At 47.1% G+C, this 57,671-nt stretch carries 61 protein-coding genes (2 of these 61 cut by a window edge); 3 read left to right on the top strand and 58 right to left on the bottom strand.

Annotated features, from left to right (window positions below; translation table 11 throughout):
• From fliP to KAI37_RS09505, 28 genes are all read right to left on the bottom strand, one after another.
• Window positions 1-716: the 5' portion of a flagellar type III secretion system pore protein FliP gene (fliP, locus tag KAI37_RS09640; RefSeq protein ID WP_013309901.1), read on the bottom strand. Its footprint begins 40 nt before the window's first position; only the first 716 of its 756 coding nucleotides appear in the window; it begins with the start codon at window positions 714-716; its stop codon lies off the left edge, out of view.
• Complete coding sequence (locus KAI37_RS09635; protein ID WP_023988197.1) at window positions 713-1,246, bottom strand: flagellar biosynthetic protein FliO; 534 nt, start codon at window positions 1,244-1,246, stop codon at window positions 713-715. Before KAI37_RS09635 ends, fliP begins: the two co-directional genes overlap by 4 nt.
• Window positions 1,247-1,258: 12 nt before the next feature.
• Window positions 1,259-1,624 carry a response regulator gene (locus tag KAI37_RS09630; protein WP_010346372.1) on the bottom strand — a complete coding sequence of 122 codons (366 nt, stop codon included), beginning with the start codon at window positions 1,622-1,624 and terminating at the stop codon, window positions 1,259-1,261.
• Window positions 1,625-1,653: 29 nt separating this feature from the next.
• On the bottom strand, window positions 1,654-2,964 hold the full coding sequence (fliY, locus tag KAI37_RS09625; RefSeq protein WP_023988196.1) for a flagellar motor switch phosphatase FliY: 1,311 nt from the start codon (window positions 2,962-2,964) through the stop codon (window positions 1,654-1,656).
• Window positions 2,954-3,952: a flagellar motor switch protein FliM gene (fliM, locus tag KAI37_RS09620; RefSeq protein WP_023988195.1), complete on the bottom strand. Its 999-nt coding sequence runs from the start codon at window positions 3,950-3,952 to the stop codon at window positions 2,954-2,956. The genes fliY and fliM overlap by 11 nt, the downstream gene beginning before the upstream one ends.
• A gap of 43 nt (window positions 3,953-3,995) precedes the next feature.
• Window positions 3,996-4,469, bottom strand: a complete 474-nt coding sequence (locus KAI37_RS09615) for a flagellar basal body-associated FliL family protein (RefSeq protein WP_023988194.1) — start codon at window positions 4,467-4,469, stop codon at window positions 3,996-3,998.
• Window positions 4,466-4,690, bottom strand: coding sequence for a flagellar FlbD family protein (locus tag KAI37_RS09610; protein WP_013309896.1), 225 nt, complete (start codon window positions 4,688-4,690; stop codon window positions 4,466-4,468). The genes KAI37_RS09615 and KAI37_RS09610 overlap by 4 nt, the downstream gene beginning before the upstream one ends.
• 60 nt (window positions 4,691-4,750) lie before the next feature.
• The gene (gene flgF, locus KAI37_RS09605) at window positions 4,751-5,560 is read right to left on the bottom strand and encodes a flagellar basal-body rod protein FlgF (RefSeq protein ID WP_071640489.1); all 810 of its coding nucleotides are present in this window, start codon (window positions 5,558-5,560) and stop codon (window positions 4,751-4,753) included.
• Between the two features lie 104 nt (window positions 5,561-5,664).
• Window positions 5,665-6,045 carry a TIGR02530 family flagellar biosynthesis protein gene (locus KAI37_RS09600; RefSeq protein WP_023988192.1) on the bottom strand — a complete coding sequence of 127 codons (381 nt, stop codon included), beginning with the start codon at window positions 6,043-6,045 and terminating at the stop codon, window positions 5,665-5,667.
• Entirely contained in the window at window positions 6,042-6,575 is a 534-nt protein-coding gene (locus KAI37_RS09595) for a flagellar hook capping FlgD N-terminal domain-containing protein (protein ID WP_076292649.1), read from the bottom strand. Before KAI37_RS09595 ends, KAI37_RS09600 begins: the two co-directional genes overlap by 4 nt.
• 19 nt (window positions 6,576-6,594) lie before the next feature.
• A complete protein-coding gene (locus tag KAI37_RS09590) occupies window positions 6,595-8,052 on the bottom strand; it encodes a flagellar hook-length control protein FliK (protein WP_071640487.1) in 1,458 nt (485 codons plus the stop codon).
• Window positions 8,053-8,078: 26 nt separating this feature from the next.
• Window positions 8,079-9,062 (bottom strand): magnesium transporter MgtE N-terminal domain-containing protein, encoded by a 984-nt coding sequence (locus KAI37_RS09585; protein ID WP_023988189.1) that lies wholly within the window; start codon window positions 9,060-9,062, stop codon window positions 8,079-8,081.
• Window positions 9,063-9,109: 47 nt separating this feature from the next.
• Window positions 9,110-9,553, bottom strand: coding sequence for a flagellar export protein FliJ (gene fliJ / locus KAI37_RS09580; RefSeq protein ID WP_071640482.1), 444 nt, complete (start codon window positions 9,551-9,553; stop codon window positions 9,110-9,112).
• A gap of 10 nt (window positions 9,554-9,563) precedes the next feature.
• Window positions 9,564-10,883, bottom strand: a complete 1,320-nt coding sequence (gene fliI / locus KAI37_RS09575; protein ID WP_013309889.1) for a flagellar protein export ATPase FliI — start codon at window positions 10,881-10,883, stop codon at window positions 9,564-9,566.
• Complete coding sequence (locus KAI37_RS09570) at window positions 10,870-11,706, bottom strand: FliH/SctL family protein (RefSeq protein ID WP_076292646.1); 837 nt, start codon at window positions 11,704-11,706, stop codon at window positions 10,870-10,872. Before KAI37_RS09570 ends, fliI begins: the two co-directional genes overlap by 14 nt.
• Window positions 11,699-12,715 carry a flagellar motor switch protein FliG gene (fliG, locus tag KAI37_RS09565; RefSeq protein WP_013370674.1) on the bottom strand — a complete coding sequence of 339 codons (1,017 nt, stop codon included), beginning with the start codon at window positions 12,713-12,715 and terminating at the stop codon, window positions 11,699-11,701. Before fliG ends, KAI37_RS09570 begins: the two co-directional genes overlap by 8 nt.
• An 11-nt stretch (window positions 12,716-12,726) precedes the next feature.
• On the bottom strand, window positions 12,727-14,310 hold the full coding sequence (gene fliF / locus KAI37_RS09560; RefSeq protein ID WP_013309886.1) for a flagellar basal-body MS-ring/collar protein FliF: 1,584 nt from the start codon (window positions 14,308-14,310) through the stop codon (window positions 12,727-12,729).
• A 35-nt stretch (window positions 14,311-14,345) separates the two neighbouring features.
• On the bottom strand, window positions 14,346-14,660 hold the full coding sequence (gene fliE / locus KAI37_RS09555) for a flagellar hook-basal body complex protein FliE (RefSeq protein WP_007430020.1): 315 nt from the start codon (window positions 14,658-14,660) through the stop codon (window positions 14,346-14,348).
• Window positions 14,661-14,699: 39 nt separating this feature from the next.
• Window positions 14,700-15,152: a flagellar basal body rod protein FlgC gene (gene flgC / locus KAI37_RS09550; RefSeq protein WP_013309884.1), complete on the bottom strand. Its 453-nt coding sequence runs from the start codon at window positions 15,150-15,152 to the stop codon at window positions 14,700-14,702.
• A gap of 6 nt (window positions 15,153-15,158) precedes the next feature.
• Entirely contained in the window at window positions 15,159-15,566 is a 408-nt protein-coding gene (flgB, locus tag KAI37_RS09545) for a flagellar basal body rod protein FlgB (RefSeq protein WP_013309883.1), read from the bottom strand.
• Between the two features lie 408 nt (window positions 15,567-15,974).
• Window positions 15,975-17,375: an ATP-dependent protease ATPase subunit HslU gene (gene hslU, locus KAI37_RS09540; protein ID WP_071640477.1), complete on the bottom strand. Its 1,401-nt coding sequence runs from the start codon at window positions 17,373-17,375 to the stop codon at window positions 15,975-15,977.
• Between the two features lie 36 nt (window positions 17,376-17,411).
• Window positions 17,412-17,954, bottom strand: coding sequence for an ATP-dependent protease subunit HslV (hslV, locus tag KAI37_RS09535; protein WP_013309881.1), 543 nt, complete (start codon window positions 17,952-17,954; stop codon window positions 17,412-17,414).
• Between the two features lie 26 nt (window positions 17,955-17,980).
• Window positions 17,981-19,321: an FADH(2)-oxidizing methylenetetrahydrofolate--tRNA-(uracil(54)-C(5))-methyltransferase TrmFO gene (gene trmFO / locus KAI37_RS09530; RefSeq protein ID WP_023988185.1), complete on the bottom strand. Its 1,341-nt coding sequence runs from the start codon at window positions 19,319-19,321 to the stop codon at window positions 17,981-17,983.
• Window positions 19,322-19,348: 27 nt separating this feature from the next.
• Window positions 19,349-21,451, bottom strand: a complete 2,103-nt coding sequence (gene topA, locus KAI37_RS09525; protein ID WP_104495239.1) for a type I DNA topoisomerase — start codon at window positions 21,449-21,451, stop codon at window positions 19,349-19,351.
• A 286-nt stretch (window positions 21,452-21,737) separates the two neighbouring features.
• A complete protein-coding gene (gene dprA / locus KAI37_RS09520) occupies window positions 21,738-22,856 on the bottom strand; it encodes a DNA-processing protein DprA (RefSeq protein ID WP_220031134.1) in 1,119 nt (372 codons plus the stop codon).
• A gap of 227 nt (window positions 22,857-23,083) precedes the next feature.
• The gene (sucD, locus tag KAI37_RS09515; RefSeq protein ID WP_071640471.1) at window positions 23,084-24,013 is read right to left on the bottom strand and encodes a succinate--CoA ligase subunit alpha; all 930 of its coding nucleotides are present in this window, start codon (window positions 24,011-24,013) and stop codon (window positions 23,084-23,086) included.
• Between the two features lie 49 nt (window positions 24,014-24,062).
• On the bottom strand, window positions 24,063-25,223 hold the full coding sequence (gene sucC / locus KAI37_RS09510; protein WP_053325253.1) for an ADP-forming succinate--CoA ligase subunit beta: 1,161 nt from the start codon (window positions 25,221-25,223) through the stop codon (window positions 24,063-24,065).
• 328 nt (window positions 25,224-25,551) lie between these two features.
• Window positions 25,552-26,022 (bottom strand): MarR family winged helix-turn-helix transcriptional regulator, encoded by a 471-nt coding sequence (locus tag KAI37_RS09505; RefSeq protein ID WP_220031133.1) that lies wholly within the window; start codon window positions 26,020-26,022, stop codon window positions 25,552-25,554.
• A 147-nt stretch (window positions 26,023-26,169) separates the two neighbouring features.
• On the opposite strand from KAI37_RS09505, the gene KAI37_RS09500 reads away from it, so the two are divergent.
• Window positions 26,170-26,598 (top strand): organic hydroperoxide resistance protein, encoded by a 429-nt coding sequence (locus KAI37_RS09500; RefSeq protein ID WP_013309874.1) that lies wholly within the window; start codon window positions 26,170-26,172, stop codon window positions 26,596-26,598.
• Window positions 26,599-26,975: 377 nt separating this feature from the next.
• Here the strand turns inward: KAI37_RS09500 and KAI37_RS09495 are convergent, their stop codons facing one another.
• The 28 genes from KAI37_RS09495 to KAI37_RS09360 form a co-directional block, all read right to left on the bottom strand.
• Window positions 26,976-28,595 carry a YifB family Mg chelatase-like AAA ATPase gene (locus KAI37_RS09495; protein WP_220031132.1) on the bottom strand — a complete coding sequence of 540 codons (1,620 nt, stop codon included), beginning with the start codon at window positions 28,593-28,595 and terminating at the stop codon, window positions 26,976-26,978.
• 163 nt (window positions 28,596-28,758) lie between these two features.
• On the bottom strand, window positions 28,759-29,310 hold the full coding sequence (locus KAI37_RS09490) for a nitroreductase family protein (protein ID WP_025723284.1): 552 nt from the start codon (window positions 29,308-29,310) through the stop codon (window positions 28,759-28,761).
• Between the two features lie 155 nt (window positions 29,311-29,465).
• Window positions 29,466-29,849 (bottom strand): YraN family protein, encoded by a 384-nt coding sequence (locus KAI37_RS09485; protein ID WP_025723285.1) that lies wholly within the window; start codon window positions 29,847-29,849, stop codon window positions 29,466-29,468.
• Window positions 29,849-30,148: an EscU/YscU/HrcU family type III secretion system export apparatus switch protein gene (locus KAI37_RS09480; protein WP_023988176.1), complete on the bottom strand. Its 300-nt coding sequence runs from the start codon at window positions 30,146-30,148 to the stop codon at window positions 29,849-29,851. Before KAI37_RS09480 ends, KAI37_RS09485 begins: the two co-directional genes overlap by 1 nt.
• Window positions 30,145-32,250 (bottom strand): DNA ligase, encoded by a 2,106-nt coding sequence (locus KAI37_RS09475; RefSeq protein WP_220031131.1) that lies wholly within the window; start codon window positions 32,248-32,250, stop codon window positions 30,145-30,147. The genes KAI37_RS09480 and KAI37_RS09475 overlap by 4 nt, the downstream gene beginning before the upstream one ends.
• 90 nt (window positions 32,251-32,340) lie before the next feature.
• The gene (locus tag KAI37_RS09470) at window positions 32,341-32,988 is read right to left on the bottom strand and encodes a ribonuclease HII (RefSeq protein ID WP_075155048.1); all 648 of its coding nucleotides are present in this window, start codon (window positions 32,986-32,988) and stop codon (window positions 32,341-32,343) included.
• 210 nt (window positions 32,989-33,198) lie between these two features.
• On the bottom strand, window positions 33,199-34,059 hold the full coding sequence (gene ylqF / locus KAI37_RS09465; protein ID WP_023988173.1) for a ribosome biogenesis GTPase YlqF: 861 nt from the start codon (window positions 34,057-34,059) through the stop codon (window positions 33,199-33,201).
• An 86-nt stretch (window positions 34,060-34,145) separates the two neighbouring features.
• Entirely contained in the window at window positions 34,146-34,772 is a 627-nt protein-coding gene (gene lepB, locus KAI37_RS09460) for a signal peptidase I (protein ID WP_013309866.1), read from the bottom strand.
• Between the two features lie 101 nt (window positions 34,773-34,873).
• Complete coding sequence (gene rplS / locus KAI37_RS09455; protein ID WP_010346403.1) at window positions 34,874-35,218, bottom strand: 50S ribosomal protein L19; 345 nt, start codon at window positions 35,216-35,218, stop codon at window positions 34,874-34,876.
• Window positions 35,219-35,442: 224 nt separating this feature from the next.
• On the bottom strand, window positions 35,443-36,261 hold the full coding sequence (trmD, locus tag KAI37_RS09450) for a tRNA (guanosine(37)-N1)-methyltransferase TrmD (RefSeq protein WP_220031130.1): 819 nt from the start codon (window positions 36,259-36,261) through the stop codon (window positions 35,443-35,445).
• A complete protein-coding gene (gene rimM, locus KAI37_RS09445) occupies window positions 36,261-36,776 on the bottom strand; it encodes a ribosome maturation factor RimM (protein ID WP_069291714.1) in 516 nt (171 codons plus the stop codon). The genes trmD and rimM overlap by 1 nt, the downstream gene beginning before the upstream one ends.
• A gap of 97 nt (window positions 36,777-36,873) precedes the next feature.
• Window positions 36,874-37,104: a KH domain-containing protein gene (locus tag KAI37_RS09440; RefSeq protein ID WP_013309863.1), complete on the bottom strand. Its 231-nt coding sequence runs from the start codon at window positions 37,102-37,104 to the stop codon at window positions 36,874-36,876.
• A 23-nt stretch (window positions 37,105-37,127) separates the two neighbouring features.
• Window positions 37,128-37,400, bottom strand: a complete 273-nt coding sequence (gene rpsP, locus KAI37_RS09435; protein WP_013309862.1) for a 30S ribosomal protein S16 — start codon at window positions 37,398-37,400, stop codon at window positions 37,128-37,130.
• A gap of 67 nt (window positions 37,401-37,467) precedes the next feature.
• Window positions 37,468-38,844 carry a signal recognition particle protein gene (gene ffh / locus KAI37_RS09430; protein WP_023988170.1) on the bottom strand — a complete coding sequence of 459 codons (1,377 nt, stop codon included), beginning with the start codon at window positions 38,842-38,844 and terminating at the stop codon, window positions 37,468-37,470.
• Window positions 38,845-38,896: 52 nt separating this feature from the next.
• On the bottom strand, window positions 38,897-39,265 hold the full coding sequence (locus KAI37_RS09425) for a putative DNA-binding protein (RefSeq protein ID WP_220031129.1): 369 nt from the start codon (window positions 39,263-39,265) through the stop codon (window positions 38,897-38,899).
• Between the two features lie 166 nt (window positions 39,266-39,431).
• Complete coding sequence (gene trhA / locus KAI37_RS09420; protein ID WP_025721713.1) at window positions 39,432-40,082, bottom strand: PAQR family membrane homeostasis protein TrhA; 651 nt, start codon at window positions 40,080-40,082, stop codon at window positions 39,432-39,434.
• 162 nt (window positions 40,083-40,244) lie between these two features.
• Window positions 40,245-41,261: a signal recognition particle-docking protein FtsY gene (gene ftsY / locus KAI37_RS09415; RefSeq protein ID WP_025721714.1), complete on the bottom strand. Its 1,017-nt coding sequence runs from the start codon at window positions 41,259-41,261 to the stop codon at window positions 40,245-40,247.
• Window positions 41,262-41,299: 38 nt separating this feature from the next.
• Window positions 41,300-44,869 carry a chromosome segregation protein SMC gene (gene smc / locus KAI37_RS09410; RefSeq protein WP_076292636.1) on the bottom strand — a complete coding sequence of 1,190 codons (3,570 nt, stop codon included), beginning with the start codon at window positions 44,867-44,869 and terminating at the stop codon, window positions 41,300-41,302.
• A 256-nt stretch (window positions 44,870-45,125) separates the two neighbouring features.
• Window positions 45,126-45,824: a ribonuclease III gene (gene rnc / locus KAI37_RS09405; protein ID WP_013309856.1), complete on the bottom strand. Its 699-nt coding sequence runs from the start codon at window positions 45,822-45,824 to the stop codon at window positions 45,126-45,128.
• 12 nt (window positions 45,825-45,836) lie between these two features.
• Window positions 45,837-47,075 carry a beta-ketoacyl-ACP synthase II gene (fabF, locus tag KAI37_RS09400; RefSeq protein WP_023988165.1) on the bottom strand — a complete coding sequence of 413 codons (1,239 nt, stop codon included), beginning with the start codon at window positions 47,073-47,075 and terminating at the stop codon, window positions 45,837-45,839.
• A gap of 228 nt (window positions 47,076-47,303) precedes the next feature.
• Window positions 47,304-47,537, bottom strand: coding sequence for an acyl carrier protein (locus tag KAI37_RS09395; RefSeq protein WP_007429985.1), 234 nt, complete (start codon window positions 47,535-47,537; stop codon window positions 47,304-47,306).
• 107 nt (window positions 47,538-47,644) lie between these two features.
• A complete protein-coding gene (gene fabG / locus KAI37_RS09390) occupies window positions 47,645-48,394 on the bottom strand; it encodes a 3-oxoacyl-[acyl-carrier-protein] reductase (RefSeq protein WP_023988164.1) in 750 nt (249 codons plus the stop codon).
• Between the two features lie 50 nt (window positions 48,395-48,444).
• Entirely contained in the window at window positions 48,445-49,389 is a 945-nt protein-coding gene (fabD, locus tag KAI37_RS09385) for an ACP S-malonyltransferase (RefSeq protein ID WP_071640453.1), read from the bottom strand.
• 81 nt (window positions 49,390-49,470) lie between these two features.
• Complete coding sequence (locus tag KAI37_RS09380; protein ID WP_023988162.1) at window positions 49,471-50,460, bottom strand: beta-ketoacyl-ACP synthase III; 990 nt, start codon at window positions 50,458-50,460, stop codon at window positions 49,471-49,473.
• An 8-nt stretch (window positions 50,461-50,468) separates the two neighbouring features.
• Window positions 50,469-51,461: a phosphate acyltransferase PlsX gene (gene plsX / locus KAI37_RS09375; RefSeq protein ID WP_071640451.1), complete on the bottom strand. Its 993-nt coding sequence runs from the start codon at window positions 51,459-51,461 to the stop codon at window positions 50,469-50,471.
• Entirely contained in the window at window positions 51,445-52,041 is a 597-nt protein-coding gene (gene fapR / locus KAI37_RS09370) for a transcription factor FapR (RefSeq protein ID WP_007429980.1), read from the bottom strand. Before fapR ends, plsX begins: the two co-directional genes overlap by 17 nt.
• A 282-nt stretch (window positions 52,042-52,323) precedes the next feature.
• On the bottom strand, window positions 52,324-52,497 hold the full coding sequence (gene rpmF, locus KAI37_RS09365) for a 50S ribosomal protein L32 (RefSeq protein ID WP_007429979.1): 174 nt from the start codon (window positions 52,495-52,497) through the stop codon (window positions 52,324-52,326).
• Between the two features lie 187 nt (window positions 52,498-52,684).
• Window positions 52,685-53,203, bottom strand: a complete 519-nt coding sequence (locus KAI37_RS09360; RefSeq protein WP_023988160.1) for a YceD family protein — start codon at window positions 53,201-53,203, stop codon at window positions 52,685-52,687.
• 356 nt (window positions 53,204-53,559) lie between these two features.
• On the opposite strand from KAI37_RS09360, the gene KAI37_RS09355 reads away from it, so the two are divergent.
• Window positions 53,560-54,795: a nucleotidyltransferase gene (locus KAI37_RS09355; protein WP_220031128.1), complete on the top strand. Its 1,236-nt coding sequence runs from the start codon at window positions 53,560-53,562 to the stop codon at window positions 54,793-54,795.
• Here KAI37_RS09355 and KAI37_RS09350 read toward each other — a convergent pair.
• A complete protein-coding gene (locus KAI37_RS09350) occupies window positions 54,785-55,816 on the bottom strand; it encodes a YlbL family protein (RefSeq protein WP_071640445.1) in 1,032 nt (343 codons plus the stop codon). The genes KAI37_RS09355 and KAI37_RS09350 overlap by 11 nt on opposite strands.
• A 186-nt stretch (window positions 55,817-56,002) precedes the next feature.
• On the opposite strand from KAI37_RS09350, the gene KAI37_RS09345 reads away from it, so the two are divergent.
• On the top strand, window positions 56,003-57,298 hold the full coding sequence (locus KAI37_RS09345; protein WP_481856597.1) for a nucleoside recognition protein: 1,296 nt from the start codon (window positions 56,003-56,005) through the stop codon (window positions 57,296-57,298).
• Here KAI37_RS09345 and coaD read toward each other — a convergent pair.
• A protein-coding gene (gene coaD, locus KAI37_RS09340; protein ID WP_220031127.1) for a pantetheine-phosphate adenylyltransferase crosses the window boundary here: on the bottom strand, window positions 57,261-57,671 show its 3' portion. 111 nt of this gene lie beyond the right edge of the window; only the last 411 of its 522 coding nucleotides appear in the window; its start codon lies beyond the right edge, outside the window; the stop codon is at window positions 57,261-57,263. The genes KAI37_RS09345 and coaD overlap by 38 nt on opposite strands.

Below are 57,671 nucleotides of genomic sequence, written 5' to 3'. Positions count from 1 at the left end.
TACCAACCATCTACAAGTACGAAAAGCAGTATTTTAAAAGGAAGTGAAATCATTACAGGTGGTAGCATCATCATCCCCATAGCCATGAGTGTACTCGACACCACAATGTCTATAACTAAAAATGGTATGAAAATCATAAAGCCCATCTGAAATGCCGTTTTCAACTCACTGATTGCATAAGCCGGAACCATCACCGTTAGTGGAATATCCTGATAATTCTTTGGTTTTTCCATCTTGGTGTATTTCATAAAGAGCAGTAGATCCTTCTCACGTGTATGAGAGAACATAAAGGTCTTGATCGGTACCGATGCCTTATCCAGCGCCTGAGACTGTGTTATATCCCCCTTGAGATACGGCTGAAGTGCAGTTTCATTCATAGCTGAGAATGTCGGTGCCATAATGAATAAAGTGAGAAACAAAGCCAGTCCGACAAGCACCTGATTAGGCGGCATCTGCTGGGTTCCCAGCGAAGTTCGCACAAAACCAAGCACAATCACAATTCGCGTAAAACTTGTCATAAGTACAAGCAACGCGGGCGCTACACTAATGACAGTAATAAGTAAAATAATAGACAGCGAGGTGGCACCGGGCTGTCCTTTGTCCGAATTGCCGACTTGAATATCAATGTTCGGAATCGGTTCCGCAGAGGCCGCCGTCACCGAAATGAAGCTGAACAAGACAAGCAGCAAACATGCAAGTATAATCTTTTTTCTCATGAATCTCCCGACCGATCTGTAGTATTCTCCTCATTGCGCAGCTTTTCAAGTTTATCCTTGCGATTCGGCATTTGCCGAAGCTTGGATTCAAACATCTCGTGAAAAGATGTCTCCTCTTCAGGCTGCTGCTGTGCCGCGTTGTTCCGGCGAAGCTTATCCGCAATTTTAGCGAATAGCGGGGCAATCGGGCCGCGCTGCAGAGAAGCTTCTTGCTCCAGTGCGGCCAAAATTTGCTCCACTTCTTCAGGATCGGATACTTTGTCAACAAGCCGGATATCTTCTCCCACACCAATGAGGTACACACTGCTACCAACTTCAACAAGCTGAAGGGATTTATTGGGACCAAGTCCCACGCCTCCCAGTATGCGAACGGAGCGGTTGCTGAACCAGCTCTGATTTCTTTTACTCAAAAACCGTATCAAGTACACGATCAGTACGATGATAAAGATTAGCACGAAAAGGACCCAGGCAATGTTGCCTATATTGCTGGATGTACTCAATGCGTCAGAGGCACCCTGTTGTGTATCCATACTGGGTGCGCCTTACACACCCAGTGTTTTGTTGATGGCTTCGATAACCCGATCCGATTGGAAAGGCTTAACGATAAAATCTTTTGCGCCAGCTTGAATGGCATCAATAACCATTGCTTGCTGACCCATCGCGGAACACATGATAACCTTTGCGTTCGCGTCAATTTGTTTGATTTCCTTCAGAGCGGCAATGCCGTCCATTTCAGGCATCGTGATATCCATCGTAATCAGGTCCGGACGAAGCTCCTTGAATTTTTCAATGGCCTGTGATCCGTCCTGGGCCTCTCCTACTACTTCAAATCCATTTTTGGACAGGATGTCCCGAATCATCATTCTCATAAATGCAGCATCGTCCACGATCAAAATACGGTTTGCCATCTGAAATAAATCCTCCCTAAATTATGCTTTTATTGTAATTTTTGAATACGGTCCCATTGGCTTACAATATCTGTTACACGCACGCCAAAGTTCTCGTCGATTACGACAACCTCGCCCTTGGCAATCAGTTTGTTGTTAACCAAAATGTCCACCGGCTCCCCGGCAAGCTTGTCCAGTTCAATAATTGAACCTTGTGAGAGCTCCAGAATATCTTTAATTTGCTTTTGGGTCCTTCCTAATTCTACGGTGACTCTAAGGGGAATGTCCATCAATAAATTTAAATTGTTTTCATCCACTTGCGCAAATGCACCGGACTGCAAGTTAGAAAATTGTACAGGTTGTACATTTACATTACGTCCCGGTACTGCGCCGTAGTGATGAGGCGTTCCGTAAGGAGCTTGCGGTGGTACACCAGCTGGCATTCCATAACCCGGTGTTCCATAGCCTGGAGCGCCCTGCTGCCCGTATCCCGGGTCTTGAGGATACATTGGCGGTTGTTGCCCATAGCTTGGGTCTTGCGGCGCCTGCGCGGCTGCAGGCGGCTGCTGATAGGCTGGTGCAGGCGGTTGCTGCGGAACGCTAGCTTGTTGCGGCGCTTCAGGAGTTGCTGTTGCAGCTACCTGCTGTGCGGACGCTTGCGGTTGTTCCTCTTCCTCTCCGCCATTCATTAGGATGCTCACCATTTTTTTGGCGAAATTAACAGGTAACAGTTGCATCAGCGTAGAGTCAATAAGATCCCCGATCAATAACCGGAAGGATACTGTAATGAGCGTCTCTTCATCCGGCAGACTGGATACTCCATCACCGTGCATAGGATCCAAAATATCAATCCCCGGTGGAGAGATATTAACAAAACGATTAAACATGGTAGACATAGAGGTCGCCGAAGATCCCATCATCTGGTTCATCGCTTCCTGCACGGCACTGATGTGGATTTCATTCAATTCTTCATCTACTGGGTTTCCTTCACCACCAAGCATTAAGTCCGCTATCACTTGTGCATCACGCTTTTTGATTACGAGTGAGTTAATACCCTCGAATCCATCGACATAATTTACATGTACAGCTACGTGTGGCTTTGGAAATGCAGTTTCAAATTCAGAACGGGTAATAATTGAAACTTTAGGTGTCGTAATATCCACCTTTTGACCGAGCAGTGTGGAAAGAGCCGTAGCTGCGCTGCCGAACGTTATATTACCGATTTCCCCGAGAGCATCCTGCTCCAGAGGAGTCAGAAAATCGTCAACGGTCTTGTTGGCGGGAGTAGAATCCGTCCCCGCTTCAGACTGTTTCAGCAAGGCATCGATTTCCTCCTGGGACAAATAGTCTTTACTCGTCAATTTCTTCAACTCCTTCGTTGACAATTTCATCAATTTGTACGGCAACACGATCTCTTACCATGCCGGGACTTCCCATAAACTTCAATTTCTCGCCTACCCGGATGGATAGTCCTTCTTTGACAGGCTTGTTCAATGAAATGACATCCCCTACCGAAAGACCCAGAAACTCGGCTACATTTATCCGGGATTCACCCAACTCCGCAATAATAGGGAGCTCTGCTTTGGTGACCCGTAATCTCAAGGCATCGATCTCTTCGGGCGCCCTTGATTTCTTTTCGGATGTAAACCACTGGTGCGTGGACAGTCTGGCCATAATGGGTTCCAATACCACGTGCGGGATACAGAGGTTAATCATCCCTGTGGTATCACCAATTTTGGTGCTAAGCGAAATCAGAGCAATCGTTTCATTCGGCGAAACAATCTGCATAAACTGCGGATTTGTTTCCATCGCCTCTAGGCGCGGTTCAATGTCTAGTACCGTTTTCCAAGCCTCTTGCAGGCTATCAAAGGTACGACTGAAAATTCGCTCCATGATCGTCGTCTCGATTTCGGTCAACGCAGCAACCTTTGACGGTGCCGAACCTGTTCCTCCGAGAAGCCTGTCCAACATGGCATAAGCAACGTTCGGGTGAACCTCAAGCACCATACGGCCTTCCAGCGGTTCAGCTTCAAAAATGTTTAGAATGGTCATTTTCGGAATGGAGCGAATGAATTCATCATAAGGAAGCTGCTCCACCTGAACGACATTAATTTGGACAAAAGTACGAAGCTGCGCTGAAAAATATGTGGTCAGATACCGTGCAAAGTTCTCGTGTATCCGCGTCAGACTCCGTATATGATCCTTGGAAAACCTAAGCGCTCTTTTAAAATCATAAGCGCGAACTTTCTTTTGGGTATCTTCCTTTTTAAGTTCTTCCGCATCCATTTCACCGGACGAAAGAGCTGCTAAAAGGGCATCAATTTCCCCTTGTGACAGTACATCCACCAATGTTATTCACCCCCTTACGTGTTCCTGACAAGTTCACCTGGAATCAAATGGCTGCCAGCAAAAAGTCTGTAATTTTGGCGTTCCCCAGGTGACCTTCAGGGAGCGACTTGTTGATGAGATCCGTCAGCTTGTCACTGAACTGGTCCCGGCCTTTAGCCGTTCTGAGCTCATCAGGTTTGGTGTCTGCAAGTAATTGAATAACGATGGGCTTAATACTGATATCTTTGATTTTTTCAAAAGATTCTTTTGCTTTGGCATCGTTCAATTGAAAAGATAGGTTCATCTGGACAATGTAATCTGCGTCTGCCAAATTCGTTTTGATACCGGTAATTTCAGAGCTCACTTCCACCAATTCATCTGCTGACAATCTTGGAAGTTGCTCTGCTTGAGCAGCTTGCGCATTCGGTATGACTTCCGACTTCTTCCCGCTAAGCGCTGGTATAAGTACAAAGGCCGCGCCTGCAATCAAAGTAATCGCGAGTAAAATTGTAATGAGCCATGGCAGCATCTTCTTCATTCGTCTTCCTCCATTTGTTGCACTTTTATCGTGGCGGCATGCATGCCGATTTCACGGCTGTAACCCTTGATCAAGGAGACGACATCTGCCGCTTTTTCCAATACAATCAACCGTTTCCCCGTCACCAAAGTGACGTATGTATCCGGTGTTTCCTCCACAGTCTCAATGAGCAGCGCATTAAGCCACATAGGCGAGCCGTTCAGCCGCGTTAACGGGATCATCGTAACACCAACCTCCTGATAGGTGCGGAGGAGCCTCTACTCCTCCGCGTTTAAATGAGATTATCGTTTCAAGTTTACAACTTCCTGAAGCACTTCATCCGAGGTCGTAATGATACGCGAGTTCGCTTGGAATCCGCGCTGAGCTACGATCATTTCGGTAAATTCGCCTGTCAGATCAACGTTGGACATTTCCAGCTGACCCGCGATGATAGCTCCACGCCCCTCTGAGTTGGCTGCTCCAGGCTCAATTGCATCAATATTTGAGTTGACCGTAGTACGGTACAAGCTCCCACCGATTTTTTCTAAACCTTCTGGATTCGTGACTCTGGCTAATCCAATTTGTGTACCATTATCAACTGTTCCGTCATCCAATTGTTGTACAATTGTACCGTCCTGCGAGATGGAGAATGCTGTAACATTGTCAGCAAGTGTGATAGGATCTCCACCCGCATCTCCTACGAAAAATCCATCAGAAGTAACCAGATTTCGGTTCGCGTCAACATGAAAATCGCCCGCACGAGTCAGATAAGGAACTTCCTGTGCATCATTCATTTTGACCAGGAAAAATCCGTCACCGTTAATACGTAAATCCGTTGGGTTGTTCGTAGTCATTGCACTACCTGGAAGATGCAGTGTATCAATTGAGCTGACCGATACCCCCAAACCTACCTGCTTGGCATTCTGCCCGGCGGTTGTTGTTCCGTCTGGTGCACTTGCGCCTGAACTCGTTTGGCTCAAGATATCCTTGAACATCACTCGGCTGGACTTGAAGCCTGTAGTATTTACGTTTGCAATGTTGTTACCGATAACGTCCAGCTTCGTTTGAAAGCCCTTCATGCCCGATACACCTGAATACATTGATCTCAACATTGAGTATAAATCCTCCTCTGATTGGTTGCTTAGTTGACCGCATCAGTCGATCCGCGGCTTTTTCATGGCTTTCCTATTCGGGCCAGCCACTTCGTATACATTTTTCATGAAATAATTACAGCACTATCTATCTGCGTAAATACGTTATCCTCCATGGATTTCTTATCCATCGCGGTAACAACTGTTCGATTAGGTACACTTACAATCAAAGCCATATCCTGCATTAAAATCAATGATTCTTTGGCGCCTTTGGCAGCTGCTTTATCCACAGCAGAGTTGATTTTCGCCATTTGGTCACTTCTCAACTCTATTCCCCGCTGCTCCAGACGCTTGGCTGCATGGTTGCTCAGCTTGAGCACCTGATCCTGCAACACCTGACCGAACGGTCTGGCATCCTTGGATACCGAATTCACTCGGTTTTGTGTGATTGCTGCCGGGGGCACGTTGGCGGGAAAAAGGCGTCCGACCGTTATCCTGTCATTCATGAGTTCTCACCGCTTCCAGTAGAGGAAGAAGATGAAGTATCCAATTTATCTGTAGCGGGAGTCGTTGTGTTAGCTTGGCTCACTGATGTTACATCTTTTAATGCCACCTCAGCCGCTCCCATTTTGGCATACTGCACACCGTCGCGAATAACGATGGAATCTACGATTCCACTTTTTACTGTACCCGCACCTGTTTCACCTGTAATGGAGTCTTTTTTACCTGCCTCAATCCAGCTGACTTCTTTTCCTATCAAACCGGAAGCCGTACCTAAAGACTGTCCCAATGCATTCAACTGCGTAGAAATGTTCATTAGTTGTTCCACCGAGGAAAACTGGGCCATTTGAGCGATAAATTCTTTATCCTCCAAAGGCTGCATCGGATCCTGATTTTGTAGCTGGGTGATCAAAATTTTCAGAAATTGATCTTTACCCATCGTTTTAGTATCCTTGGCACTTGCTGTTTTGACATTGTTCACATTGTAATTCGGCCAGACGTTACTGGTGGATACATTGTTGTCTGTAGTCGTCATTGTGTTCTCACCTCCATCATTACGCTTGTGCTGTAAAGGAGCCTGTCCGATTCATATCATCTGCGCGTTGCTCTGCTGTCCAGTTACGAAGCTCTTCTGTCATTTCAGCTACCTTCAAAGCATCCTCGCTCTCTTCTCTACCTCGAGCTTTGGAACGTTGATTGGATTGCTGCTGCTGATTAGCTCCAGATCCGCGTCCATCCTGATACATATGGGAGGAAAGCGACTCATTGTGCGTTACTTCTACCTTATCCACCTGGATACCTTGGCTCTGGAGACTCGAACGCAGCTGCGACATTTGCTGTTCCAGCAAATCCTTCGCTCCGCTATGCTCAGTCATGAACTGGGCAACCAGATGACCATTTTGCATTGTCAGCTTAACCTCCAGCTGGCCCAGATGATCTGGACGAAGCATAATAGTCGCTTCCGTCAAACCAGTGTGTTTTACAATGTCAAGTTTCTGCACTACAAATTCGGTCATCTCCTTGGCAAATTGCCGTACATGTACGACTGGTTGAGCCGGAGCCGAAGGTGTTGTTCCTTGCGTTTGTACCGAAAGCTGTCCCGCAGTCGTGATCACTGGAGTCTGATTGTCAGTTGCTGTCGGATCCGCTTGCTCAGTTGCATCTACAAATGCACTCGCTTCATCCGCTCCAGTCGTCTTAACTGTAGACTGAACGAGAATATTAGTTGATGAACGTTGCCCTTCTGAACCTTGCTGATTAGTTTCGCCCTGACTTGCTTGCTGCTGAGAAACAACAACCTGTTTGTCTGTAGTAGCTGTAGCTACGGTCTGAGTACCATTTGCTCGATTTGCAGAAGGCTGAACCGCTTGTGAATCCCCACCATCAGCAAGTTCCACAGCTTTCATTACACCATTCCACTGCTCATCGGAAATAGCTCCCGTACCTGCCGTTGCGCTTTGGAGTGATTGTAGCAACTGTGCCACCTGGGACTTTTGGTCTCCAGAAGCCTGCTCTGCTACATTGGCTAGTTGTGACAAAGCGTCCTGCAATGCAAATCGAAGAGTAGCCGGGTTGGCTGCCAAGGCTGTTAAGCCTGTCGCCTCTGTCGTTTCTCCACCGTTTAACTGTTGATTTGTTCCGTCGCCTTGCAAAAACTGTTGTACTTGCTGAATCCACGCTTGCAGAGAAGCAAGCAGAGCAGGATCGGCAGCTACCTGATCATCCAGCTTTTCGAGATTTTGCAGCAAAGGAGCCAGTGTTTCGACCAGCGGCTCGGTTGGAGCTTCCGTGGATTCTCCGGTTGCAATCAACGGAAGTACCATAACTAATGGAGAACCGTTCGCATCTGTGCCTGCTGAGCCCGTTTGCCCGCCTGTCATCATTTGCGTAAGTGTTTGATTAAAAGCACCCGTGGTTGCTCCGGAAGCCGTGGCTGTACTCGTTGTTGAGGCTGTTGTACTGCTAGCTGTCTGACTGGAGCTGAGCGATACACTTTGAGAAATAAGGGTCATTTATTTTTCACCTCCCTTCATTTAAATTACTTACTGCCCATCAGTTTATTCAAAATTTTTGCGGTCTGAGCCGCATCCTTGGCAGACATATTTTGTAGTAATGAACCACGTGTGGAATCATCTACTGTATTTAATATGTTTAATGCCTTGTCTGGACTGATTTTGTAAGTTTGTAAAATAAGTTCGGCACCGCTCTTCTTGTCCATGGAAGCAAATGTGCTACTGATTTGAGTGCTTTGCAAACTCTTACTCGTCGTGCCAGCTGTGGTACCTTGATCCTTTTTCAGACGAGACTGCAACGCAGCAACTGACAAATCCGTAGATGGCGTTACGTTTTTCAGAGCCATAGTAATATCGGCTGCTTTTTTAGCGTCCATCTTTTGCAAAATCTTTGCACTGTTGGCAGGGTCCATGTAGCTTAGCAGCTGCACAGTCTCTTCCGTAGTCAGATTCTCCATAATCGGTGCCGCTTTACTAGCTGTCATTCCTTCATACATGCTAGCAAGATCTCTGGCCTGTTTTACATAAGGATCTTCATTTGTTGTTCCACCTGTAGTTTGCGTACCAGCCTGTCCCTGCTGACTGGCCTGTGGCTGCTGTTCCTGTTGCGTTTGGAGCGTATTGACCTGATTCTGCAGTTCAGTAACCTTTTTATCTTGTGTCGTCTTAGCAGCGGTAGCCTTTTTAAGCTCCTCCGTCTGCTTGGCTAAATCTGCCTTTAACTGCTGAATGGTTGCTTCAGAACTTTCAGACTGTGCCTTCTGATCTGCCTCTTTCGTCTGAGTAGCCTTATCTTTCGGTTCAGGTACCCAATTTTTAACAACTGGTATTTTGTTCCCTAATGAAATCATTTCGCTTCTGAAGTCCATATTGAACAATGTAAGCAGGACCCCGACCAGAACGATTGTGAACACAATCGGAATCAGGAAAAACATAAACCGTTCAAATCCCCCGCCTGATTCTTTACCTAAATCCATATCCAGTTCATTTTCTGCTAACTTCTGTGCCATCGTCTTCCTCCTCAGGCAGCTGATATGCGTATCCTATGACTTTCCGCTTACCGGGCTTTCATGGCAAATCGCACGGAAGCCATTTCATCCAGCTCGTTCTGCTCGCGCAGGAGCATTTCCTGTTGGAATTTCACGTTGGCCTTCTCTCTCGCTTTCAGCCAAACCTGTTCATCCAGCATTTTATCGGTCAAAACGGTTTGTTTGTTTTGCACATTTTGCTGCGCATATTGAACATCCCTATGCTTGCGTGTAATACATTGGTCCAGATGATTAACATAAGCCTGTAATTCCTGAATGGTAGAGAGTGGCGCGCAATCCTCGGCAGCCTTTTGAATGGCTGATATGACCCGATTCCTTTCGCCTACAAGCTGTGTTAATGTCTGCTCCTCAGCCTGCAATTGTCCGACAGCACTGGAAAGCAACCATTCGGCCTGTGACTTTTCGTTGGTTTTCAAGTCTACAACTTTCTGAAAGGAATACTGAAATCTCATCGTTCAACCTTCATCTCCTCGTAAATTCAGAAATCAAACGCTCCCTTACCTCGTCCAGCTCAGCCTTTTCATCTGTTCTTTGTCTTGTAAAATCCCATATATCCCGTATACGCTCCATGGATTCGTCAATTTCTGCATTTGAACCCTGCTGGTAGGCCCCGATATTAATCAGGTCCTCCGAATCTTTGTAAACGGCCATCAAGCGCTTAATATTCTCGGCAGCGTCTATCTGATCTCGTGGTGCGATATCCTTCATAACCCGGCTAATACTAGCTAACACATCAATTGCGGGAAAATGTCCCTTGTTCGCAATCCCACGATTCAAGACAATGTGTCCATCCAAAATCCCACGCACCGCATCCGCGATGGGCTCGTTCATATCATCACCATCGACCAGTACCGTATAAAAAGCGGTTATGGAGCCAGTAGGACCTGTCCCTGCACGTTCTAGAAGCTTAGGTAGACTAGCAAACACGGAAGGTGTGTACCCTCTCATTGCTGGTGGCTCCCCTACGGCTAGTCCTACTTCACGTTGGGCCATCGCATACCGGGTAACTGAATCCATCATCAGCATGACATTCAACCCGCGATCCCGAAAATATTCCGCGATCGTCGTTGCAATAAGTGCACCCTTAATACGGATTAACGCAGGCTGGTCGGAAGTTGCCACAATGACCACGGAACGTTCTAGTCCCTCCGGACCTAAATCCCGTTCAATAAAGTCCAGCACCTCGCGTCCACGTTCCCCGATCAAGGCAATTACATTCACATCGGCTTCCGTATTACGAGCAATCATTCCCATCAAGGTACTTTTACCTACACCCGAACCTGCAAAAATACCAACCCGTTGTCCTTTACCGATAGTAAGCAACCCGTCGATAGCGCGCACCCCGATACTGATTGGTTCCTGCACACGCGGACGATTCAGCGGATTGGACGGAATATTGAAGGTTGAATATCTCGCCATTCGCGAGGGAATCAATGAACCATCCAGAGGCTGACCCAAGCCGTCCAGCACTTTGCCTAACAGCTCCGACCCGACCTGCACATTCAACGGCTTCCCTGTTCCTACTACATCACAACCAGGACCAATGGATTGAAGTTCTCCAAGTGGCATCAGAAGCACTTTATTGTCCCTGAAGCCTACAACCTCCGCTTGCAACGGCTTTGCCGTTTTACCCGGATAAATGTAACAAACATCCCCGATACTGGCGTCTGGACCTTCCGATTCAACCATCAGGCCGATAACCTGCGTAACCTTGCCATTTACCCGAACCGGGTCCAGCTGGCGCAAATGATCCATGTAGCGCTGCGCATTAAGCCCCTTCATGTCTTCGCTCCTCATTCTCATGTGCCAGACGCAGTAGTTCCTTTTTGATCTCAGCTAATTGCGTATCAATCCGCGCATCCACACTTCCAAAGGAAGAACGGATAACACAACCGCGATCTTTCACGGTACCATCAGGTATAATTTGCAGTTCTGCCTGCGAATCGACAGTTAATGACAATTCTTCTCGTGCACCTTGCACAAATGCGAAATGCTGAGGCGACACACACAATGTAATGGTTCCTTTTTCCCGCTTACGAGCCAAATTTTTACGAATTAATTCAATCGTGTATTCAGGCTCAAGGCTAAGCTGTTTCTCAATGACCTTCTCAGCAATAGCACTACTCAGTTCAACCAGGAAAGGCTCAGCTTCTTGAATCAGTTGTTCCTTGATCTCATAAGCCTGACGCAGAATATCCTGTGCTTCTTCCATCATCTGCTCTGATTTCGTCTGGAGCTCGGCCTCAGCCAGCTTCTGACCTTCTTCATATCCTTGCTGAAACCCATCAGCTTTTAACGACTGAGTTAACTGCTCGTCATGCTCGCGTCGTTCCTGCCACCAAGCTTCAATCTCCTGCTGTGCCTCCTGAAGCATCCGTTCCGCTTCTTCAGCTGCCTCGCGAACCTGACGTTCAGCAAAATCCTTAGCATCATTCAGCATTTCATCCCGCAGCCGTTCAGCCTCGTGATCTCGTTGAGGCTCCGGCTCCGTATATTCGGTTGTGATTTCTTCGCCCGTCGATTCTGGCGCATACGTATGTGCCACATCAATTGTTTTCAAAGCCTCTACAGGAACATATTGGAAAGATTTAATCAAGTTAGACAATGATGTCATCTCCTCCGCCGCGTGCGATTATAATCTCACCGGCCTCTTCCAATCTGCGGATTGTCGATACGATACGTGTCTGTGCTTCTTCCACATCACGCAACCGCACCGGTCCCATGTACTCCATTTCCTCTTTGAAGGTTTCTGCCATACGTTTCGACATATTTCGGAAAATCACATCGCGTACTTCTTCACTGGACACTTTAAGTGCCAATTGCAAATCTGCATTGTCGATATCGCGGATAATGCGCTGAATGGAACGGTTGTCCACATTGACGATATCCTCGAACACGAACATTCTTTTCTTGATTTCCTCAGCCAGTTCTGGATCTTGAATTTCAAGCGAGTCGAGAATCGTACGTTCAGTTCCCCGGTCTACGCCATTCAAAATCTGAACAATGGACTCGATACCACCCGCATTTGTATAATCCTGCGTCGCGGTTGCAGACAGCTTTTGCTCTAACACTCGTTCCACCTGGGAAATAACTTCCGGAGATGTACTGTCCATGACAGCGACACGCCGGGCCACATCTGCCTGTTTTTCTTGAGGCAGAGACGACAGAATTGCAGCCGCTTGCTCGAATTGCAAGTACGAAAGCACGAGAGCAATCGTTTGCGGATTCTCATTCTGTATAAAATTCAATATCTGGTTTGGATCAGCCTTGCGAGCAAAATCGAAGGGTCTTACCTGTAACGTCGCTGTTAGACGGTTAATGACCTCAACTGCTTTTTGCGATCCGAGTGCTTTTTCCAATATTTCTTTAGCGTAATTAATACCGCCTTGGGAAATGTACTCCTGAGCCAAACAAATTTGATGAAACTCGGCCATGATGGAGTCCTTCTCAATGGCATCGACCTTCCGCACATTGGCAATTTCCAATGTAAGTTGCTCGATCTCCTCATCACGCAAATGCTTGAATATTTGAGCAGATACCTCTGGTCCCATTGTGATCAGAAGTATAGCCGCTTTCTGTCTTCCCGTTAAACCTTGACTGCTTGCCTTTGCCAATGAACTCACCTCTATTCGTCAGCCAGCCATGTACGAAGCAGATTGACGAATTCGTCGGGTTTCTTTTTCGCCAGACTTTCAAGCTGTTTACGCACTTGACTTTCATTTGTCACACTTTCCATGGTAATAGACGGGAACTCCGTCGGCGTTGGCATGAGTTGCAATTCTTCATCCAACTCTTCTTCCTGCTTACGACGACCGCGTACGATGAGGAAGATTACACCCGCCAGCAGTGCCAGAACAGCAGCTCCGATGCCCCATAGCCAAGGGTTGGAAGCTGAGAAGAATGTATTCGTGCTCGCAGGCGCTGGAACAGCTTGTGAGAACACTGAAACCTTCTTAGCCAAGTCAGCGTCTGTAATAGTAGTACCGGAATTCGCCAATGATGCTCTTACAATATTAACCAAAATATTTTGAATTGCTGTCTGAGTTGCAGTATCCAACGTTTGCTGACCTGTTGGTGGTTCAACTGCTACATTAATGGTTAAATCTTTTACAGTGTACGGACTTTGGATAATATCCCTTGCAATTCGGTTAACTTCGTAGTTAATCGTACTTGAGCTCTTATCTGAGCTGGTATTGCCGGAATTAGCTCCTCCGGGGTAGCCTGGAACATCCTGTGTTCCTGTTCCTGCAACTCCTCCGGTTTGTCCACTACTGCCCGTATAGCTTTCCTGAATTTGTTGGGCGCTAATTTCAATACCCTTCATTTTCGTTTGATCAACAGGTGTGACCATTTGTTCCTTCGATGTTACTTTGTCGAAATTTAGCTGGGACATTACCAGCACATTTACCTTGTCGTCTCCAACAATTTTCGACAAAAATTGTTGGACATTATTCCTTACATCGCTCTCAAACTTCTTCTGTAGAGCCATGTTTTCCTGAACACCACTAGTGAGTCCACCTTGGCCGCCCTTGGCCGTTGGAATCAACTCATATTCCTTATTGGTGATCGTAATGTTTTCCACTGGTAGATTCGGTACGGCCGTTTTTACCAGATTAAAGTATCCGTCGATCGCTTGCTGATTTGGAGTAAAGCCAGGCTCGAATTCCATTTGAATCGAAGCGGAGGCTTTGTCCTTTTCTTCAAGTCCGGCAAAAATGTTTTCCTTTGGCATATTAATGACAGCTTTGGAGCTTTGGACACCATCCATCCGTTCCAACAGTTGCTGTATTTCGCCGTTCAATGCGTTATTGTACTTCACATTGAACTCGTTCTCCGTCATACCAATGGCAGAGGAGGACTGGTCAAAAGCACTCATGCCGATTGAACCCTTCTGAATCAAGCCTTGAGACCCAACATCTACCTTCGCCTTATCCGCATTAGCGGTTGGGACTGAGATTTGTGTCCCACCAGCATTAAGTTGATACGGTATTCCCGCAGAATCTAGATATTTAATGACTCCGGCAGCATCGTTAGCATTTAAATCTCGGAAAGCCACTTCATACTCGGTTTTGGTAAACTGCATCGTTAGCACTACAACGGCGATAATGATGAATGCTAATGTCGAAACAAGTAATATCTTCTGTTTTTTGCTGAAATTATTCCAATACCCGGAAATCTTATCCCGATATTGGGCGATTCTCTCGTTCACTCCGTCACCCCATCCGAAACTTTGCTAAACCCTCTTTACATCTGTGTACGCATGATCTCCTGATAGGCTTCGATCGCTTTGTTTCGGACCTGTGTAGTAAGCTGCAGGGAAAGCAGCGCTTGTTGGGAAGTGATCATGACCTGATCTACATCAACTTTGCCTGCCATGAATTGGTCGGACATCTGGTGCGTAGCGGCTTCCTGCTGCCCTACTTCATTGAGAGCATCCTTTAGGAAGGAACCAAAATCCTTCAAGGATTCGGAAGGCGTCGCTTTCGTCAACTCATTGTTAGGCGATTGAATCTGCTGTATTACCGGTGTCTGTACATTAAACATGGCGTTCTGAATCATGTTTTACTCTCCCTATTAAGTAGTTAGTAGTCCTAGAACTTAGCGACCGATTTCAAGCGCTTTGGAAACCATAGCCTTTGATGCATTCAGAGCTGTTACATTGGCTTCGTATGAGCGTGTTGCGGAAATCATGTCGACCATTTCTTTCATAATGTCTACATTAGGCATATATACATAGCCATCTTTATCAGCGTCCGGGTGACCCGGATTGTACACAGGCTTCAAAGGTGACTGATCTTCCTGAATTTGCGAAACCTTAACGCCAGCAGCGCTTGTGCTACTTCCTTCCATTTGAGCCTTTAAAACATCGGCAAAGCCAGATTGGTTCGGCTCCAAAACAACCGTTTTTCTCCGATATGGAACTGCTTGTCCATTCTCTACTTTCGCCCGAGTTGTCTCTGCGTTGGCAATGTTGCTGGATATAACGTCCATCCGCAACCGTTGGGCCGTAAGAGCAGATGCACTAATATCAAAGCCGTTGTTAATCTTCACCTAGTCCTATCTCCCTTCTACCGCTGTTCTCATCATTTTGATGCGCTCATTAATTTCTTGGATGTAGGTATTATATCTTAGTTGATTTTCAGCCATAAGACTCATTTCTCTGTCGATATCTACGTTGTTCATATTGTTATTCATGACTGAGTACCCATCTTTGGTGACCGTGGCATCTGGAATGGAGTTCACAGGTCCTATTTGAAAATGTCTTGAATTGGTTACTTTTCCACGTAGTGGTGTGACATCACCGTCCATTTGCTGCTGAAGCAGTTCTTCAAATGAAACCTCCGAACGCTTAAAATACGGGGTATCCGCATTGGATATATTGTCGGCCATCACACGTTGTCTCGTATTTGCCGCCTGTACACCTGCCTGAAGCTTTTGAAAGCTCATATCACCCAGCAGATTCATTTAGCTCCTCCCTCCCAGCGTCTACTCCAAAGTAAGATTCAATAAAACAAGATTTTTCACTTTTTTTCGACAATAAAATTTCATAATTATACATTTCTTTTAGGTCTTAAGTAGAAAATAATAACTTTCTGTCATATATTCTAAGTTTCGTAGAGTTGGGACCTAATTACAATAAGAAAAAAGCCCTATCTTTTTTAAAAAAGAGGGCTTTAGATGCATAAAATGTTAAATTTTTCAGGTTTTTTTCAAGAAAATGAATGTTTTCTTAGCACTTTACACCTGTAAAAGATTATACGTCCTACTTTTGGAATAGACAGAAAAATCATCAATTTGACCAGTATCTAGGTCTAAACGACGGTGCAAGATAGTGTTATTCTGGACCACACACCCTATTTTTAGAAACCCTATTCATAAAATATACTGACTAAGGTCCCTGTTTTGGGCAATATCTCCCAGCTTCTCACGTACATATTCCGGGGTAATGATCATACGATCCAATGTAAGCTCTGGTGCTTCAAACGACAGATCCTCCAGCAGCTTTTCTAGAATGGTATGCAAACGACGTGCGCCAATATTTTCGGTGTTGCGATTTACAGACTCAGCAATGCTGGCAATCTCACGGATCGCTTCCGCAGAAAATTCGACTTCAATCTCCTCAGTACGGAGTAGATCAGTGTATTGCTTGGTTAGCGCATTTTTAGGCTCCGTCAATATCGACACAAACTCATCCAAAGTCAGGCTGCTTAATTCCACACGGATTGGGAAACGGCCCTGAAGCTCAGGGATCAGGTCAGATGGTTTTGCAACATGAAAAGCTCCTGCAGCAATAAACAGAATGTAATCTGTTCTTACCGGACCGTATTTGGTCATGATGGTAGATCCCTCGACAATAGGTAAAATATCGCGCTGGACGCCTTCTCTCGACACATCGGGGCCACTACCCTTACCCTGGCTGGCAATCTTATCTATTTCATCAATAAAAATAATACCGGATTGCTCAGCACGCTTCACAGACTCCTGAATCACATCATCCATATCGATCAATTTGGCGGCTTCATCTTGAATCAACACCTTGCGAGCTTCCTTGACTGGTAGCTTGCGCTTCTTCGTCCGCTTGGGCAGAAAACTTCCGAACATCTCCTGCATATTCATACCCATTTGTTCATTCCCTTGCCCAGCAAACATATCGAGCATATTGGGTGCAGTATCCTCCACATCAATCTCTATGACATCATCCTCAAGCTTACCGGATAACAGATCGAATTTAACCTTACGGCGCTTTTCCGCCAAAGATCCATCCTGTTGTGGTGGTTCTTCTTCTACCGAAGTCCCCGTGTTATTGCCAAACAGCATTTCAAAGGGATTACGTTGCGATTTGTTTGACTTTTCTGCAGGTACAAGGATGCTGACAATCCGTTCATTTGCCATGTCCTCCGCCTTGTCCTTCACATTCTCTGTTCGTTCCGACTTAACGATGCGAATGGAGGTTTCCATCAGATCACGCACCATGGATTCCACATCACGACCTACGTAACCCACTTCTGTAAATTTGGTCGCCTCTACCTTGACAAAAGGAGCTCCCACGAGCCGTGCAAGTCTACGTGCAATTTCAGTTTTACCCACACCAGTCGGCCCGATCATCAAAATATTTTTAGGCACAATTTCATCCCGGATATCATCCGGCAGCTTACTACGCCGATAGCGGTTGCGCAAGGCAACAGCAACAGATTTTTTAGCTTGCTTTTGTCCGACAATATACTTATCCAGCTCGGATACCACTTGTCTGGGCGTCAACGATTGATTATTCATTTTGCACTCCTCCACCCTTGAATACTCAGAGCCGATTTACAGTTCTTCCACGATAATCTGATTGTTCGTATACACACATATTTCCGAAGCAACCTCTAGCGCTTCCCGTGCCATGTCCTTTGCTTCCATGCCAGAGCCATGGCGTTTGAAAGCACGGGCAGCCGCCAATGCAAAATTACCACCTGAGCCAATCGCAAGCACATCATCATCCGGCTCAATAATTTCGCCGCCTCCAGAAATGAGCAGCATTCCGGATGAGTCCATCACAATCATGAGTGCTTCCAGCTTACGCAGAATACGATCCTGACGCCAGTCCTTGGCCAGTTCCACGGCTGCTCTTTGAAGATTTCCGTGGTGTTCCTCTAGCTTATTTTCGAACTTTTCAAATAACGTGATAGCATCTGCCACCGAACCCGCAAATCCCGCAACGACCTGACCACGATACAATCTGCGCACTTTTTTTGCCGTCTGCTTCATTACAACACTGTTGCCGAACGTTACCTGTCCATCACCCGCAATAGCTCCTTTGCCATTGTGGCGTACAGCGCAGATGGTGGTAGCATGAAAGGACATATCCATAACGCGCTCCTCCTTTTCCTTCATCCTTATGCCTGTACTTCAGCTGACATAACTCCCGTTTCGTTGATATAACCGTGCAAACTTTCCAGCGCGCGATTAGCGAGAGCTTCATTTTTTTCTTTTTTGTTACGTATCCGTTTCTCCAGCTTTGGAAGCAAACCAAAGTTTGCATTCATCGGTTGAAAATGCTTGAAATCAGCGGTCGTAATATACCGCGCCATGCTGCCTAATGTTGTTTCTGCAGGAAATACAAACATTTCCTGTCCACGCGCTGCTCGTGCCGCATTCATCCCGGCCAGCAGACCAGAAGCCGCCGACTCCACATATCCCTCTACACCGGTCATTTGTCCGGCGAAGAATAGATTGCTTCTTCCCTTGAACTGATAGGTTGGATGAAGTTGCTGCGGAGAATTGATAAAGGTATTGCGATGCATCACACCGTAACGTACAAACTCCGCCTCTTCGAGACCCGGAATCATTGAAAATACACGCTTTTGCTCCCCCCATTTGAGGTGAGTCTGAAAACCAACCAGATTATACAGCGTTCCTGCAGCGTTGTCCTGCCGAAGCTGAACAACTGCGTGGGGCAGTTCACCTGTATGTGGATTTACGAGACCCACAGGTTTCATCGGTCCGAACAATGCCGTTTGTTTCCCACGTTGCATCATCACTTCAATGGGCATACAGCCTTCGAAATAAATTTCTTTTTCGAATTCCTTGACTTGCGCCACCTCAGCCGTAATCAGAGCCTCATAAAAAGCATCAAATTCCGCTTCGTTCATCGGACAATTCAAGTACGCTGCTTCTCCCTTATCATAACGGGAAGCCAGATAAACCTTGCTCATGTCGATAGAGTCCTTTTCTACAATCGGGGCTGCCGCATCGTAAAAATAAAAATACTCCTCTCCCATCAGCGATTTAATCTGTTCCGACAAAGCTGGGGAAGTTAAAGGCCCCGTCGCAATGACCACAATACCGTCCTGTGGGATTTCCTGAAGCTCTTCATTTACAACCTCGATCAAAGGATGTTGATGAAGCGTATCAGTAATATGACCGGAAAATCCGTCACGATCCACTGCCAATGCACCGCCAGCCGGAACTGCATGACGATCTGCTGCACTCAAAATCAAGGAGTTCAGTATTCTCATCTCTTCCTTCAGTACGCCTACTGCATTCGTTAGGCCGTTTGCCCGCAAGGAATTACTGCATACCAGTTCGGCAAATTTATCTGTATGATGTGCTGGTGTTTTTACAACCGGCCTCATTTCATATAACTTAACTGGCACTCCACGGCTTGCAATTTGCCAGGCAGCTTCGCTGCCCGCCAAACCTGCTCCGATGACCGTTACCTTTTGTAGTTCACTCACGTTTAAATCCCCCTGCTATTGTTGTTCTTAAGAAGTCTCTACGCTCTCATCGCTCTCTTCCAGCATTTCGCTGTGATCGCAGACAGTACAGTTGAGCTTCGTTCCTTGCTTTGTACGTTTTTCGACCATTAGGCTACTGCAACTTGGGCAAGGCTTAATGGACGGTTTATCCCAGGAAACAAAATCACATTCTGGGTAGCGGTCACATCCATAGAAGACACGTCCTTTTTTACTCCGTCGTTCGACGACATGGCCCTCACCGCATGTAGGACAATTAATCCCGATATCCTTAACAATTGGCTTTGTGTTACGGCAATCTGGAAAAGCAGAACAGGCCAGGAATTTACCAAATCGGCCAAGCTTATACACCATTTGGCTGCCACACTTATCACAAATGACATCGGATACTTCATCTTTTATTTCAATTTCTTTCATTTCTTCTTCAGCCACTTCAAGTCGCTTCTCGAATGACTCGTAAAAGTCACTCAACACCTTGACCCAATTACCTTCGCCTTCTTCGACGTGGTCAAGATCACCTTCCATATTAGCTGTAAACTCCACATTCAGAATCTCTGGAAAGAACTCCTCCATCTGTTCGATGACCAATTCGCCCAGCTCTGTAGGGAAAAACTTCTTCTCTTCAATAGCAACGTACCCACGTTTCTGAATGGTTTCCAGCGTTGGTGCATACGTACTTGGACGTCCTATACCCAGTTCTTCCAGCGTCTTCACCAGTCGCGCTTCCGTATAACGGGGAGGCGGTTGTGTAAAATGCTGCTTCGGCTCAACCGCTTCTTTTTTTAACTTATCGCCTGGTTGGAGTGGTGGCAGCAGTTTATCTTCTTCGGTTTTACCGTCGTCATTTCCCTCTACATACACTTTCATGAAACCTGGAAAACGAACCTTAGAACCTGCTGCCCGGAATATCGTCTCACCCGCTTCAATATCTACGGACAAAGTATCCATAATAGCAGAAGCCATCTGGCTGGCCATAAAACGTTCCCATACCAATTTGTACAAACGGAACTGATCCCGACTCATAAACGGCTTAACTGTTTCCGGATCGCGTAACGCAGAGGTTGGGCGAATCGCTTCATGCGCATCCTGGGCGTTGGCCGCTTTTTTTGAATATTGACGAGGAGTTTCAGGTACAAAAGCTTCGCCATATTTTTGAATAATTAATTCTTTCGCTTCCTCTTGAGCTGAAGCGGCGATCCGTGTGGAATCCGTACGCATATACGTAATCAAACCCACGGTCCCTTCTTTACCTAAATCCACACCCTCATATAGCTGCTGAGCTACAGACATCGTTTTAGATGCACGGAAGTTGAGCTTCCGAGCCGCCTCCTGCTGCAAGGAACTTGTTGTGAATGGAGGAGAAGGATTGCGTAAACGCTCTTTCTCTTTAACATCGCGTACCTTGTAATGCGATTTTCCGATAGCTTCCAACACTTCTTGTACATCCGCTTCGCTAGAGAGCTCCTTCTTTTCACCGCGTAGCTTATGAAATTTCGCTTCAAAGGTACTGTCTTTAATAGCTAGTTTAGCTGTAATCGTCCAGTATTCTTCCGGTACAAACTCACTGATCTCGTTTTCCCGGTCCAAAATAATTTTCACCGCAACCGACTGCACGCGCCCAGCGGATAGGCCCTTTTTTACCTTTTTCCAGAGCAACGGGCTGATTTTGTAGCCAACAAGTCGATCCAATATCCGTCGTGCCTGCTGAGCATTGACCAAATCCATATTGATTTTACGGGGTGTTTTAAAAGCATCTTTGACAGCCTGCTTCGTAATTTCATTAAATACAACACGGCAATCTGCTGTATCGTCCAGTTCCAGCGCATGCGCCAGATGCCAGGCAATAGCTTCACCTTCGCGATCCGGGTCAGCCGCCAGATATACTTTTTTTACTTTTTTTCGGGCATCCTTTAATTCTTTTAAAATTGAGCCTTTACCTCGAATGGTAATGTATTTGGGATTAAAATCATTTTCGACCTCTACGCCGATCTGACTCTTCGGTAAATCCCTGATATGACCCATGGAAGCCTTGACGATATATTTGCTGCCTAAGTATTTGCCGATCGTCTTCGCCTTGGAAGGCGATTCCACGATGACGAGTGAATCCGCCATAGGCTCTTCCTCCTCTCAATTACACACATGAATATGATAGACTTCCTGAAATGTGGTGAGTTATGACGCGATAGAGAGCTTCACAGATTGGTTATTCTTCCAGATCGTTGAGATTCTTCAGAAAGATTCCATCTGCTCCGCTGCTGCGAGTCATAATGTCAACACATTTCAGGAAGTGGGGAAGGAGTAGGAATCCGCGACGCGTATGAATGCCATACTGCCCTCCACCTGATGTTTAAAATTGAATTTGTGCATTTACTAACTAAGGACTTTGCAAAAACAACTACTAAATAAGCTTGTATTTTGTGCCCGCTAGCTGGGCGATCCTTTTTTTTATGATTAACGATAACAGAACTGCGTGTAAAAGTCCAAAATCCCATGCCGTAGCATCAAGCAGTTCATCCAGTGTCATGGTTCCCTGTTCGAGCAACAGTATGACACGGTTTTCCTCAGAAGTCTCACTTTCTGGTACTTTGGAGACCTCCATCAGATTAGGACTCCGCTCTCTATTGTATGAAGAAACCTCCCTTGTACGCAAATCTGCTTCATACTCCTCAATAATATCCGCAGCTTCAGTGACCGTTTTTGCCCCTTGCTTAATCAAGCTCAGCGTACCTCTACTCTTCGGTGACGTAATGGGTCCGGGAACAGCATACACATCTCGATTTGCCTCCAGTGCAGCATCAGCTGTAATCAAGGAGCCGCTTCTTGCATCTGCTTCGACAACAAGCGTCCCCTTCGTTAGACCGGCTATAATCCGATTACGTTGTGGGAACATTCCTGGATGCGACCTCGTGCCTGGAGGATACTCTGATAAGATCAAGCCATTGCTAGCCATTTCTGCAAATAAAGACGCATTTTGGGGAGGATAAATTTGATCAATCGCTGTTCCCAGTACACCAATCGTGTTTCCTCCCCGGCGCAGGGCTGTTTCGTGACAAATACTGTCAATCCCTCTCGCCAATCCGCTAACGATTGTAATCCCTGCATTACATAATCCCTCCGTTAGTATCTCCGCTGCTCTACGTCCATAAGCGGTGGGAACTCGTGTTCCTACCATGGCTATAGAACATGTATGCAAAAGTGATTTATCCCCTTTTGTATACATTACCCAAGGTGGGTCAACTGTTTCCTTCATTAATAGGGGATAATCCTCGTCCACATAAGTTACCGTTCCAATCTCACCGGATTGAACTCGCTGATATCGTTCATGCACCCATTCTTCATCATAACACTGAGCCGCAATGCGTGCCTGAGCAGGGCTTAACCCTATCTCGATCCACTTCTGTTCGCTAAAATGCAATAGCTCATGCAATTGATAGTCACTCGACCAAATACGCTGAATTGTTTTTCTTCCGATTCCCTCTAACTCATGTAAGCCTAACAAAAGCCATCTTTCTTCCAAACTATAGTTCCCCCATTCACGGAAGAGTGAACCCTCCCTTATTTTGTGGCACAATGAATCATTTTGCAAGCGTTTCCCTGACAAGCCTGTCTTAACGCAAAAAAAGCAACCTTTTCATCCCCTGTTTCAGAAGATAAAAAGGTTGCTTACCTTTCTTTCATTATACACTAGCCTGCGGCAAATTTCGATGCAGTTTTATGGCCTGTATATTAATGAAGGAACACGATTTAATGTGTCGTACACAAATTCAAAATACCACGTGCTTCCAGCACACTTACCAGTGTCGAGCCCATTTCGGAAGGAGTCGGTGCCACCTTAATCCCGCAGGCTTCAAGCGTGGCAATTTTCTCTTTGGCCGTTCCTTTTCCGCCAGAAATAATGGCACCTGCATGCCCCATCCGTTTGCCCGGAGGCGCAGTCACACCGCCAATAAAACCAACTACTGGCTTCGTCATATTGTCTCTGATCCACTCGGCAGCCTCTTCCTCGGCTGTACCACCAATTTCTCCGATCATAATGACAGCATGAGTGTTGGGGTCCTCATTGAAACGTTGCAAAATGTCAATGAATTCTGAACCTTTAACGGGATCACCGCCAATACCAACTGCGGAAGATTGTCCTATGCCTCGGGTCGTTAACTGATGCACTGCTTCATAGGTCAAAGTACCGCTACGTGACACAACACCTACATGACCTGGTAGATGAATGTAACCTGGCATAATACCGATTTTACATTCTCCTGGTGTAATAACACCTGGACAGTTAGGGCCAATCAAAACGGTCTTTTTACCTTCCATAAAACGTTTGACCCTGATCATATCAAGCACCGGAATGCCCTCCGTGATACAAATCACGAGATCTAAATCCGCATCTACAGCCTCCAAAATGGAATCTGCTGCAAAAGCCGGTGGCACGTAAATCACGCTCGCTGTTGCGCCAGTAGCTTCCTTGGCTTCGCTCACTGTATTAAACACTGGCAATTTGACCTGTTGTCCGTTCTCCAGTGTAATTTCTACCTCGGTGCCCCCCTTGCCTGGAGAGGTGCCACCTACCATCTGTGTACCGTAATCAAGTGCACCCTTGGCATGAAACAACGCCGTTTTTCCCGTAATCCCCTGTGTAATCACCTTTGTATGCTTATCGACCAAAATACTCACGATCTTCACATCCCCTATCGTTTATTCGGCATATCGGAATGCAAACAGGCTATTGAACAAGTTCGACGATTTTTTGGGCACCATCCGCCATAGAATCGGCTGCCACGATATTCAAACCGGATTCTGCTAAAATCTGTTTGCCGAGTTCAACATTCGTCCCTTCAAGACGGACAACAAGTGGACGAGTCAGCCCCAACTGTTTGGCAGCCTCCACGACGCCGTTCGCAATGATGTCACACTGCATAATTCCGCCGAAAATGTTCACGAAAATTCCTTCTACCTTCGGATCGGACAAAATGATTTTGAACGCTTCGGTTACCTTTTCCGTCGTCGCACCGCCCCCTACGTCCAGGAAGTTGGCCGGATCGCCACCGTAATATTTAATAATATCCATGGTTGCCATCGCTAAACCTGCACCATTGACCATACAGCCAATATTTCCGTCCAGAGCGATATAGCTTAGATCGTATTTAGATGCCTCAATTTCCTTCTCATCCTCTTCATCCAAATCACGCAATTCCAAAATATCCTTATGACGGAACAAAGCATTAGAATCAAAATTCAGTTTGGCATCCAACGCCAGTACATTCCCATCACCCGTAACGACTAAGGGATTGATTTCTGCAATCGAACAATCCTTGTCCACAAAAGCTTCGTATAGCGCCAGCATAAACTTGACCGCTTTGTTTACCAGTTCATTGGGAATATTAATGTCATACGCCAACTTACGGGCCTGATACACCTGAAGTCCAATCGCTGGATCAACAACCGCTTTAAAAATCTTCTCCGGAGTGGCTGCAGCCACCTCTTCGATTTCTGTACCGCCTTCTTCTGAGGCCATCATTACGATACGTCCAGTCGCACGATCTACGACAACGCCGACGTAATATTCTTTACGAATATCGCAGCCTTCCTCAACCAAAAGGCGTTTGACCTCTTTACCTTCAGGTCCGGTCTGATGCGTCACCAGCACCTTACCCAAAATTTCAGAAGCAAATGTGCGCACCTCATCCAAACCTTTGGCAACTTTCACGCCACCCGCTTTACCGCGTCCACCAGCATGAATTTGTGCTTTTACCACCGTAACAGCGCTTCCAAGCGATTCTGCCGCAGCAACGGCTTCCTCCACCGTATAGGCAACCTTACCGTTCGGTACAGCCACTCCGTACTGCTTTAATACTTCTTTACCCTGATATTCATGGATATTCATTCTGGAATCCTCCTATCAACATGACTGCAACAAGGGCGGTTCACAAGGAAATCTATACTAAACCTACATCATTGTAACATGTTTTTAAAACGCTTTCCTTATAATTTAACCTCATGAATTACAGTATTTTGATATCATTATCATTCCCAAAATCGAATGCTTGGATATTATTGGATATTACCATTAATACAAATTCACACAAAAAAAAGCACCTCTGCAAATGGGATTACCCAATCCGCAATGAGAGGCACTTTATTCCTTCAAGCATTATTACTTTCAGCTGAGAACAACTCATGCTATAAGATTCGCAAGAACAACTGAAAATACCTTATGATTTTTCAATTTGTACATTCGCTTGATGAACACGGTCAAGCAGATCATTGAACTGGAGCAGAAGCGACCCAAATTGATCATGAGTCATACTTGTTTTTTCCTGGATGCAACCTGGTACAGATAGAGCTTTTTCCCGCAATGCGCTTCCCTCTGTCGTCAAAGAAACCAGCACCTTACGCTCATCCTGAGTGGAACGCTTTCGATCGATCAGCCCGGCGTTCTGCAATCTCTTCAATAGCGGAGTTAGTGTGCCGGAGTCCAAATATAGTGCCTCACCCAATTCCTTCACTGTACACTCTTCACGCTCCCAGAGCACGATAAGTACCAAATATTGCGAGTAAGTCACTCCGAGCTTTTCCAGATAAGGCTGGTATAGCTTCGTAATCTCTCTGGAGCATGCATATATGGCAAAGCATAACTGATTATCAAGTTTCAACGCTGTACCTTCATTATGATTGTTTTCCATGCTGTCTGATCACCTACTTTCGTCATTATTTTAGCACATTATATAATAAAATACATGCTAATTGCACAAAATACTTTACAAACAATAATTATTTTGATAAATTAAATTGTGTAAAATATAAATTGAACGAGAGGCAGTGATTGGATTATGATGACCATTCAACAAAAAATGTATGAAACAACAGTAAAAGCGGTTGGTGGACGTAACGGTTATATCGAGTCTTCCTCCCCTGAACTTCGTTTAGATATTGATACACCGAAAGAAATGGGTGGCGCAGGCGGTGCAGGTACGAATCCAGAGCAATTGTTCGCAGCAGGCTATTCCGCTTGCTTTGATAGTGCCTTAAATATGGTTGCTCGCATGCAACGTGTTAAGCATGAAGGTACTGAAGTAACAGCTACGGTCCATTTCGGCAAAGTGGAAGACGGCGGCTTCGGAATCGGAGTAAACCTCGATGTATTGGTAAAAGGCGTCGATCATGAAACTGCAGTAAAACTGGTGGAAGGCGCACATGAACAATGTCCATACTCCCGCGCTACCCGCGGTAATATTGAAGTGAAACTGAACGTCTTGTAACTCAGATTTTCTTTAGCATATGTAGGGGGGGACATCTCCATCTCTCTTCATGAATTTAATAGTACTCGTTAGAATGAATTTCACAACAAGCCCCTCAACCGTTTTTGTCGAGGGGTTTATTATCCTTTCAGCTATCCCTTCGTTAAAGACTGTTTGTTTTTTTCCATCAAGTAACATGGGAAATGTTGCATAATCGTATATACGAAATTGATATACTCATAGTATAATCACTATTGTCATAATCTTATTTTTCTTCTCCAGATCTTTATTGTCTGGAGCTTTTTTTGTCCTTTTTTCCATTTTCTATTGTACATACCCTTTGGAAGAACTCTTTCATAAAAATGATCGTGTTATAACTACTAAGTTTTATCGCCTTTTTAATTTTCGGGAAAACTGGCATTTGCTCTATCCATATGGCGGTATTGAATAGCTTCAGCCACATGTGAAGTCAAAATTTTCTCTGAGTCATGTAAGTCTGCAATGGTACGCGAAAGCTTGAGAATTCGATCATACGCACGCATGCTTAAACCGAGTGCGTCCATTGTCTGATCAAGCAACTCCGCTGCATTTTTTTCTAATACGGCATATTTACGAAGCATCTGACCGGACAGCTCACTATTCCATGAAAAGGGAAGCTTGCTGTATCTGTGGATTTGTATCGCTTGAGCAGCCAGCACCTGCCTTCGCATTTCAGCGGATGACAATGATTCTTTTTCCTCCCGCCAATCCTTCGGCTGCGATACTTCAAGCTGAAGATCAATCCGATCCAGCAGTGGACCGGAAATACGTGAACGGTAGCGGGCTACCGCTGCAGGTGAGCAGGTACAGCGCTGATGTTCCGTATCATTTCCGAAAAAGCCACAGTGACACGGATTTAAAGAGGCAGCAAGTAAAAAATGCGCCGGATACTTAAAAACAGCACGTGAACGACTGATCGTAACATTGTGGTCTTCCAAAGGTTGGCGCAGCACTTCTAGTACATGACGGCTAAACTCAGGCAACTCATCCAGAAATAAAATCCCCCGGTGTGCAAGACTGATTTCTCCTGGTTTGGGTATACCTCCCCCACCCACCAAACCAGCAGCAGAGATCGTATGATGAGGCGAACGGAAGGGACGAATATTCATCAGATGAGGCGATGACTCCTTCCACTTCCCGGCAGCGCTGTATACTTTGGTGACTTCAAGCGCCTCCTTTTCAGTCAAAGGCGGAAGGATAGATGGCAACCTGCGGATGAGCATTGTTTTCCCAGCCCCCGGCGGTCCCATGAGCAGGATATTATGCATTCCGGCTGCAGCGATGACTAACGCACGCTTGGCGTGCAGCTGACCCAGCACATCGCTGTAATCCTCCATGTTGCTAGTTATCTCTTCTTTCTCACACAACGGTATATGCTCTGCTTGAGGTAAATGGTCATAGGAACAGATCATGACTTGTTTACTGGCAGTACAACTCTGATTTGTCGCTTGCCTATCAACACTCCCTTGTGCACGATCTTCAATCGGGATAAGATCTGCTAGATGACGTATAGCGTAAATACGTATATCCGTAATCAGACGAGCCTCGCTTGCGTTTTCCTGGGGAAGCAGCACGGAATTGAATCCTTCTCGCTTGGCCAGATCAACCATAGACAGCACCCCATTTACAGGGCGAATACTGCCATCCAGCGCCAGCTCGCCAATAAAAAGTGTCCGTTCTCCCACGGGTAAAACGACCTGTTCACTGGTTGTCAGCAACCCTAAAGCGATAGCAAGGTCAAAAGATGATCCTTCCTTACGCAAATCAGCAGGAGCTAAATTAATCGTGACACGCTGGGACGGATATTTAAAGCCACAGTTTTTAATTGCTGCTCTGACACGCTCCACTGCCTCTCGAATCGCCGAATCCGGCAATCCTATAATCGCTGTCTGAGGCAAGCCATTGGACAAATCAGTCTCAACTTCAATCAGAACGCCATCTATTCCATACAGACAAGCTCCGTGTAATTTTCCATACATATCAAAAAGCACCTCTCCTCATATTGGAATGCTCCCTTTCGGGAATCATTGCATATATGAAAAAAGGTGCTTCCAAATTTTCATTCTTTGCAAATGTAATGTTCGAAATTTTAGCTCCGAACCATGCTTTCAAAATTCTTGACTAAGTTTATCTGACGACAGATTATTTGTCAAACAAGGTCAGCTTATCAGCTGCCGGAGTACGTGGTCTTGATTCCGGGATAACGTCAGGATAGCCTGCATATATCATTCCTATTACCTTCTCACCCGGTTGAATTCCCAAGTGCTCACGGAACTTAGGCGAATACAAAAATGGCTTTGTCACCCAAAACGTTCCGATTCCTTTGCTCCATGCGGCAAGCATAAAATTTTGTACAAGCGCGCTGACCGCTGCAAAATCCTCATCCCAAACCGCTTGACGCGGGTCTTCTTCCAGCACTACTAAAAGCTGGATCGGGTTGTGCAAAATGCCGCTCTCAAACTTGTTGTCCTTACCGATGTCGGCTGCAATTGCTTTTGCAAGCTTTTTCCGTCCTTCACCAGCAAATAACAGAAAACGCCACGGTTCACGCATTTTATGATTAGGAGCCCACACAGCGACGTCCAGCAATTCTTTGATCGTATCTACCGGAATGGAGTCGGATTTAAATCGTTTAATCGTCCGGCGTTCCTGAATTACATCTATGACATGTTCACTAAAGGTATGCTTTGTCACGTAAATCCTCCTTCACACGTACAACTTCTCGATATTCATTTTCAGATGAAAATGATAACTATTCTCAATAAAATATACCTGTAGCTTTCCTTCCTGTCAACCTGTACATATGAATTCAGTCCCGCACTTTTAGCTTCGAAAAAGCTCTTACTCTTTTAAAATGCGCCTATTAAATGGTCTGTAACAACTGCCTTTTCGTCAGTTAATTGTGCAGAAATCATGTCAAAGCGGATTGGAGCTTCTCCAATCCCGTTCATATGCAAATATACAGCGGCTGTTTGGCGAACTTGGGCTATTTTACGCGCAGTAACTGATTCTGCTGGCGTTCCATATTTGGAGCTACTTCGACTACGTACCTCAATAAACACGAGTATATGCTCCTGCTTGGCAATCAGATCTATTTCACCACTGCGGCATCGCCAATTACGCTCTATGATTCGGTAACCCAAGTTTTCTAAAAACAAAGCCGCTGCCTCTTCGCCCATCGCTCCTTTGGCTTTCCGTTGGTCCTTGCTTCCAGCCTTCATCTCATTACGCATCACCAGTCATCCCTTGATGCAAGCCGATCCATTTGATATATATAAGTAAGCACCTCTGCCACCAACTGATAGAGCTCAGCAGGGATTTGTTCGTCCAAATCAAGTTTGGATAGTACTTCAACCAGCGCAGCATCCTCCTGTACTGGAACACCATGTTCTTTAGCTTTTTCTAAAATGCTATCCGCGATACGGCCGCTCCCTTTGGCAACGACAATCGGTGCTTCGCTCTCACCAGGCGTATATTTAAGGGCGACCGCCTTCTTTATGGAAGGAGAAGGAGGTTCCAACGGCTCTTTCATATTTTAAGATCGACTCCTTTATACGGCTGAGGCACATAGCTTTGTACTTCAGAAGAGGCGAGGCTGTTCTGTTCAGTCCTTATGGGCATGGGCTCGGTACGAAGCGATAGAAGCTGGTATCCTAGTGACTCCAACGCTGTGTGAATGGATTCACGCCCACTGGTTAACAACGAAGCCGCCCATTCATGATCATTATGGAGCTTGACACTTACAATCCGATCTACAACCTGGACATCTACCAGGGTCGGTCCAAGCCCCTTCATGTCCAAATCAAACCAAAGACGACAGTTGGAGGCGTCCAGCTCTCCTCGTTTGCCGCGGCGGGACTGAATCTGGATCGTAGCTGTTTCACGACCGTCCGGTCCAACGAATGGTATAAACATGTGTACTTGTGCAAAAGGCGCCGTTCGGTCTGTGTTGAGCAGCAACTGCTGACCTGTCAGGTGCTGTACAACCTGCTGGGCCGCCTCTTTCAAAGCGGGCGGCAGGTCGTCACTGGTCATCAGCTGGAGCAGTGCCCCTTTTACGGTGTCTGCGTCTGCTGACACCGTGTCCCCAGACGCAGCCGCTAATCCCGGCAGCGTCTGGGGCATTCCCTCTGGCGGCTCCATACGTGCCGCCGCCCCTTGCGCGACCTGTGTAGTCGCGCGGTGCACTTGCTGCTCGTGCTCTGCACCGAGCAGCTTCAGTACGCGGCCCACCCACGGGTCTTCCGTGGGGGTGAGCTGCGGACTGGACGCTGCAGGCTGCGATGCAGTGGCGTCTGCAGCCCGCAAAGCGCCGGCCATTGGCTGCGCCACTTCCGTTGCGGGCTGCTCTGGCGCAGCCGTGCTCAGCGCGGGTGGCACCGCCGCGCGTAGCTCTTGCAGCAACGTGCGCAGCCGCTGGAGCGGCACCTCTGGCGCAGCAGTGTTGCCTGCTGTGGATTGCGGCACAGGGGCACCAGCCTGCTGTGCCGAGAGACGGTCAGCCGTGGCTGCGGTTAAGGCGGGCTTGGCCCCCGCAGGCTCTGCCGTGGCAGCCGCTGGAGCGCCATCCACATCCTTAAGCTGTGTGCTTGCCGCTGGAGCTTGCTGTGACTGTGACTGCTCCACTCTGGTGCGGGGACCATTTAATGCATCAGCACTCGATTCTGGCGCATTTACGCCAGCTTCCGATGCCACTGTCGCTCCGCGTCCATTGGCTGCCTCCGATTCTCCTGGAGCAGTCCCTTTGGCTGCAGATGTAGCCCCCGTCGCAGTATCTGAATCTGTTGCCAAAGCACTCGCTGCTGCAGCAAGGTTGGCTGCTTGAGTCCCTTTTAACAATTCCTTGCCGCCTGTGGTTTGTCCAGCTTCTGCCTGCTTTGCAGCGGTAGAAACATCCTTGGACAATAGAGGTGCTTGGCCTTCCTGTCCATCTACCACCACAGAAGAAGCACCTGTTGGACTAGCAGACATTCGGTCAGCGTTCTTTATAGCTGTCGATTCCCCCACTGAACGGTCAGTGGATATTCCCTGTGCTTGCTGTTTTAATACCGTTTCAAGCTCTTGCTCCAGCGAAGACAACAGATCATTTAAAGGAGGCCCAAACATCGCTTGACGCAATCCATTTATGCTTTCTGCCGTCAATGGGAGCCCCCGCTGAAAGGCAACTGCCGCCGCCTGCACAAACGTTCCCAATTGTACATTGCCGCTTTGCTTCGCCATAGCTTCTCGCAAAGAAGCCGCATTTTCCGACGTCAACGGCACACCATTCTTTTGCATTGCCTGTATAAGCTCCCTGTTCTGAGCTGTATCCGGCAGTCCCACCGATTCCAATACATCTGTCAGCGCTACGGTTTGCTGTGGTGTATTGGCCACATCGTTCAGAGGCTTAAGCACCGTCATTCCGCTGGGGGAAGCCGGTTGAACCTGAAACGTTGTAGTCTGTCCAGGTTGAAGAGGGGTCTCCAGCTTTGCCCTGACCTGAGAACCTTGTATTTGCAGCACAGCCTCACCGCCGTCCTCAGACACCTTTAGCACGACTCCTCGTACGACCTGACCTGGCTGCATATCAAGTTTTTTAGCCTCTCCAGCCTTCACATCTCCAAGTAATCCACGAAATACAGATCCGATGTTCATATCGCCCCTCCTCTCACTCTCCCCCATTCAAAGGGGCTTATGGTATTAGTTATACTTTATATCGGCATTGTCCCGATTCATAATAAGTAACTACAGATCAAACAGTGTCGGTTGCTCCGTCAACAAATTGCCCAGAAAGCTGCGTCTATGCATCTTTGTAGGTCCTAGCGCCAATATTTGTTCCCTGTGCAACTTGGTAGCGTAACCTTTATGTATACCGATCCCATATTCCGGATACTTCGCATCCCATTCACCTTTACACAGCCGATCACGGGTTACTTTGGCGATGATAGAGGCCGCCGCAATGGACTGACTGTTCGCATCTCCTTTAATAATAGAGAGCTGAGGAATAGGCACATCTACCTTTTCTGCATCCACCAGTAAATAATCAGGAGATACATGTAAAGCCTCAATTGCCTGCTTCATAGCCAAACGAGCTGCCTGCTTAATATTGATATCATCAATCGTGTGCGCGTCTACATAGCCAACTCCTACAGCAATAGCCTTCTCCATAATCAGCTCGTAGTAAGCTTCTCTCTTCTTGTCCGTCAATTTTTTGGAATCATCCACACCTTCCAGTAACTCACCCACTGGTAAAATGACTGCTGCGGCCACAACATCCCCAAACAGGCATCCACGACCTACCTCGTCAATACCTGCAATCCGCTCACAAGACTGCTCCCAGCATTTTTTTTCATAATGTAGCATGTCCTTCGCTACAATCTCTTTATTTTCCATATTCAATACCTGCCCATCTATATGTAGTTTAACGCGTCATTCATGCCGTAGCTCTAGCGATTGAATTCAGCTTACCACAGACCTTCACCGTCCAAAACCCTTTTCTAACTACCTTCAAATACCAAAAAAAACCTTCCTCCTCTCCGGAGAGATGGGGAAGGTTCTTCCTTGCCACAAAATGCTATGTTCTGCATCGGTGTACCAGTAAAATCAGTAAGGAGCTTCCAAACTGAATCGTCCCAGCTTCCCTGCACGCAGTTCACGCAAAATGATTTTTGACGCCTTTTCGAGATCTACACGTCCGCCGCTAACAATACAGCCACGTTTACGTCCGATCGCTTCCATAACGTTGACAATTTCATCAGGATTTTCTGTATCTTCAGGACGTTCGGTGAGCTCAAAGCGCTCTGCCAGTGCATCCCAATAGTACTGAACCAAATATTTAGTCGCAAAAAAGGCAATATCCTCGACATTCAGAATTTCTTCCTTGATCGCACCTGTAACTGCCAGACGATAGCCTACATTCTGATCCTCAAATTTAGGCCATAGAATACCTGGTGTATCCAGCAATTCAATTTCTCCGATCTTGATCCACTGCTGTGCCTTCGTTACCCCTGGACGGTCACCCGTAGCTGCAATATTACGTCCCGCCATTCGGTTGATCAGTGTCGATTTACCGACATTCGGAATACCAACAATCAACCCACGCATAGGACGCGGGTTCATTCCCTTCCTAATCTGCCGATCTATCTTTTCCTTAAGCAGCAGCTTAGCCTGAATCGGAATTTCTTTTAGTCCAGTCCCAGTTGTGGCATCCACCGGAAGGGCCACGTGCCCCTGCTCCTTAAAATAGGCAATCCATTGCTGTGATACTACCGGGTCCGCCAAATCTGCTTTATTCAAAATAATCATCCGCGGCTTGCCTTGCAAAATATCATCAATCATTGGATTTCGGCTGGAGAGCGGCAATCGAGCATCAATCAGCTCAATGACCAAATCAATTAACTTTAATTTTGCTTCAATTTGGCGGCGCGCTCTGGTCATATGACCAGGAAACCATTGAATCGTCACCGTCATCACCCCATTGATCGTAACTCCTACTTTTACCCTTAGGCTCTTAGTTAGGATTACGGCAGCTATGCTGCTTATTAGTTATTCTAGTGGTTAATCCACTGCATATCTTTCGCCGGCCAGAAAATAACGTCAGCCCGACCTACGACTTCCTTCAAATCAATATATCCAATCATCCGACTGTCTGTACTATTGGAACGGTTATCTCCCATTACAAAAATATGCCCTGCCGGAACTTTTCCATCCTTAAACTTCTCATTTGGAAAATTTGTAAACTTGTTGTAAAGCTCGCCATTCTGATGCGCTTCTTCTAAAGGAGCTTTCAAATAAGCTTCCTGAATCGGCTTACCATTTACTGTAATCGTGTCACCTTCTACCTTGACCGTATCTCCTTCAACGGCAATGACGCGTTTGATAAAGTCTCTTCCTTCCTCCGGCACATGAAACACGATCACTTCGCCTGGTTTAGGGGCACGGAAATCGTACAAAATCTCATTTACAATGACGCGTTCTCCGGTATGAAAGTTAGGCTGCATCGACGGGCCATCCACAATAAACGGCTTAAAGAGAAGCCAGCGGATTAAAAAGACAAGCACTAACGCAATAATGATGGCCTTGAGCCACTCAAAAATCTCATTTTTTGGTTTACGCTTGGGCGTACCATCCTGATCAGTTGGCTGCTGTACAGCTCCTTGTCCTACTTCTTGCTCCATAGCTCACTGTCCTCTCTTTACGGTCAATAATCCACAGTTCCCTATGTACGTAGAAAAAACGAAAGGAGCTTGTAACCAAGCCCCTTTCGTTATTCGTTGTATTAACGACGAATTTCTTTAATTCTCGCTGCTTTACCGCGCAGTTCACGAAGATAATAAAGCTTCGCACGACGCACTTTACCACGGCGAGCCACGTCGATTTTATCGATTTTCGGGGAATGAAGCGGGAAAGTTCTTTCCACACCTACACCGTAAGAAATTTTACGAACTGTAAAAGTCTCACTGATTCCACCACCACGGCGTTTAATTACAACACCTTCAAACAACTGGATACGCTCACGAGTTCCCTCAATAACTTTCACGTGCACTTTCAAAGTGTCACCAGGACGAAAGTTAGGCAAATCTTTACGCAGTTGTTCTTCAGTGATCGCTTGGACGATATTCATCTATGACTCCCTCCTTCCGTACAGGTGTTCATGCTTCTTCTGGAAACACAACCGTTTCCTTCATCATCCACAGAGGACCACCGTATTACACACAACAGATGTATTGTATCATGGAGGATACCGCATTGCAACAACAAAAAGGGATTTGACCAAACATTATTTAATTGACTCCATTATAAAACAGGTCACTGCCTGCTTTCAAATCCACTCATGTCTAAGGCGCTTTATTGCTTATCCTCCAAACAGTCAGATTTGCGCTGTTCCTCAATCCACATGCGCTCCTTGCCTGTCAGTTCAGCCTGTTCCAACAGGTCTGGTCGGCGTTCCATCGTGCGACGTAACGCCTCTTGGCGTCTCCAAGAATCAATATTGACGTGATGTCCTGACAGGAGTACATCAGGAACTTTCCAGCCCCGAAACTCCGCAGGCCGGGTATAATGGGGGTACTCCAGCAGCCCCGTACTAAACGAGTCCGTTACCGCACTCGTTTCGTTCCCCAGCACTCCTGGTAGCAACCGTGTCACACTGTCAATGACGACCATGGCTGGAAGCTCACCACCAGTCAACACATAATCTCCGATAGAAAGCTCATCCGTCACCAAATGCTCTCGAATACGCTCATCATAACCCTCGTAATGCCCACATATAAAAATAAGATGGTCCTCTTTAGCCAGCTCTTCCGCTTTCTTTTGCGTAAAAGTCTCGCCTTGTGGACACATCAAAATAATACGCGGAGATTTTATGTCTGTGTTACGTTCTACCCCTTCATGTTGGATAACTTCATTGGGAGTCTCTAATGTTGGTTGCTCTGATTTATCCAACAGCGCTTCCACGGCAACAAAAATAGGGTCAGGCTTCAAAACCATGCCGCCCCCACCGCCATAGGGCGTATCATCCACTTGTCCATGCTTGTTGCCGGCATACTGACGAAAATTAACCGCTTGCAGTGATACAATTCCCTTATCCCTTGCTTTTCCCAGAATGCTTGCATTAAATACTCCATCAAACATCTCTGGAAACAGGGTCAGCACATCCACCCGCATTACAGTAGACCTTCCATTAACCGTACCGTAACCCGCTTTTCACGCACGTTTACATCCAAAATAACATCCTCTATATACGGCAATAGCAGTTCCTTGCCTTTAGGCATTTTGACTACCCATACATCATTGGCTCCCGGAGTCAAAATTTCTTTGACCACGCCGAGCTCATTTCCGTCTTCGGTCACCACTTCCATGCCGACTACTTCATGAAAATAGAATTCATTTTCTTCCAATTCGCCTAACCGCTCAGCAGATACCTTCAACAATGTACCTTTATATTTTTCAACTTCATTAATATTGTGATATTCCTTAAATTTAGCGACAACCATATTTTTTTGAAAACGCGCCGTTTCAATAGTTACGGGGATCGGTGCTTTACCTTCCGCCGGAACAATCAAAAGCTCACTACCTTTAGCAAAACGATCCTCTGGGAAATCTGTCGTCGTTAATATTTTAAGCTCCCCACGGATTCCATGGGTGTTCACAATTTTTCCGACATTAAACAATTGTTGCATCGTGTTCCTCCTGCTTGTAATCGGTCCCGCTCCATATCATCTTCATCATGTACGAAAAAGGGTTAGGACATACATCCTAACCCACTTTCGTATATCTTTAAGATATGATGTCTACGGTAACCCGTTTATCCATCTTAACGGCTGCTGATGCAACCACAGTGCGAAGCGCCTTGGCGATACGACCCTGCTTACCAATGATTTTGCCTACATCCTCAGGATGCACACTAAGCTCATATACAACAAGCCGATCCTTCTCCAAGGTCTTCACGGTTACATCTTCCGGATGATCGACTAAAGCCTTAGCAATGATTATCACTAATTCTTCCATGGTTGACCCTCCGTATCAGCACCTTATTTCTGTAGTTTAGACTCATGAAACTTTTTCATTACGCCCGCTTTGCTAAGCAAGTTACGGACTGTGTCGGATGCTTGTGCACCATCTTGCAACCATTTCAGCGCTTTATCTTCATCAATTTTTACAACCGCTGGTACTGTGATTGGGTTGTAGTAACCGATTTCTTCGATAAAACGACCGTCACGCGGGGAACGAGAATCAGATACCACGACGCGATAGAAAGGAGCTTTATGTGCACCCATACGTTTCAGACGAATACGAACTGCCACGAAAATTCACCTCCTTCAAAAAGTAGACTGTATATTGTTATCCCATAATTCCAAAGGCCTAATGGCCTTAGCGGAAAGGAAACTTCATACCTTTACCCATACTCTTCAGCTGCTTCATAGCCTTGTTTTTTCCACCCTTAGGTCCCATCATGTCTGAGAACTGCTTCATCATGCGGCGCATTTCGTCAAATTGCTTTATCAGACGATTTACCTCAGCCAGTGATGTTCCACTGCCTACAGAAATACGTTTACGTCGGCTATGATTAATCATGTCTGGGTTTTGCTTTTCCTGTGTGGTCATAGAATGAACGATAGCCTCAATCCGGCCCATCTGTTTGTCATCCACTTTGATATCTTTCATTTGCTTCATGTTGCCCATACCGGGAATCATATCAAGAATCTGGTCGATTGGGCCAAGCTTCTTAACTTGATCCATTTGCTCCAGAAAATCTTCAAAAGTAAACTCGGCATTACGCATTTTCCGTTCCATTTCCTTCGCCTTATCGGCGTCGATATTGGACTGCGCTTTTTCAATCAGGGACAACATGTCACCCATACCTAAAATCCGTGAAGCCATCCGTTCAGGATGAAACGGCTCCATCGCATCCAGCTTTTCACCCAATGTAGCAAACTTGATCGGACACCCCGTCACAGCCTTAACCGATAAAGCTGCACCACCACGAGTGTCACCATCCAGCTTCGTCAGTACAACTCCCGTTAACTCCAGGCTACTATTAAAGTGCTCTGCAACGTTAACCGCGTCCTGCCCCGTCATGCTATCTACAACCAGTAGAACTTCATCCGGGTTGACGTTGGTATGAATCTGGCGTAACTCTTCCATGAGCTCTTCATCAACATGAAGACGACCAGCAGTATCTATAATAACGTAGTCATTACCATTATCCTTAGCATGCTGCAAACCCTGTTTTGCAATTTCTACCGGGCTTGTCTGATCTCCCAGAGTAAATACAGGAGTATTAATCTGCTCACCAAGGACCTGAAGCTGCTTGATCGCGGCTGGTCTATAAATATCACCAGCTACAAGCAATGGACGATGATTTTGCTTTTGCAACAATTTCGCCAGTTTACCAGACGTCGTCGTCTTACCTGCGCCCTGGAGACCCACCATCATAATGACCGTAGGCGGTTTGTTTGCTTTGGCAAGCTTGGCCTGACTGCCACCCATCAACTCGGTCAGTTCCTTGTTCACGATGTCGATGATGACCATGCCTGGCGTAAAGCTGTCCATCACTTCCTTACCAACGGATTTCTCCTTTACCTTGGCAATAAAGTCCTTTACAACCTTGAAGTTAACGTCCGCCTCAAGCAAAGCTAATCGCACTTCGCGCATCGCCTGAGCTACATCATCCTCAGACACTTTTCCTTTGCCGCGCAGTTTACTGAATACATTTTGCAAGCGAGTCGATAATCCTTCAAATGCCATACTTTCGCACCTCCTTGTCTACCAGGGTTGTTTGTTCTTATATCTATATGTCCTACAATTCCTGCAGGCGATTTACAATTTGATGGACATGTTGCAGAGTGCCTTCATCGGACTCACCGATTTTACCGAATGCCTCATACAACGTCTTATTTAATTCTTCGAGATCTTTGATTCTACGCTCATACTTACTTAGCAAACCAAGCTTTTCCTCGTACATTTCCAATACCTGTTCAGCGCGTTTAATATGTTCATATACTGCCTGACGGCTAATTTGAAATTCCGATGCAATTTCCCCTAAAGAAAAATCATCATGGAAGTAATATTTTAAAAACATCTGTTGCTTCTCTGTAAGCAGAGGTTCATAGAAGTCAAACAGTCGGTTAATCCGGTTTGTCTTTTCCAGCCGATTCTCCTGACTCATCTTGTATACCTCCATCGTCAAGGAAAAACACTTTACAGTTCTTTTCAACGTTCCTTATGATACATAAAAGAAAAGAAGATGTCAAGCGTTATCCCTTGTCATACAAAAAAAAGCCGATCCACTGCCCTTAAACGGAAGTACGGATCGGCTTTTTGCCCACTGTTACTTAAACCCTTACTGGAGTTAGATACAGCAGAACAGCCAGAAAATGAAGTATGCTGCCTGCCAAAACAAACAGATGCCAGATCGCATGGTGATATGGAAATGCCCGCCACACATAGAAAATCGTGCCCAACGTATACATTAGACCACCTACGAACAATAACGTCATACCTCCGGCGGGAACAGTCGCAACCAGAGGATTCCAGGCAATGGTGATGAGCCAGCCCATCACAATGTAAAACACGGTAGACATAAACAGGAAGCGCTTGGTGAAGAACGCCTTGAACAACACACCAAACAGTGCAATCCCCCAAATCACTCCAAACAGTGTCCATCCCAGAGTACCTCGCAGTGCAACGAGCATAAACGGGGTGTAGCTACCTGCAATGAACAGGTAAATGCAAGAATGATCGAATATTTCGAACAAATCCTTCATTTTCCCTTCACGCAGGCTATGAAGCAACGTTGAATTGGTGTACAACAGCAACATCGTAATCCCGTAAATCGTAAAGCTGACGACATGCCAAGTGGTTCCTTTCATGCTAGCAAAAACAATGAGCAACACAAGCGCTGCTACGCTTAAAACGGCTCCAATTCCATGTGTAATGGCGTTGGCTACTTCTTCCCGTCGGGAGTAGGTATAGGTGTTTGCCATCGGTTTTTCACCCGGCTTCCTGATTTATATTTTACATACAAGATACATTACATATACGGCATCGACAGACTTCTTGCTTTCATTATACATCTGGGCGAACTTGAGCAGCAACAGGATGGCTACTTAGTCCCAAACGTAGCATGAAAGCCTACTTTAAACGTATCAGTTCTGTTCTTCCTCGCCTGTAGCAGTTGCTTCGACCGTCTCTTCCTGAATCAACCCCGCAAATAACGCATGAACGAATTGCTCGGAATCAAACGGTTGAAGATCATTCACTTTTTCACCTAAGCCCACCAGCTTAACAGGCAAATTCAGCTCCTGACGGATGGCCACAACAATCCCGCCCTTCGCTGTACCATCCAACTTCGTTAGTACCAGCCCGGTTACACCGCTTTTCTCACCAAACAGCTTGGCTTGGTTAAGTGCATTTTGTCCAGTCGTCGCATCAAGCACCAACAACACTTCATGAGGAGCATCTGGAATTTCGCGTTGAATCACACGGAAAATTTTGTTCAGTTCCTCCATTAGATTGCTTTTATTCTGAAGTCGTCCTGCGGTATCACACAACAAAACATCTACTTGTCGCTGCTTGGCAGCCTGTACGGCATCAAACATAACCGCAGCCGGATCGGAACCGGATTGCTGCTTAATAACCTCTACACCTGCCCGTTCGCCCCATACCTCCAACTGTTCAATCGCACCCGCCCGGAACGTATCCCCAGCAGCCAACAATACTTTTTTGCCCTCTTGTTTAAAACGGTGAGCTAACTTGCCAATGGTTGTTGTTTTGCCGACGCCATTGACTCCCACGAATAAAATAACTGTAATCCCGTCAGGACTCATTTTGAGCTGACTATTGTCATTACCCCGCAGCAACTCGGACAACTTTTCCGACAATACAGGCTGTAACTCGGATGCGTCCTCGATTTTGCGCTTTTTCACTTCTTCTCGCAGGTCTTCGATGAGATTCATAACCGTGTTGACGCCTACGTCCGCTCCGATCAGAATTTCTTCCAGTTCCTCATAAAATTCCTCATCAATCTTTTTACGGCGAATCATCAAGTCTGTTACTTTTTCAACAAAACCTTTACGTGTTTTTTCCAAACCATCTTTGAACTGTTTTGTGACAGATTCAGTTTTGTTTGCAATGCTTTCCTTCAATTTCCTAAAGAAACTCATGGATTCCCTCCGTTGGTCTGAAAGTATGTTGTTTAATGTCAGGCAATCTCAGCTTCGTCGTTGTCCAACTTGACAGATACGAGTTTGGAAACCCCGCCTTCCTCCATCGTAACCCCGTACAGCACATCTGATTCTTCCATTGTGCCCTTGCGGTGTGTGACTACAATGAATTGTGTCTGCTCCGAGAATTCTCGTAAATACTGGGCAAAACGCACCACGTTTGCTTCGTCCAATGCAGCCTCTACTTCATCGAGTACACAGAATGGAACAGGTTTAACGTGTAAAATGGCAAATAGTAACGCCATCGCTGTTAACGCACGCTCACCGCCCGACAGTAGCTGCAAGTTTTGCAGTTTTTTGCCCGGGGGCTGAGCTACGATGTCAATTCCCGTCTCCAATAAGCGTTCCGGGTCAAGCAGCACGAGATCAGCTCGTCCGCCTCCGAATAGCTTGGAGAATACCGTTCCGAATTCGCGCCGAATAGCATCGAACGTAGTCTTAAAGCGTTTGGACATTTCTTCATCCATTTCACGAATAACCTGATAAAGTGTTGTCTTGGCCTCCACCAAATCAGACTTTTGCTCATCAAGAAACGTATAACGCTCATGCACACGCTGGTATTCCTCAATGGCGCCTAGATTCACCTCACCTAACGCGGAAATACCCCGTTTGAGCCTTTCTACCTCACTCTGCGTACCTTCAATATCTTCCGGTATAGGGTAACGCTGCTTGGCTAACTCATAGCTGAGTTCATAATCATCACTTAATTTTTTTAGAACGTTTTCCAGTTCCACATCAAGTCGATTTACTCCAATTTCCGTTTGACGAAGCAACTCCTCCACTGACTTGAGCTGAATTCGCTGTTCTTTCGTGTCGTTCTCAGCCACTTCCAGCTTTTTGGACAAGCTGCTGCGTGCAGCCCGCTTGAATTCCAGTTGCTGTGCGGCTTCTTCCTTTTTCAAACGGTATTGATTGAGATTTTCAATCTGTTTCACGGTCTCCTGCTCATTGGTCAGCAAATCTGCTTCGATGGAAGCAAGCAAGGTCTTGTTTTGTCTCGAATCCTTACCAAGAGTATCATAATCCCCACGCAATCTGCGCAGCTGCTCTTCCAATGAAAAGCGCTCCTGGTCCAGCTTTCCTTCTCTTACCTTGAGATTCGTGAGCTCTCCCTGCAGCTGCTCTTTGGCAGATTCGTTGGCTTTACGGGCAAATTCGGCAGCGTGAATGGCCTGATGCGTTTTCTTCTCTTCTTCCTCCAGCGCAGCCAACTTTATCAACGCTTCTTCACGGGAAGTTTCCAGCTCCTTGATTTCCTGATCAAAGCCCTTTTTCTCCTGACCAGACGCAGCGACCTGCTCCAGAACATGACGAAGTTCATGCTCCAGTTGCTTGAGCTCCATTGCCATCTGCTGCTCTTCACCGCGCTTCACATCGCCTCCCTGACGCAACTCGTCCAGACGGGTCTGTGTCTCCTCCAACTGGCGTTTGGTATCTATTGCACTCTGGCGCAACCTTGCAATTTGCTGCTCCGTATCTACAATGTCTTGATCCAACTGATCCAGCTGACGTTTACGTCCAAGCAGATTAGCATTTTTCTTGAACTGGCTTCCCCCAGTCATGGAACCCCCTGCATTGACAACATCGCCTTCCAAAGTGACCACGCGGTATCTATATTGGCAACGGGCCGCAATACGGTTTGCATCTTCCAGCGTACGGGCAATGACCACATTTCCCAAGAGACTGCCTACAATTCCGGCATATCGATCATCATACTGAACAAGATCTGCACCGATCCCGACAAAGCCTTCAGCGCCTTCTGCAATTTGGCGTTCCCCTGCGCCGATTTGGCGCGGGCGGATAACATCCATAGGCAAAAATGTCGCTCTGCCCAGTTGACGTTGCTTTAGAAAACTGATCGCCTGTCTGGATACGGATTCATTTTCCATCACGATGTGCTGAACTGAAGCACCCAAAGCTGTTTCCATCGCCTGCTCTAAATGCTCAGGCACCCGAATCAGCTCCGCTACCGCTCCATGTACACCGTGCAAGGTTTCTTTTCGTGCAGCCTTCAATACCTCTTTAACTCCAAGCATGAAGCCGTCAAAGTCATCCTGCATTTCCTTCATCGTATCACGCCGTGAAATTAGAGCCTCTCGTTTTTGTTCCCATTTACGAACCGTACCCTGGTTTTCTTCCAGTAGTTTTTGCAGGGCTTGGTACTTTTCACTTCCCTGAATATAGCCACTACGCAAACTACTGATTTCCTGCCCCAGCTTCTGAACAGCAGCTTCCAATCCCTTTTTGCGCTGTTCAAGTTGTACTTTCTGGGCTTCCCATTTGCCGGATTCGTCACTTACGCGAGTCACACGCCGTTCCAATGCTTCTTTCTGTTGGTCTGTATAACGAATTTCGTTACGCGCCTGTGCCATCTGATTCATCAGTTCCAGCAGACCACCCTTTAGGCTTTCTTCCTGCTCCTGGCTGATTCCGCCTGTAACACCAATCAGTTTGGCCTCTTCGTCAGACAGCCGCCCACGCAACTCGTCAAGCTCTACATTCAGTGCAGACAGCTTTTCGTTCAGTTGATCCAGTTCACTCCTGCGCTCGGAATGCCGTGATTCGCTTGTGCTAAGTGATAAGATCAATTGTTCCCGATTAGCCTCCAGATTGCGTGTACGCTCTTTGAGCAATTCGCCGTAGCCTTCACTTTTCTCCGTCGCTTCACTGTATTGCAGCAGATCCCTTTGCAACCGCTCTACTTGCTCTTCCAGCTGGCGTAATTCGTTGCGGTCGCTTTCCAGCATCGCATCGTGGCGGGACACCACGGTAGACAACTGAAGTTGCTCCTGCTGCAGCAAAGCTAGTTTGGAAGTCGCATCGCTCCACGAAGTATGAATTTGTTCAATTTGATGGACGTACATTGAAATTTCTTTGGATTTCAATTCACCGCGCAGCTCTTTAAAATGGATCGCCTTTTCAGACTGCTCCTTAAGCGGTCCAATCTGATCCTCCAGTTCACTAACCAAATCGTGAATACGCAGTAAATTTTGCTCCGTTTCATCCAGCTTGCGAACCGCATCTTTTTTACGCGATTTATATTTTACGATACCCGAAGCTTCCTCAAAAATACCTCGACGATCCTCGGATCGGGTACTCAGAATTTCTTCAATGCGTCCCTGTCCAATAATTGAATAAGCTTCTTTACCAATCCCTGTATCCATAAACAGCTCTGTAATATCTCGGAGTCTGCATGATTGACGATTAATGAAATATTCACTATCCCCACTTCGATGTACACGTCGCGTCACCGTGACTTCACCAAAATCCAGAGGCAACGCCTGATCTTCATTATCCAACGTAAGCGATACTTCACCGTAATTAACAGCCTTACGAGCATCACTACCCGCAAAAATAATGTCCTCCATTTTGCCGCCACGCAGTGATTTGGCACTCTGTTCGCCAAGCACCCAACGAATCCCGTCGGAAATATTACTTTTTCCGCTTCCGTTGGGTCCGACGACTGCCGTAATGCCGCGGACAAATTCCATTTCCGTTTTATCTGCAAACGATTTGAAGCCCGCCAGCTCAATGCGCTTTAAAAACATGCTCAATCTCACCTCTAACATTTCAAATATGCTTGTACAACACCGTACACCTGATTGATATGAATTATCCCTATTGTAGCATAAACTAGCTTGTATAAAGCACAGTACCGACACTCACATTACACCAGCAAAGCCACGAAAAAAGAGCAAAACGCAGTCCATTCGCCATTACGGGCCGGGACTCCCCGCGGACTGCCCTTTGCTCTTACTTTGTGTCCCCTGCTTGCGTAACCCGTCCGGGCTGCTCAGGTACCGATTACGATTCTGCCAGCTTCAAACGGTTTAAAGCTACTGCCGCCGCTTGCTGCTCAGCTTCTTTTTTGGAGCGTCCCGTACCTGCCCCTAGCCGTTCGCTGTCCATATATACCTCAGCTACAAACTCGCGCTCATGGGCTGGTCCGCGCTCCTCTACAATCTTGTATTCAAGCATCCCCATGTTATGATGCTGCGTCAGTTCCTGAAGCTCTGTTTTGAAATCACTCATCTGAAGCTTACCGTTTAATACAATTTGAGGAAAAATATAACGTTCCAGAAACGACCGGACGGCCTCCAGACCCTGATCCAAATAAAGCGCACCTACGAACGCTTCGAATACATCAGCCAACAGAGCCGGACGAGTACGTCCACCTGTCAACTCTTCACCTTTTCCAAGCAGTACATATTGCCCAAACTCAAGCCCGACAGCAAACTTCACCAGAGAAGGCTCACAGACAATAGCTGCACGCAGCTTGGTGAGTTCGCCTTCGGGTCGGTTAGGGTACTGATTGTACAATTGCTCGGACACCGTCAGTTCCAGAACAGCGTCACCTAAAAATTCAAGACGCTCATTGTCTGCATGCTGACTGAACCGATGTTCGTTTACGTAGGAAGCGTGCGTAAAGGCCTGCTTCAGAAGCTGCCGATTGTTGAATTGAATATGAAGTTTCTGCTGTAATTGCTTCAAGTCTCCACTCAACGAACTGACCCCTTATGCTTCATATTTTTTTAGAATAACCGTAGCATTGTGACCGCCAAAACCAAAGGAATTGGACATAACCACATTCAGTTCCGCTTTTCTCGGCTTATTAGGTACATAATCAAGATCGCATGCCGGGTCTTGATTATCCAAATTAATCGTTGGCGGAATCGTCTGATGCTGAAGGGCGAGACCACAGATCACGGCTTCAACGCCGCCCGCTGCACCCAATAAATGCCCTGTCATCGACTTAGTTGAGCTGATCGCTACCTTATAGGCATGCTCTCCCAGCGTTTTCTTGACTGCTTCCGTTTCGGATTTATCACCGACTGGCGTAGATGTACCATGTGCATTGATATAATCAATCTCTTCAGGATTCAATCCAGCATCACGGATCGCCATTCTAATGCAGCGTGCTGCTCCCTCTGGATCAGGCTCCGTCATATGATGGGCATCGCCAGAAAGACCGTAGCCAATCACTTCACCGTAAATACGCGCACCACGCTTCAAAGCATGATCCAACGATTCTAGAATAAGAACACCAGAGCCTTCGCCCATAACAAACCCGTCTCTTTCGGTATCAAAAGGACGACTTGCCTTTTCAGGCTCGTCGTTACGCGTGGACATTGCTCGCATGGAACAAAATCCAGCCATACCAATCGGACGAATAGTCGCCTCAGCTCCTCCGCAAATCATGGCGTCTGCGTCACCGCGCTGAATCATGCGGAAGGAATCACCAATAGCATGACTGCCCGTGGCACAAGCCGTAACTGGTGATGTATTGGGGCCTTTAGCACCGAGTGAAATCGACACTTGACCGGAACCCATATTAGCAATCATCATCGGGATGAAGAAAGGGCTTACGCGTTTAGGTCCTTTTTCAATCAGTGCGTTGTGCTGATCCTCCCAAGTTCCCAATCCGCCAATACCGGAACCGACAGATACACCAACACGCTCAGCATCCGCATTTTCTCCGATTACAAGTCCACTGTCCTCAAGCGCCAATTTACTAGCTGCAACCGCAAACTGCACAAAGCGGTCCATTTTACGCGCATCCTTACGTTCAATATAATCCTCTGGATTAAAATCTTTAATGGAAGCGGCTATTTTCGTAGTGTACTCACTTGTATCGAAAGCTTCGATTTCACTGACGCCGGATTTTCCAGCCATCAGATTATCCCATAGTGTGTTCAAATCCTGTCCCAGCGAAGTGATTACACCCATTCCTGTTATGACAACACGTTGTTTCAAAGATAATCACCTCTATGTCTACTGCATATTGTATTTTAAGACCGCACTCTCTTGTGCGTAAAAATAATATAGAATCAACTAAAGTTAGTAATGCCGCATACTCCTCAGCCTTTGACTAAGTGAAGCTGAGCCAGACTCAAAAACACGCGGCAATTCCGTCTTTAGTTCAATCTGTATAATTAGGAGAAAGTCCCGCCTGTAACAGAACGGGACTTTTGATGACATGAATTAGGTATGAGATTGTATGTACTTCACAACTTCACCTACAGTTGTAATTTTCTCTGCATCTTCATCAGAGATTTCCATATCAAACTCATCTTCCAATTCCATTACCAATTCAACTACATCGAGAGAATCAGCGCCTAAATCATCTTTAAAAGATGCTTCAAGTGTAACTTCGGCTTCGTCGGCTCCCAAACGGTCAACGACAATGCGTTTTACGCGCTCCAATACATCGGACATCCGGCTCACCTCCTCTTAGGTATTATACGAAAATTACAATTAAAATGCCATAGAAGAGAGTTTTCATTGACAACTCTTCATCGGGGCATGCGGATTGCAACATGCTACTACATATACATGCCGCCATCCACATGCAAAGTCTGGCCCGTCATATATGAGGAAGCATCCGAGGCCAAGAACAGCACCACGTCAGCAATTTCCTCAGGCCGTCCAAGACGGGCCAGCGGAATACCGCTCAGCATATTGTCACGCAAATCATCAGCCAGTACCTGCGTCATCTCAGTATCGATGAATCCAGGAGCCACACAGTTCACTGTAATACCTCTCGAAGCAAGCTCTCGAGCAGAGGATTTGGTAAGACCAATTACCCCTGCTTTAGCAGCAACGTAGTTGGCTTGGCCTGCATTGCCAAGTACACCAACCACGGAGGAGATATTGATAATTCGGCCAGAACGCTGCTTCATCATTGGACGTGTTGCCGACTTAAGACAATTAAACACACCCTTCAGATTCGTTTCGATCACCTGATCGAATTCCTCTTCCTTCATGCGCATGATTAAATTATCTCTTGTTATGCCGGCATTATTCACCAGGATGTCAATCTTGCCCCAAGCGCCAATCACATCCTTGATCAACTGATCTGCTTCGTCAGCGCGACCGACATTAGCCTGAACTGTAATAGCCTCTACACCTTTGGCACGAATCTGCTCTGCTACCTCAGTCGCAGCCGCTTCACTACCAGCATAGTTTACCGCCACATTTGCACCTGCTTCAGCCAGCGCCAGCGCAATACTACGGCCAATTCCGCGCGACGCTCCCGTAACGAGCGCCGTTTTTCCACTCAATGGCTTAGACATCATAGTCCCCCCTTGCAAGTATATAACCCGTTAAGGCAATGATTATACTTTTAACGGGCCTCCAAGGCTTCCGTTACAGAAGCAAACGACTCCAGGCTGCTTATATTATACAGCTTAACCGTTTTGTCGATTTTTTTAACCAGTCCAGTCAATACACTTCCCGGTCCAAACTCAACAAAGGTGTCAACACCTTGTTCTAGTAGCCATGTTACACTGTCTTCCCACAGTACTGGAGAATAGACCTGATCCACCAACAGTTGGCGAATTTCGCTCCCCTCACGTACAGGTTGAGCTGTTACATTGGCAACAACCGGAACCTGAGCTTTGGAGAAAGTTACAGCCCCCAACTTGCCGGAGAGCTTGGTCGCTGCTTCCTTCATCAATGACGAGTGGAAAGGACCGCTAACCTCCAGAGTAATAGCGCGCTTGCCTCCTGCTTCCTTCACACGTTCAGCGACAGCAGCTACGCCCTCCTTCGTACCAGATACAACAATTTGTCCAGGACAATTGATGTTGGCTAGTTCGACCAGTTGACCAGACTCCGTAATATCACGGCACAATGCTGCCAATGCTTCACGATCAGCTCCCAACACAGCAGCCATCCCGCCTTGCCCATCAGGAATGGCCTGCTCCATGAACTCGCCACGTGTACGAACGATTTCAACCGCATCCTCAAATGCGAGGACACCGGAAGCGACTAGCGCGCTGTATTCTCCTAGACTGTGTCCAGCCACATAATCAGGATGAATGCCCATTTTTTCCTTGAACGCTTCATACAATGCAATGCTCGCCGTTAACAGTGCAGGCTGCGTATTGGATGTTTGCTTCAAAGCTGTGTCCGGCCCTTCAAAAATCAGTGTGCTTAGTGCGAACCCTAACCGTTCGTCCGCTTGGCGAAATACTTCTGTTGCAGCTGGAACTGCTTCATAAGCATCTTTAGCCATACCTACAGCTTGTGAACCCTGACCGGGAAATATAAATGCCGTTTTGCCCATCGTGTATGCACCTCTCTGTATCCAATGCTTGTCCTGTAAAACACTACACAAATTCAATATTATATCAAAACTTCCATCTTATTACCAGACAAGAACTGACGCTCCCCAGGTCAAGCCACCGCCAAAGCCCACCATTAATACACGGTCGCCTTCCTTCATGCGGCCTTCCTCAGCTGCTTCCACAAGAGCGAGAGGGATTGATGCTGCCGATGTATTCGCATATTTATGAACATTAACAACTACCTTTTCCTCTGGTAAATCCAGACGTTGCATCGCCGATTGGATGATGCGAACATTGGCTTGATGCGGAACGAACAGATCAATATCATCTTTGGACAGCCCTGCTTTTTCCAACACATCGACCGTTGCCGTTCCCATAACACGAACCGCGAACTTGAACACTTCGCGTCCGTTCATGTAAATATAGTGCTGTTTATTTTCCAGTGTGTCTGCACTCGCAGGCAAACGCGAGCCTCCTGCTTCCAACTTGAGTAAGCTGCCTCCGGCACCTTCAGCCCCGAGATCAAAGGATTGGAATCCTCTACCTTCAGGCACTTCGCCAATCACTACAGCTCCTGCACCATCTCCGAATAGAACACAGGTATTGCGGTCGGTATAATCTGTAATCCGAGAAAGACAGTCTGCCCCAATGATTAATGCATTATTATAGATACCTGTCTTAATGAAGCTCGTTGCCGTAGCCAATCCGTATACAAAACCCGAGCATGCCGCAGACAAATCGAAAGCTGCTGCCCCTTTGGCTCCTAATTTGTCCTGAAGAATGCAGGCAGTTGACGGAAACGCCATATCCGGTGTAACCGTAGCTACAATAATTAAATCCAGATCCTGTGCCGTCATACCCGCGGACTCCAGCGCCTTAATTGCTGCTTCATAAGCTAAATCAGATGTAGCCTGCTCTGGAGCCGCAATATGGCGCTCCTGAATCCCTGTACGGCTGACAATCCATTCATCACTTGTTTCTACGATTGCTTCCAAATCTTTATTGGTCAGAATTTTCTCAGGTACGTATTTCCCTGTTCCGATAACACCAACCGGCCGTAATTTATTCATATCGTCACTCACTTCCTGCTGATTTCCTTGGATATACTTTCCACCAACCGGTTTTGCAAGGCCGTACGAGCCTGCCTTACCGCATTTTTGACGGCAACGCCGTCAGACGAACCGTGACTTTTCAGGACGAGTCCACTCAAACCCAGCAAAGGAGCCCCGCCATGCTCTTTATAATCCAATTTACCTTTCAGACTGCGAAGCTCAGGCATAATCAAGGCTGCCGCAAGCTTGGTCTTCAAAGATTTGGTGAATTGCTCTTTTAAGAGAGAAAATATGGCCCCGGCTGTACCCTCCAGCGATTTTAGCATGATATTTCCAGCAAATCCATCGCACACCAGTACATCGCAATTCCCGGTTAACACATCTCTCGATTCAACATTACCCACAAAATTGACAGGTAACTGCTCAATAAGTGGAAATGCCAACTTCGTCAGTTCATTGCCCTTCCCAGCTTCGGTCCCCACATTCAGCAGACCCACCCTTGGAGAAGTCACACCGTGAACTTTCTGACGATACAAACTCCCCATCAGTGCATACTGGGCAAGGTGCTCAGGCTTGGCATCCATATTGGCTCCCAAGTCCAGCGCCAGAATGCCCTGATCATCTATCGTTGGTATCATCGGCGCGAGAGCCGGACGTTCAATGCCCTCCATTCTTCCAACCACCAGCAGCCCTGTGGTCATTAGCGCGCCTGTATTACCTGCGGATATCATGGCATCCGCTTCGCCTTCTCTGACCATTCGACCAGCTACGACCATCGAGGCATCCTTTTTGCGTCGCACTGCCTTTACAGGCTCGTCCTGCGCATCTATCATTTCGGATGCATGGCGAATGCTGAGGTTGGTCGGCAACGCCCTACCGTTTAGAACCGATTCAATTCGTTCCCGGTCACCAACCAGCGTAATGTCCGTATCCTTCCATTCCGCCGCCGCAGATAGCGCGCCCTCTACTGTCGCCTCAGGAGCATTATCTCCCCCCATGGCATCAATGGCGATCCGCATGCTGACTTCCTCCTTCGCTATACTCTTCCTCCGTGGAGCGATAAATGACAAAGTTGCCTTGGAACACCATTTCTTCTCCTACGTAGGCAAAGACTTCCACTTTAGCCTTCCCTTTTTGTTCTGGATTTGAGCGTACATATGCCTTGGCAATGCACTTCTCACCTAAATGAACCGGGCGGACAAAGCGTATATCCGCTGACGCAGTCAATGCTATCTCATCATTAATCACGGCAACGGCCAATGAATTGGCCTGGGCAAATACATAATGCCCCCGCGCAATGCCAGTACGCGAAAAAATATGTTCCTCTTTAATCTCAAAAATCGAAATACCGCTTCGATCCAACTGTAGATCAACGATATCCCCGATCACTTCATGCAAAGGCAAGGAACGAACCTGGTCGTAGGAGCGCTCAGCCATCAGCTTTAGCCGTTCCCGCAATTCTGGGATTCCCAGTTCCATCCGGTCCAGCCGAATAGTCTGAATACTTACCTTCAGCTGTCTTGTCAATTCCTGATCCGTTACGAACGGATTATCATCAATTAATTGAGTCAGCCGCTGCTGTCTCTGTCTCTTCGGCAAACGTTCGATGTCAGTGACGCCTCCTTTCCCTACAATAAACTGTCGTTCAGACGACAGTTCGGGTTACTTCACTTCACTTTCTAACGGCGAAACTTCAAGCCGATTTGTCTTCTTGTATGTATAAAGGAACCTCTTCGGCCCTTCTTTCTTAGAACCTGGTACTAAAACAGTATATAGCATGCTGACGTAAAAAGGAAGCATGCAGACAAAAAAAAGTAGCGCCTCACTGAAGTGAAGCGCTACTCTTCCTGCGAAGATTCCAAAGAATCCGCTTATCGGACATTATTGAGAGATGATCTCTCTAGCTTTGTACGTTCCGCAAACTTTGCACACATGGTGAGCAAGTTTCAATTCGCCGCATTCGGAGCATTTCACCATACCTGGTACTGCCAGTTTAAAGTGAGTACGACGTTTGTCGCGACGAGTTTTGGATGTTCTCCGTTGAGGTACTGCCATTATTCCCACCTCCTTAACCAGATCACCCCCGCATAGCGGGTATGACTTCTTATCTCATTCAAGACTGAAAGAAAATGCCAGAAGCAATTATCTTACAGCCGGTGAATCAAGCCTGCAACATCCACGCATCGGTTCAGTAACTCTCCGGCACAAGCGGATGATGATTTTTCAGAATTGAACTCAATTCTCATTTAAAAAAATCCTTAAGCCCTGCCAGACGCGGATCAATCTTTTCCGTATCGCCATCGTTACTGTCATCGGAGCCAATACTCCAGTTTTGTCCGGTCTTTGGTGCGATTCCCTGACAATCCTCACTGCACAATGGCGCAAACGGCACATGCAGTACAAACAGTTCTTCACAATACGGTGCAATGTCGAAGGAGTCCTCCGTCACTGCGATAAAATCGCCATCTTCATCCTCCTCTTCAACACTCGAAGAGGTTTGCTTGAACCGTTCACGGAATTCAATCTTTAAATCCTCGTGCATCGGGCTTAAACAGCGTGAACACAGCATGTCCAGACCTGCGGTCAACGTGCCTTCCACGCTCATCAAGCCTTGACCCAGACTAACGGCGACCAAGTCGGTCTCCAGCGGGGAAACGGCCGTAACATCAGCACGATCATCCACCAATTCACTCACATTAAGAGATTCACGGATAGGAAAAGGACCGTCACTTGTTGCTACTTTGCGAAAAAATAGTTGCATCACTATCACTCCAAACAAACAAAAATTATTATACCGACTGATCGAGTCGTTTGTCAACACCTTTCACTTTACACCACTCACAAATCCACCGGTTTTCCAATGGTTCGACAAGTTTTATGCAGAAGCAAAAATGCATTGTGCTAAACATGTACCGATGAGTATTCGTACCCCCGCCACTCTTCGTGTACAATAATGCGAGTATAAAGCTTTTTCGTCCAGGTCTCAATGGTCTTGTTCATGCAGACGATGAAAAATCAGTACAGCTGCCCTGAAAACAATCATTCACGGGTACTTAACCATTATTATCAAAATAGTTACCCAATAAGCTACTTTAAGAAAGGAGCCGACATACGGTCTTGAAAACACTCGGTATGGTTGTAGAGTACAACCCCCTGCATAACGGACATGTCCATCACTGGGAGGAATCTCTTCGCATCACTGGTGCACAGCGCACAGTGGCTGTGATGAGTGGCCCTTTCCTTCAGCGGGGTGAACCCGCGATTACAGACAAATGGTCCCGCACCGAAATGGCACTCGCCATGGGTGTGGACCTAGTTCTGGAGCTGCCTGTGGCCTATGCCGTCCAGCCTGCAGAATGGTTTGCCCGCGGAGCGGTCGCCCTGCTCCATGCGACGGGCATCGTCGACGCACTCTGCTTCGGTAGCGAGAGCGGAGACATCGCCCCGCTGCGCGCGCTGGCCCGCGTGCTGGCGGCAGAGCCGGCCGAGATCAAGGCCGGCATCGCGCAGCGCCTAAGCAGCGGCGCGAGCTATCCCGCTGCCTACGCGGGAGCCGCAGCCGCGCTGGCGGCCGAAGGAGGGGACGGCGCTGCGCTCGCCGCCCTCATGCAGCAGCCCAACAATACGTTGGGGCTGCATTACTTGATTGCGCTGGAACGGCTGGGCAGCACAATCAAGCCCTTCACGGTAGCCCGCACGGGATCGGGCTACCATGAAGCCGTGGCTCCTACGGACGGAGTCATCGCCAGCGCCACGGCCATCCGCCGTCTGCTGCTGGACGGCGGGCCGGAGACCGCGTCGCCGTACATACCTGCGGCGACACTGGAGATTTTGCGGCGCGAGTGGCAAGCCGAACGCGCGCCGCTGCATTGGGAAGCGTTCAGCCAGCCGCTGCTGAACGCCCTGATCACACGTAGCCCGCAGCAGCTGGCGGAGCTGCACGAGGTCACCGAAGGGCTGGAGCATCGTCTGCAGCAATCGCTGTACACGCTGCCCCAGCCTTCTGTGGAGGCCCTGCTCGCCGCGATTAAGACAAGGCGCTATACTCGTACGAAGCTTCAGCGGATGTGTACACATATTTTGCTGAATCATGCCAAAGCCGATATGACTCCTGCTGAGCTGGCGAAAGGTCCGGGCTATATCCGCGTGCTCGGCTTTAACAGGGCTGGACGCGAGCTGCTGGCACGTATGAAGCAGACAGCCACCCTTCCGGTATGGGTCAAGCTGTCTGCCGGATCACATCCTCAGCTGGACTGGGATACAGCCGCAGCCGCCATACACGCAGCCGGGATGCCACGTCCCGCCATCCGCGACATGTATGCTGATTACTTGCGACCGCCCATTATGGTTTGATGGGCAGCTTTTCCATATAATTCAGCGCATCGCCAAGCTTGCGAACCGGAACAAGCTTCATCCGGGTTCCAATTTGCTCAGCTTTGGCCTTCGCCTCTTTATAATTATCCGCAGGGACGAAAAACAAATCCGCACCCTGACGGTCAGCAGCAACTATTTTATACTTTGCACCACCAATCGCTCCAACCTGACCGTCCTTATCAATAGTACCCGTACCGGCTGCACGATATCCCTTACTCAGATCACCTGGTGTCAGTTGGTTATAGATTTCCATGGTAAACATCAAACCAGCCGAAGGACCGCCAACATCCGTAGATGTAAAATGAATCGTTTTACGTCCATCCTTCGGCTCTACCTTCTGTACCGTGGCAATACTGACGCCAAATCCGGAACGTTGCTTGCCCGTCTCACTGTCCGTGATGGTCGTTAAGGGAGCTTGCACGGTCAGCAACTTTCCATCGCGCTTTAGCTTCACTTTAGCCATTGTTCCCGGTTTTTCGTCCTCCAAAGCCTCCCGAATGGAATGATTATCGGTCACCCTCACTCCGTTCAGCTCCAATATTTCATCTCCAGGCTCGAACACGCTGTTCGATCCCGGGACCTTAAATACATACACGTAATCTGGCACAATCCGATAGGGGACATGGGCACAGGTGTATGCAGCCTCCATAGCCGAAGATTGGGAATCCCCCATATACCATACCTGTTCTGCCGCATATTCGTCTTCACTTCTTCCATGGAGACGATCCTCTTTGCGTTGAATCTCCGAATTGCGGTCCAACTTGGACAGGCCCAACATGATAACATTGGCATAACGCGCCGATACCGTCGTCATCATAAAAGTCCCCCGTTCGATGCTGTCACCCTCCTGGACTCTAACCATCGGTTTGATCTCGTTTGCCCCACCTGGTCCATAGATCAGATAAGGGGTTGGCATATAGACCAGCACATAGACCATTGCAGCCAGCATTAAGACATAACCGGTTGTAAAAAAAACTCTTTTCCGGTTTATTCGTTTCATTGCTTCTTCCCCCTTGCAGCCTAACTTCTCCTATCCTACCCAAGTGCCTCTGCACCACCTGTTCTCAAGCCTTCCGAAAAAGCATACATTGTTTACGACAACGTATACGAACAACCTATCCCAAGACAACGAACGTGAATAAACGCTGGAGACAGCATCCGACTCTCCTTAGTATATTTATGAGAGGTGAATTCTTTGATACAAAAGGAAGCCCATTCCGCTCCTTATTGGACAACCGTACTGCTTGGCCTTGGAGCCATTTTGCTTGTACTGGCTGTTGTCGCCTCACCAGAAAAAGTATTTCAAGCCTCTACTCAAGGCCTTAAGCTATGGTGGAGTATTATTTTCCCGGCCATGCTGCCTTTTTTGATGCTGTCCGAAATGCTCATCGCCTTTGGTCTAGTACATGGACTAGGTGTCCTGCTGGAGCCGTTTATGCGATTCTGGTTCCGTCTACCCGGGCGAAGCGGCTGGGTGTTGGCCCTCGGCCTGACCGCAGGATTCCCGGCTGCTGCGGAAGCAGTGCGCCAATGGGCACAACAGGAGGATATGACCGCGTTTCAGCTTCGACGTCTAACCGCTATCGCTCATTTCTGCAATCCGATTACCATCCTGCTCGTCATCGGGACAGGACTACTGCACAATGCTGCCACAGGCGTGATGTTACTTGCCGTTCACTGGATTTCCGGGCTGCTGGCAGGCTGGATCACCGCCAGACTATCTGTATCGTCCAAAGAATTGCAAAAACGGGAAACGCCAGCTGCCCTCCGGCGCACCTCAGTTTCCCGTACTTCTCCCTCCCTGATCCGATCCGCATGGGAAGCTACCCGCTCTGCCAGAGAACGGGACGGCCGCAGTTTCGGAAAACTGTTGGGCGAAACCGTATCCCATGCTGTACAGACGCTGATGGTGACAGGTGGATTCATTATTTTCTTTTCCGTACTGATTCGACTGCTGTCCATATATACAGGCCAAGGATCGCTTTCTTTCATTTGGCCTGCCTGGATGGAAATCCATCTGGGTTCCTATGAAATCAGCCGTCTGCCCTACGATCTCCGTACACAAGCAGCCCTGATCAGTGCTGTGTTGGGCTGGGGCGGCCTCTGCGGCTGGCTTCAAATTACCGCCGTCACCAGGCCTTCCGACAAGGGTATCACCTTCACCCTGTCACGAGTGCTCCATGGGATCATTGCTTTTGGACTTACCTTGGCGACATGGGTCCCGCTTAGCCGCATCTTCAGCAATACAACTCCCGCTTACGTCAGTCGCAGTTCTGTGTCTTCTTTTGCGGAAAGCGTAAATGAATCCGCCACGCATCCTGTCATGGCCGGAGCCAGCGGCTTATTAACACAAATTGAAGGAACATCTATGTACCCCTGGCAACTAACCGTACTGTCCATTGCACTGCTAGGTACAATTATAGTTACCCTGCTGGCCTTTTCCTTTATGACTTCATGGTGGAGCCGCCGCGATTCGCGTTGACCTTCGCACGCAGTGCATCTTCCACCTCCGGTGCCACCAGATCTACAACCTTGCCATCAAAATGCGCAATTTCCTTCACCATACTGGAACTCAGATATGAATAAGCCGGATTAGTCATCATAAAGATTGTTTCCGCATCCGGGTTCAGCTTATGATTTGTAGAGGCTAATTGCAGCTCATATTCAAAATCAGTCACCGACCGGATTCCTCTGACAATAACTTGGGCCCCTTTTTGACGTACATAATTAGCTGTCAGATCACGGAAGCTGTCCACTTCAACGTTGGGGATATCGCGAGTTACCGTTCGCAGTAACTCCATTCGTTCCTCAAGTGAAAACAGCGGATTTTTACTAATATTGTTAAGAACCGCGAC

Origin of the sequence: Paenibacillus sp. S25, from assembly GCF_019454085.1 — a bacterium.
Taxonomy (GTDB): Bacteria; Bacillota; Bacilli; order Paenibacillales; family Paenibacillaceae; genus Paenibacillus; species Paenibacillus polymyxa_B.
The sequence above is the reverse complement of the archived record's forward strand: the minus strand, read 5'-3'. Positions and strand labels throughout refer to the sequence as shown.

What these genes read in the sequence shown, in the direction of transcription:
- KAI37_RS09635 (WP_023988197.1), bottom strand. Translation starts at nt 1,246, where the DNA reads ATGGATACACAACAGGGTGCCTCTGACGCATTGAGTACATCCAGCAAT.
- KAI37_RS09630 (WP_010346372.1), bottom strand. Translation starts at nt 1,624, where the DNA reads ATGGCAAACCGTATTTTGATCGTGGACGATGCTGCATTTATGAGAATG.
- KAI37_RS09615 (WP_023988194.1), bottom strand. Translation starts at nt 4,469, where the DNA reads ATGAAGAAGATGCTGCCATGGCTCATTACAATTTTACTCGCGATTACT.
- KAI37_RS09610 (WP_013309896.1), bottom strand. Translation starts at nt 4,690, where the DNA reads ATGATCCCGTTAACGCGGCTGAACGGCTCGCCTATGTGGCTTAATGCG.
- flgF (WP_071640489.1), bottom strand. Translation starts at nt 5,560, where the DNA reads ATGTTGAGATCAATGTATTCAGGTGTATCGGGCATGAAGGGCTTTCAA.
- KAI37_RS09600 (WP_023988192.1), bottom strand. Translation starts at nt 6,045, where the DNA reads ATGAATGACAGGATAACGGTCGGACGCCTTTTTCCCGCCAACGTGCCC.
- KAI37_RS09595 (WP_076292649.1), bottom strand. Translation starts at nt 6,575, where the DNA reads ATGACGACTACAGACAACAATGTATCCACCAGTAACGTCTGGCCGAAT.
- KAI37_RS09590 (WP_071640487.1), bottom strand. Translation starts at nt 8,052, where the DNA reads ATGACCCTTATTTCTCAAAGTGTATCGCTCAGCTCCAGTCAGACAGCT.
- KAI37_RS09585 (WP_023988189.1), bottom strand. Translation starts at nt 9,062, where the DNA reads ATGGCACAGAAGTTAGCAGAAAATGAACTGGATATGGATTTAGGTAAA.
- fliJ (WP_071640482.1), bottom strand. Translation starts at nt 9,553, where the DNA reads ATGAGATTTCAGTATTCCTTTCAGAAAGTTGTAGACTTGAAAACCAAC.
- fliI (WP_013309889.1), bottom strand. Translation starts at nt 10,883, where the DNA reads ATGAAGGGGCTTAATGCGCAGCGCTACATGGATCATTTGCGCCAGCTG.
- fliE (WP_007430020.1), bottom strand. Translation starts at nt 14,660, where the DNA reads ATGATTCAGAACGCCATGTTTAATGTACAGACACCGGTAATACAGCAG.
- flgB (WP_013309883.1), bottom strand. Translation starts at nt 15,566, where the DNA reads ATGAATCTGCTGGGTGATATGAGCTTTCAAAAGCTTCAGGCAGGTGTA.
- hslU (WP_071640477.1), bottom strand. Translation starts at nt 17,375, where the DNA reads ATGAATAATCAATCGTTGACGCCCAGACAAGTGGTATCCGAGCTGGAT.
- hslV (WP_013309881.1), bottom strand. Translation starts at nt 17,954, where the DNA reads ATGGATATGTCCTTTCATGCTACCACCATCTGCGCTGTACGCCACAAT.
- topA (WP_104495239.1), bottom strand. Translation starts at nt 21,451, where the DNA reads ATGGCGGATTCACTCGTCATCGTGGAATCGCCTTCCAAGGCGAAGACG.
- sucC (WP_053325253.1), bottom strand. Translation starts at nt 25,223, where the DNA reads ATGAATATCCATGAATATCAGGGTAAAGAAGTATTAAAGCAGTACGGA.
- KAI37_RS09505 (WP_220031133.1), bottom strand. Translation starts at nt 26,022, where the DNA reads ATGGAAAACAATCATAATGAAGGTACAGCGTTGAAACTTGATAATCAG.
- KAI37_RS09500 (WP_013309874.1), top strand. Translation starts at nt 26,170, where the DNA reads ATGATGACCATTCAACAAAAAATGTATGAAACAACAGTAAAAGCGGTT.
- KAI37_RS09495 (WP_220031132.1), bottom strand. Translation starts at nt 28,595, where the DNA reads ATGTATGGAAAATTACACGGAGCTTGTCTGTATGGAATAGATGGCGTT.
- KAI37_RS09485 (WP_025723285.1), bottom strand. Translation starts at nt 29,849, where the DNA reads ATGCGTAATGAGATGAAGGCTGGAAGCAAGGACCAACGGAAAGCCAAA.
- KAI37_RS09480 (WP_023988176.1), bottom strand. Translation starts at nt 30,148, where the DNA reads ATGAAAGAGCCGTTGGAACCTCCTTCTCCTTCCATAAAGAAGGCGGTC.
- KAI37_RS09475 (WP_220031131.1), bottom strand. Translation starts at nt 32,250, where the DNA reads ATGAACATCGGATCTGTATTTCGTGGATTACTTGGAGATGTGAAGGCT.
- KAI37_RS09470 (WP_075155048.1), bottom strand. Translation starts at nt 32,988, where the DNA reads ATGGAAAATAAAGAGATTGTAGCGAAGGACATGCTACATTATGAAAAA.
- lepB (WP_013309866.1), bottom strand. Translation starts at nt 34,772, where the DNA reads ATGGAGCAAGAAGTAGGACAAGGAGCTGTACAGCAGCCAACTGATCAG.
- rplS (WP_010346403.1), bottom strand. Translation starts at nt 35,218, where the DNA reads ATGAATATCGTCCAAGCGATCACTGAAGAACAACTGCGTAAAGATTTG.
- trmD (WP_220031130.1), bottom strand. Translation starts at nt 36,261, where the DNA reads ATGCGGGTGGATGTGCTGACCCTGTTTCCAGAGATGTTTGATGGAGTA.
- rimM (WP_069291714.1), bottom strand. Translation starts at nt 36,776, where the DNA reads ATGCAACAATTGTTTAATGTCGGAAAAATTGTGAACACCCATGGAATC.
- KAI37_RS09440 (WP_013309863.1), bottom strand. Translation starts at nt 37,104, where the DNA reads ATGGAAGAATTAGTGATAATCATTGCTAAGGCTTTAGTCGATCATCCG.
- ffh (WP_023988170.1), bottom strand. Translation starts at nt 38,844, where the DNA reads ATGGCATTTGAAGGATTATCGACTCGCTTGCAAAATGTATTCAGTAAA.
- KAI37_RS09425 (WP_220031129.1), bottom strand. Translation starts at nt 39,265, where the DNA reads ATGAGTCAGGAGAATCGGCTGGAAAAGACAAACCGGATTAACCGACTG.
- trhA (WP_025721713.1), bottom strand. Translation starts at nt 40,082, where the DNA reads ATGGCAAACACCTATACCTACTCCCGACGGGAAGAAGTAGCCAACGCC.
- ftsY (WP_025721714.1), bottom strand. Translation starts at nt 41,261, where the DNA reads ATGAGTTTCTTTAGGAAATTGAAGGAAAGCATTGCAAACAAAACTGAA.
- smc (WP_076292636.1), bottom strand. Translation starts at nt 44,869, where the DNA reads ATGTTTTTAAAGCGCATTGAGCTGGCGGGCTTCAAATCGTTTGCAGAT.
- KAI37_RS09395 (WP_007429985.1), bottom strand. Translation starts at nt 47,537, where the DNA reads ATGTCCGATGTATTGGAGCGCGTAAAACGCATTGTCGTTGACCGTTTG.
- fabG (WP_023988164.1), bottom strand. Translation starts at nt 48,394, where the DNA reads ATGTCTAAGCCATTGAGTGGAAAAACGGCGCTCGTTACGGGAGCGTCG.
- fabD (WP_071640453.1), bottom strand. Translation starts at nt 49,389, where the DNA reads ATGGGCAAAACGGCATTTATATTTCCCGGTCAGGGTTCACAAGCTGTA.
- KAI37_RS09380 (WP_023988162.1), bottom strand. Translation starts at nt 50,460, where the DNA reads ATGAATAAATTACGGCCGGTTGGTGTTATCGGAACAGGGAAATACGTA.
- plsX (WP_071640451.1), bottom strand. Translation starts at nt 51,461, where the DNA reads ATGCGGATCGCCATTGATGCCATGGGGGGAGATAATGCTCCTGAGGCG.
- rpmF (WP_007429979.1), bottom strand. Translation starts at nt 52,497, where the DNA reads ATGGCAGTACCTCAACGGAGAACATCCAAAACTCGTCGCGACAAACGT.
- KAI37_RS09360 (WP_023988160.1), bottom strand. Translation starts at nt 53,203, where the DNA reads ATGCAACTATTTTTTCGCAAAGTAGCAACAAGTGACGGTCCTTTTCCT.
- KAI37_RS09350 (WP_071640445.1), bottom strand. Translation starts at nt 55,816, where the DNA reads ATGAAACGAATAAACCGGAAAAGAGTTTTTTTTACAACCGGTTATGTC.